We start from the raw sequence: 45,100 nt of genomic DNA, 5'->3' as shown, positions 1-45,100 counted from the left end.
TGCACCTTGGTCAGCGCCCCTTTTCCCGTGACGAAATCGAGGGTTTGTCCCGTGCGGTCGCGCGCCACCACGATGCAGACTTGTTCACTGGAAATGCCGCGCTGGCGGGCGTGGCCGCCCCGGCGGCGTGCCGGACGCGTCAGATGCCTGGATCCCTTTTCCGATTCCAGCAGATACAGCTCGTCGGCCTCGGCGATGCCGTGCAGGCACAGCGGCCGGTCCGTCCTGGCGAGCGTCAAAAACCGGTGGCGCCAGCGAAAGGCGGTGTTGCGGTGCACGTTCAGTTGTCGCGCTGCCTGGCGCACGGAAGCCGATACCAGCAGGCAATCGGCGTAGGCTAGCCACAGCGATTTATGGCGCAGGCGCGCCAGCGGCGTGCCGGTGAGCGCATTGAAGGTGCGCCCGCACGGCACGCAGCGGTAGCGCTGCAGTCCGTGCGCATGGCCGTGCCGGTGTGCATGGCTGCTGTGGCAGGCGGGACAAGCCAAATGTGGCTGCGCCACGCTTTCAAGCAATGCGACGGTGGCGTCGTGTGGCGTGTTGCCACGCAGCAGGGCGATGCCTGCCTGCCGCTGGCGGCGGCTCAGCTGGGCAAACTGCGCGATAAAACGGATCCATTTGGCGTGCTGCATGGAAGGCTCCTGTTTGTCTGATATAGACAGTCAGACAGCCGGGGCAGAGCAAGATTCTTGGCGTTCCCCTACTTAACGGAGACAGAGCCTTTTCATTTCATATGCGCGTCTGCAAAACGTTCAGGGCCAGGCGCATCGACGCAGACAGTACGACTAGTACGGCAAGGAGATGCAACGCCGCCATGGACGCTTTTCAGGCGCGCTACTCCAGCGGCACGCTGCGGTATTTATTCACCTCCAGCGCCGACACGGCCGGCGCATCATTGCCCCACGAGGCCCGCAGATACGTGACCACGGCCGCCACTTCCGCATCATCCATGACGGGGCCGAACGGCGGCATGCCGTAGGGGCGCGGGTTGCCGGTGGTGCCCGGCGCAAAGCCGCCGTTGAGCACGAGGCGGATGGCGTTCACGGCCGACTCCGTCGTCAGCGCGCGGTTGCCGGCCAGCGGCGGGTAGCCGGGCGGCACGCCCTTGCCATCGTCGCGGTGGCAGCTTGCGCATTGCGCCTCATACAGTTTCGCGCCCAGGGCCAGTTGCTGCCGGCCTTGCTCCGACGTGTCGCGCGGCGCCTTTTTCGCCGCTTGCGCGGGGCCGGGCAGGCTTTTCAGGTAGACGGCCATGGCCTGCACGTCGGTGGTGCCCATGTGCTGCAGGCTTTGCCGCACCACTTCGGCCATGGGGCCGAAGACGGTGGCGCGCGGCGAGACGCCCGTCTGCAGCAATTCCACGATATGCGCCGTGTCCCAGTCGCCCAGGCCCGCTTCCGCGTCCGACGTCAGCGACGGCGCGTACCAGCCCAGCACGGGGATCAGGCCGCCCGACAGGCCGTCGTCGCTGCCGCCCAGGGTGGTGCGGCTGCTATGGCAGGCGCTGCAATGGCCCAGGCCCTGCACCAGATAGGCGCCGCGGTTCCATTCCATGCTTTTTTCCGTGAGCGGCTGGTACACGCCCGGCTTGAAGTACAGCGCGCGCCAGGCCGCCAGGGCGATCTGCTGGTTGTAGGGAAAGCGCAGCGCGTGCGGCGCGTTCGCCTGCCGGTGCGGCGGCACGCTCTGGAAATACGCGTACAGGGCGTCGCTGTCCTCGCGCTGCACCTTGGTGTAATTGGTGTACGGAAAGGCCGGATACAGCAGGCGGCCATCCTTCGACTTGCCGTTGTGGATGGCGCGCCAGAAATCGTCGGCCGTCCAGCTGCCGATGCCCGTTTCCCTGTCGGCCGTGATGTTGGGCGAGATCACCTTGCCGAACGGCGTCTGCAAGGCCCGTCCGCCCGCGTAGGGCACGCCGCCCCGTGTCGTGTGGCACGCCATGCAGTCGCCCGCCTTGGCCAGATAGGCGCCGCGTGCCACCAGCTGTTGCTGGCTCAGGGTGCTGGCGGCCGGGGGCGGGCCGATGTCGTCATCGGGCCACAGCAGGAACTTGGCGCTGCCGCCGGCGATCAGCACGAGGCCGGCTGCGATCATCCATTTTTTCATGGCGCCACCTGCGCGCTGGAGCCCGGCACGCCGCCGCAATGCAGCGGCAAGGGCAGGGCGATGCCGCTGGCGGGACGCGCGTCGGCGCTGGCCACCTGCGTGCCCAGCCAGGCCGAGACGGCGCCCACGTCCGCGTCGGACAGGCGCTGCGCCACTTGCGCCATGCAGTCGGGCGCGTGGGCGCGGCGGATGCCGTTCTTCCAGGCGCCCAGCTGGGCATTGATATAGTCGCGCGGCAAGCCCAGCAAGCCGGGGATGGCGGGCGCCACGCCGGCCAGCTTCTCGCCATGGCAGGCGATGCAGGCCGGAATCTTCTTCCCGCTGTCGCCCTGCAGCACCAGCTGCCTGCCGCGCGCCAGGGCCGCCGTGCCGGCGCTGCTGGGCTGGGCTGGCGGCGGGGCAGGGTGCTGCGCCGCAAAATAGTCGGCAATTTCGCGCAGGTAATCATCCGGCAAGTGCTCGACCATGTAGTTCATCATCGGATAGTGGCGCCTTCCCTCGCGGAAATTGATCAGCTGGTTGTACAGGTAGCCTGAAGGTTTGCCGGCGATGCGGGGGAAGAAGGCGTCATGGCGCTCTTTTTGCGCATGGCAGGCCGTGCATGCCTTGATGCGCTGTTCCAGGCTGTCGTGGCCGGCTGGCAGCGTGGCCGGCGCGGCCAGCGCCATGCCGGGCAGCGCGATAGCCAGGGCCAGCACGAGGGGGGAATGCAGTAGCATGGAAAGTTGCATGGGAAAATAACCTGTCTCGTCGGTCGATATGATGTCCCGGTGTTGCTGCCCGGATGTTGTTACCCTAGCATATACTGCGTGCTGTCACTGTGACAGGATCAGTTGTGCAATAAAACTACGGATCAGTTTGAGGAGCAGGGTTGAAACGATACGAGGAATTGGCGGAAGAAGTCGCCGCCATGATCAGCACGCATCTGTTGCTGCCTGGCGACAAGTTGCCCTCCGTGCGGCAGCAGCATGCGCGGCGCGGCGTGAGCCCGTCCACCGTGTTCCAGGCGTATTACCTGCTCGAAGCGCGCGGCATGATCGTCTCGCGCCCCCGCTCCGGCTATTACGTGGCGCCGCAGCGGGCCGCGCTGGCGCCCGAGCCGGACAGTTCGCGCCCGCTCGATGCCACAACCACCGTCGACGTCAGCGACCTTGTGTTCGAAGTGCTGGGCGCCGTCGGCGCGCGCGATATCGTGCCGTTCGGTTCGGCTTTTCCCAGCCCGCATCTGTTTCCGATGGAAAAGCTGGCGCGGGCCGTGTCGGCCAGCATGCGCCGCCTCGATCCATGGAGCACGGTCACCGATTTATCCCTGGGTAATGCGGAACTGCGCCGCCAGATCGCGCTGCGCTACCAGCAGGACGGCGTGCTGGTCTCCAGCGACGACATCGTCATCACGAACGGCGCGCTGGAAGCGCTGAACCTGTGCCTGCAAGCCGTCACGCGGCCCGGCGACACGGTGCTGATCGAGTCGCCCAGCTTCTATGCCTGCCTGCAGGCGCTGGAACGGCTGGAACTCAAGGCCGTCGAGATCGCCACCAGCCCCCGTGACGGCGTCGACCTGGCCGCGCTGGAAGAGTTGCTGCAGCGCCACCGGCCCAAGGCGTGCTGGCTGATGACGAATTTCCAGAACCCGCTGGGCAGCCTGATGCCGCCGGAAAAGAAGCGCGCCCTGGTCGGCTTGCTGGCGCGCCATGGCGTGCCGCTGATCGAGGACGACGTGTATGGCGAGCTGTATTTTGGCAAGCAGCGCCCCGGCCTGACGAAAAGTCATGACAGCGCCGGTCTCGTCATGCATTGCAGCTCGTTCTCGAAGACGCTGGCGCCCGGTTTCCGCCTGGGCTGGGCCGTGGCGGGCCGTTACGCGCGCCAGGTCGAGCGTTTGAAGCTGACGACCAGCCTGTCGGCGCCGATACCGCTGCAGATGGCGCTGGCCGACTATCTGGCGCACGGCGGCTACGACCGCCATTTGCGCCAGCTGCGGCTGACCCTGGCGGCGCAGCAAAACACCATGCTGCAGGCGATTGCCGTGCATTTTCCGCCCGGCACGCGGGTCACGCGGCCGCAGGGCGGCTATTTCGTGTGGGTCGAAATGCCCGTGGGCATCGATGCGCTGGCCCTGCACCGCAGCGCGCTGGCGGCCGGCATCAGCATCGCGCCCGGCCCCATCTTTTCCGCCACGCGCGCGTTTCGCCACTGCATCCGCCTCAACTACGGCCACCCGTGGAGCGCGCAGCTGGAAGCGGCCATCGCCGCGCTGGGGCGGCTGGCGGCGCAGCAACTGGCGCCGCGCGGGGAAGAAGAAGGCTAGCCGGGACGGCCGGGCAGGGCGAGAAAGGCAGCAAAGTCGGGCGCCACTGCCGTGGTGGTGCCTGTTTCGTGCGACCACAGCACGACCGTGGGCTCGCCCGACGGCCCGATCCGGGCGTAGTCGAAGCAATAGTAGTCGCCCGTGCCGAATTGCGCGAAGGGCAGCAGGCTGGCGCAATCGACGCCGCTGCCGGCGAAGTTGTCCAGCCACGCCTGCCAGCCTTCGCGGTAGTGGCGGTCTATCGATTCCCAGGTCTTGCGCGCATTGTCCGCGTCGTAGACGGGAAACAGGGTGAGCGCGCCCAGTGCGCGGCCATTGTTGACCAATAACCATTGCACGTAGGAAGCGGGCAGCGCTCGCCCCAGCGCCTGTTCGGCGGCGGCGATCGCGTCGGGCGTCGTGCCGATGGACTTGCTCTTGCTCATGCTGCGGGACGGCTCAGGCGGGTGCGGGTGGCGTGGCCGCAGGCGTGCTGGTCCGTGGGGCTTTTTGCGGCGCCACCTTGCCGCCGTCGGCGATCCAGCGGCGGTACACGCGCAAGGCCACCTGGGCATCGTCGGCCGCGTACAGGATCTGCTTTTCCGTCAGGCGCGACGTGGCCCAGTTGGTGGTGGAGATCTTTTTCGACTTTTGCAGGTGCAGGCCGAAGAACTTGGCCACGGCCGTCTTCGCGCCCAGGTCGTTGCGCTGGCCGCCGCGCAGGGCGACGGACAGGTCCAGCACTTGCGCTGGAACAATGCCCAGCTTGTTGCGCAGGCGCTTGACGTCGTCGGACAGGCCGAAGCCCACCTTCAGGGTGGTGGTCGATTCGAGGATGGCTTTGAGTTCGGCCAGGGGCGGCGTGGCGCCCACCTGGAACAGGTAGGCGATATCGTCGGTGGCCAGCTGGATCAGGTGCGGACCCGTGGACGATTCACCCTTGACGAAAGTCGGCTTCGATTCCGTGTCGAAGCCGATGGCGTCCGCTGCCAGCAGGGCGGCCATGGCCGCCCTGGCATCGTCGCTGGTGCGTACCAGCTTGACATGGTCGAGGGCGATGCCCAGGTAGGGCGGCAGTGGCGGTGCGGCAGCGGTGTCCATGAAACCGGATCAGCCCTTGCGCGAGAATTTCGCGGTCAGCTGATTCAGTTTTTCCAGGCGCAAACGGTTCGCTTCTTCGGCGGCGGCCGCGTCGCGCTCGGCTTTCTTGCGCTCGGCTTCCTTCTTGAAGCGCTGCTGCAGCACTTGCGTGGCGTGGTCGCGGTGGGTTTGCGTCACTTCCGCGCCGGCCGTGCCGTCGAGGTCGTAGCGTACCTTGGCTTTTTCCATCACGCGCAGGTAGCGCAGCGAACCCGTGTGGATGCCCAGCGCCGTGCGCATCAGCTTGCGGTCCAGGTCCGGCAGGCGGGCCAGGATCTGCTTGTCGATACCGATGGACAAGGGCAGGCAGTCGCGGAACGGCGGGAATTGCTCCTGGAACTGTTTCAGCAGGGCGCGCGCGGTCAGGCCGGCTGGCGCCGGCGTGGCGGCCGCGGCCGGTGCCGCCGCTGGGGCTGCATCGACTGGCGTGTCAGGAGGGGTGGCTTGCTGGTCTGGCGTGGAGCTGGTCATCGACATCATTGGTTGGGCTATAAAAGGGGAGCATAGCACGCGCCACAGGCAAGTGCATTGTCTTTTTTGGCAACTTGCGCAGAGATAGACGGGTCCGTACTACAGCGGACACAGCGCGAAATGCGGGAAATGTGTATAATGTCCGCTTGCGCTGATGACCGGACCCCAGGTTTGATGGTCTGGCTCAGGTGTGCAGGGGATAGGAGCAGTGCGGTGCAGGGCCATCATTATTGATATTTTTGATATCAGATATTTTGCTTATCAATTATCCAGATAACTGGCCTTCGTGCATAATCTTGCTCTCCGCTGTGTCTTCACTGAACAACAATAGATTCAAGCCCGTTCTGGTACGGGCTTTTTTTCATTCCGCAATGTACATCGCTTATTTATCTGATCAGGCTTCGGCCCCGCCGCCGCTGGATGCGCGGGCTATGAACGTCCCGATAGACAGGCGCCGCTGCCCTTGACGGCAGCCGCAACAATACGCTCCATCGAGTCCGGTTTCGCAGGCTTAGGTGGAATCATTCACTTCGCGCCGACACCATCTGGTCTCGCATTAAGAGATATCTCATGAAGAATACGCCAAAAACTTTAACGTTGTCCGCCAAGGCGCCACGCCCAGCCGCGGCGCCACTTGCCGTACCCAAAACGACTTTATCTTACTTCATCGATAATGCGCAAGCGAATCCGGAAGCCACCGTCACGACGGCGCCGACCGTCGTCACCGTGGTGAAGAAAAGCCGTTCGCGCCTGGCCGCCGTGCCGCCGGCCGAGACGGCTGTCGAAGCAGCCGAAGCGGCGCCCGCCAAGGCGCCGAGCGTGAAGATCGCCCCGGGCGTCAAGGCTCCGGCCGCGCCACGCAAGGTCAGCGAGAGCGCCGCCACGAATAAGGTGGTGACGGCTGCCCGTTCGAAGGTCGTGCGCGCCAAGGTGGAACCGGCGCCCGTGACCATTATTTCTGGCGCGCAAATCGTCAGCAAGACCACGGACGCCGACGCCCTGGCCGCCATCGACACCTCGAATTATTTCTTGCCGACCGTCAAGGTGCCAGGCCGCCGCGGCCGCAAACCGAGCGAATTCACGCCGGAAAACGATGAAGTGGCAGCGCTGAACGCCGTCGAGCGGGCCGAACTGAAGGCCGTCTCGAAAGCGCGCGACCGCAAGGCCAAGGGCGGCCTGGCGGACGCACTGGGCGATCCGGAAGCGTCGGCAGCGGACCTGGAACGCCGCCGCAAGCAGATCACGGGCCTGATCAACATGGGCAAGGAACGCGGTTTCCTCACCTATGCCGAGATCAATGACCAATTGCCGGAAAACATCATCGATCCGGAAGCCATCGAAGGCATCATCGCCACCTTCAACGACATGGGCATCGCCGTCTACGAGCGCGCCCCTGACGCGGAAAGCCTGTTGCTGACAGACAACGTCGCCACCGTCACCAGCGACGATGAAGTGGAAGCGGCCGCTGCGACCGCCCTGTCGACCGTCGACTCCGACTTCGGCCGCACCACCGACCCCGTGCGCATGTACATGCGTGAAATGGGCGCCGTGGCGCTGCTGACGCGGGAAGGCGAGATCGAGATCGCCAAGCGCATCGAAGGCGGCCTGAAGGACATGATCCAGGCCATTTCCGCCTGCCCGACCACCATCGGCGAAATCGTTGCGCTGTCGCAAAAAATCGCGCGCGATGAAATCAAGGTCGATGAAGTGGTCGACGGCTTTGTCGATTTGAACGAAAGCAATGCCCCGGCCCCGGCCGCTGCCGCCGCGCCCGCCGCTGCGAGCGACGACGAGGAAGAGGAAGAAGAAGCCGAGGAAGAAGACGGCGACGCCAATGGCGGCGCGGCCGGTTTCTCCAGCGAGCAGCTGGCGCAGCTGAAAAAGAATGCGCTGGAAAAGTTTGCCGTCATTTCCACGCAGTACGACAAGATGCGCAAGGCGCCCGAGGGCTACAACTCGAAAGCCTACGTCAAGGCGCAGGAAGCCATTTCGCAGGAATTGCTGGGCATCCGCTTCACGGCCAAGGTCGTCGAAAAGCTGTGCGACACCCTGCGCGGCCAGATGGAAGAAGTGCGCCACATCGAGCGCGCCGTGCTGGAACTGTGCGTGAACAAATGCGGCATGCCGCGCGCCCACTTCATCAAGGTATTCCCGGGCAATGAATGCGACCTGGAATGGGTCGACCGCGAAGTCGATTGCAAGTATCCGTACAGCGCCATCCTCAGCCGTAACGTGCCTGCCGTCAAGGAACTGCAAAAGAAGATGATCGACCTGCAAGCGCGCGTGGCCCTGCCGCTGGCGGATTTGCGCAAGATCAACAAGCAGATGGCTGCCGGCGAAAAGCGCGCCCGTCACGCGAAACGCGAAATGACGGTGGCCAACTTGCGCCTGGTCATCTCGATCGCCAAGAAATACATCAACCGCGGCCTGCAATTCCTCGATTTGATCCAGGAAGGCAACATCGGCCTGCTGAAGGCCGTCGATAAATTCGAATACCGCCGCGGCTACAAGTTCTCGACCTACGCCACCTGGTGGATCCGCCAGGCCATCACGCGTTCGATCGCCGACATGGCCCGCACCATCCGCGTGCCGGTGCACATGATCGAAACGATCAACAAGATGAACCGCATCTCGCGCCAGATCATGCAGGAAACGGGCAGCGAGCCGGACCTGGCGACCCTGGCCGTCAAGATGGAAATGCCGGAAAACAAGGTGCGCGAGATCATGAAGATCGCCAAAGAGCCGATTTCCATGGAAACGCCGATGGGCGAAGATGGCGATTCGCAACTGGGCGACTTCATCGAAGACAACACGACGCTGGCGCCGCTGGACGCCGCGCTGCACGCCTCGATGCGCAACGTGATCAAGGAAGTGCTGGACTCCCTGACGCCGCGCGAAGCGAAGGTGCTGCGCATGCGTTACGGCGTGGAAATGTCGAACGACCACACCCTGGAAGAAGTGGGCAAGCAGTTCGACGTGACGCGCGAGCGCATCCGCCAGATCGAAGCGAAAGCCATGAGCAAGCTGCGCCAGCCTTCGCGTTCGGACAAGCTGAAAACGTTCCTGACACAGAACTAAGCGGTCAGCAGGCAAGAAAAAAGAGGCGCAAGCCTCTTTTTTTTCGCCTGTACTGCCGTGGACTACATGAAACGCGTGCGCGCGCCCAGCAGGCCCATGCGGTAGTTGCGCTGCAATTTGTACAGCGCCACGCCGCTGGCGCCGATGAGGAAGGTGATGGCCAGCCAGTCCAGCGGATTGCTGCGCGGCGGTGCCGGCGACGCTTGCGACGGCACGGCGAAGGCCTGGAATTTGTGCCCCGTGTAGACGGCGCCCACGACCAGGCCGGCGTCCGTGATCTTGTTGGTCAGGTACAGTCCGTCGTCGCGGCGGCGCACCGTCATCACGCCGTCCTTGTAGACGAACGTCATCGGCTCGAAGCCGTTGATGCTGACGCTGCCGACGACGTGGCCGGCCGCGTTGACGGCCGTGGCGTAGCTGTCGCCCTGGCCTATCATGGCGCCCAGGTCGAGCATGCGCTTGCCGTCCCAGGCGAACGCATGCCAGCGGCGCTTCTCCGTTTCCGAGGCGCCCACGACCAGGCCCGCGTCGTTGACGGCCGTGGCCGAGCTGATGCGTCCGCCGGGCAGGGTGCCGATTTCCTGCATGCCCGTGCCGGGGCGGTAGACGAAGGCGCGGCGGTAGCCATCTTCGCGCTGTGCCGTGCCCACCACCACGCCATGGCTGTTCACCCCGCTGGCATAGCTGCTGGCGCCGCCCAGGGTGCCCAGGTCTTGCAGGCTGTGGTCGGCCTGCGTGACAAAGGCGTGGAAATCGCCGCCGCTGGTGTCGGCATAGCCGGCCACCTGGCCGCCGCCCGTGATGGCCGTGGCGTAGCTGCTGTTGCCGCCCAGGGTGCCCAGGTCGCGCATGCCGCCCGCCGCGTCGTAGCGGAAGGCGTGCCAGGCGCCGCTGGCCGTCTGCGCCGATCCCACCACCACGCCATGCATGTTGATGGCCTTGGTGAAACCTTCATGGCCGCCCAGCGTGCCGAGTTCGCGGATGCGGCCGTGCTGGTAGGTCACGGCGCGGCGCCGACCCTCTTCCTCAAGGATGATGCCGGCCACCAGCCCGGCCGGATTCAGGTCCGAGGCGATGCTGCCATTGCCATCCTTTTCGCCAAAGCCGTGTTCGGCATGGATGGCGGCGCTGGCGGAGGGGAGGGTGGCCAGCAGGAGCAGACCGAGCAGTGGGGCGGAGACGCAGCAAGACCGTGGCGGCATGATAGTTTCCCTAAAGAAAAAACTCACTATACTTTTTTATGCCGCAAATGCATACATAATTTACTACTATTTTTAGTAATATTTCTGTTTCATTACGATCGTTCCGCCACGCTTTCCCTGGCCTGCGGCAGGTGGATGGCCAGCGCCGTGCCCCGGCCCGCCTGGCTGTCGATGCGCAGTTCGCCGCCCAGCGCGTGGACGCGCTCGCGTATGCTCTTCAGGCCGAAGGCGGCCTGCTTGCCGTCGTCGCCCGGCTGCATGCCGATGCCGTTGTCGCTGATGCGCAGCATGATGGCGTGCGCATCCTGCGCCAGCGCCACGTCCACTTCGCTGGCCTGGGCGTGGCGCACGATGTTCGACAGCGATTCCTGCAGCACGCGGAAGATGGCCGACGTCTGGCGCTGGTCCAGGCCCAGGTCGGGCGCCTCGCTGCTGATCTTGAGCCGGTAGCGGATGGCGCCGCGGCCCTCCATCTGCCGTATCAGCCATTCGGCGGCCGGTCCCAGGCCCAGTTCCAGTGTGCTCGGGTGCAAGTCATTGATGATGGCGCGCACGGAGCGGATGGTGGTGTCGAGGGTGTCGAGCACGCGCTGGGCGTGGCGGTGCAGGCGCGGATGCGAGGTGGCCGTGCGCGCGTGCAGCAGCGACACGTCGATGCGCAGCACCATCAGGTTCTGCCCCAGGTCGTCATGGATGTCGAGCGCGATGCGCCGGCGTTCCTCTTCCTTGATGGTCTGCTGGTGGTCGGACAGTTCGCGCAGCTGGGCCAGGGAGCGCTGCAGTTTTTCCTCGTTGCGCTTGCTTTCCGTGATGTCGATGGCCATGGCGATGATCATCTGCGGCCGGCCCTCGGCGTCGAACACGGGTTTCTTGTGCGTCTGCACCCGCCGGTTTTCCTGCAGCTGCGCATTCCATACCAGCTCTTCGCGGATCACCACCTGGCCGCTGGCGAATGCTTCCTGGTCCGCCGCCTGGAAGCCCACGTTCTGGTCGCTGGGAAAGTGCTGCAGGTCGCGCCCATCGGCGATGTCTTGCTGGCGCACGCCCCATTGCTGCTCGCAGGCCTCGTTCATCAGCACGATGCGCGACTCGGCATCTTTCAGGAACAGCGACAGGGGCATCATGGAAATGATGTCCTGCAGCCGCTCTTCGCTGCGCGCCAGCGCCGCTTCCGTCTGCGCGCGCATGGCGATTTCGGCCGACAGGCGCGCGTTTACGTCCTGCAGCTGGGCCGTGCGCAGGGCCACGCGGCTTTCCAGCTCCGCATGGGCGACGCTCAAGGCGTGTTCGGCCCGCTTCTGCTCGGTGATGTCGCTGGCCAGCACGAGGGCGCCCGTCAGCATGCCCTGCCGGTCGTACAGGCAGCGTCCGCTGATCATGGCCCAGCGCTGCGTGCCGTCGCTGTGCCAGTACTGCAGTTCGCCCATGCAGCTGTGTTCCTGCGCGCGCAGCAGCGGACACAGGCGCCGTATGGTCGCCTCATCGTGGAATTCGCTCATCTTGTGGCCCAGCAGGTCTTCCGCCCGCGTGCCCAGCATGTCGCACAGGCGCTCGTTGACGTGCAATATCGTGCCTTGGGCATCCGTTTGCCACATGCCGTCCTGCGCCGCCTCGCTCAGGTCGCGGTAGCGCATGGTGCTGGCGTCGAGCAGCTTGCGCGTGCTGGCGAGGTGGGTCCGCAGCTTGCGCATCAGCCACATGGCCGTGCCGGCGGAGGCCGCCAGCAGCAGCGACAGCCAGACATGCTCCCAGAAATCGAGCTCCTGCCAGGCCGCGCCCGCCAGCCAGCCCAACATCACCAGGACGAGGGCCGCGCATGCCGCACTCAAGGTTTCAATCGACCATTTACTCATCCGCGCCCCTGGCGTCATGGTTGACCGCTGCGGTGCGCGTGGCGCCGGAGTGGGGAAAATATCCGACGCTAGTGTAATACCAAATGTTGCTTTATTGAGAATATTTTTCCATTGGGAAAGCAAAAAGGGCCGGCCCTTGCGGCGCCGGCCCCTGCGTGCCCATGGAAATGTGGCGCGATCAGCCCGTGTTGCGCAGGCCGGCCGCCACGCCGTTGATCGACAGCTGGATGCCGCGGTGGACGCGCTCGTCGATGCGGCTTTCCGCCGACAGGGCGCGGTTGCGCTTGATCAATTCCACCTGCAAGTGGTTCAGCGGATCGAGGTAGGCGAAGCGGTTCTGGATCGAGCGGGCCAGCAGCGGATTGCCGGCCAGGCGCTCGGTGTTGCCGGTGATCAGCTCCAGGCAGCGCAGGGTGTTGCCGTGCTCGTCCGTGATGCGCTTGTAGATGCGTTCGCGCAAGTCGTGGTCCGCCACCAGTTCCGCATAGCGCGAGGCGATGGCCAGGTCCGTCTTGGCCAGCACCATGTCCATGTTCGACAGCAGGGTGGCAAAGAACGGCCATTCGGCGTACATGGCGCGCAGGGTGGCGATTCTGTCATCTTTCGACGCCGGTTCGCCATCGTTGATCCAGGCCGCGATGGCGCTGCCGAAGCCGAACCAGCCCGGCAGCAGCAAACGGCACTGGCCCCAGGAAAAGCCCCAGGGAATGGCGCGCAAGTCTTCGATGCGCTGGTTGGCCTTGCGCGAGGCGGGCCGCGAACCGAGGTTCAGTTCGGCGATTTCCGCAATCGGCGTAGCCGAGAAGAAATATTCCGTAAAGCCCGGCGTTTCATACACGAGGTGGCGGTAGGCGTGGTAGGCCAGGTCCGACAGCTGCGCCATCACGGCTTCGAACTGCGCCAGCTGGCTGTTGCGGGCCGGATTGGCTTCCTGCGGCGCCAGGCTCGCTTCCAGGGTCGCGGCGACGAGCAGTTCCAGGTTGCGCCGGCCGATTTCCGCGTTGGAAAACTTCGAGGCGATGATTTCGCCCTGCTCCGTCAGGCGGATCTGGCCGTTGACGGTGCCCGGCGGCTGGGCCAGGATGGCTTCGTAGCTGGGTCCGCCGCCACGGCCCACGGTGCCGCCGCGGCCATGGAACAGGCGCAGCTTGACGCCGGCCTTCCGGAAGTCGGCCACGAGCGCCAGTTCCGCCTTGTACAGTTCCCAGTTCGACGTGAGGAAGCCGCCATCCTTGTTCGAATCGGAATAGCCGAGCATGACTTCCTGCAGCTGTCCCTGCTTGGCGATCAATTGTTTGACCAGCGGCAAGGCCATGAGCTGGCTCATGATGCCGGCCGCGCGCTGCAGGTCGGGGATCGTTTCGAACAGGGGGATGACCATCAGCTCGCACGTGCTGTCGCCCGCTTGCCAGTCGGTGCGCAGCAAGCCCGTTTCTTTTTGCAGCAGCAACACTTCCAGCAGGTCGGACACGGTTTCCGTGTGCGAGATGATGTAGTTGCGAATCGCCCGCGCGCCGTAGCGCTGGCGGATGTCGCGCGCCGCGCGCAAAATCGCCAGCTCGGAATCCGTTTCCGTGGCGTAGCTGATATAGGGCGAGTACAGCAAGCGCGGCTGGGCCAGTTCGCTCAGCAGCAGCGCCTGCTTGTCTTCCTCGGACAGGGCCGTGTAGTCGGCCGCCACGCCGCTCTTGGCGAACAGGTCGGCCAGCACGCGCTCGTGCACGTCGGAAGTCTGGCGCATGTCGAGCGAGGCCAGGTGGAAGCCGAAGATGTCGGCCGCGCGCGCCAGGGTGGCCAGGCGCGGGCGCACGAGAGCCGCGCCGTGGTGCGCTTCGAGCGAGGCGACGATGGTGCGCAGGTCGGCGACGAAGGCGGCCGCGTCCGGATAGGCGGCGGCCGCGCCCACTTCCTTGCGCAGGATGTTGGTGGCGCCCAGCGCGCGGGCCGTGGCGGCCAGGCGCGCATAGATGCCGATCAGGGCGCGGCGGTACGGTTCGTCGCTGCGGTGCGGCGAGGCGTCCGGCGACTGGTCGGCCAGCGCCTGCAGTTCCGCGCTCACGCCCACCATCAGGGTCGAGACGGACAGTTCCGCGCCCAGCGCGTGCACTTCGTCGAGGTAAAAGTCGAGGATGGTGGTGGCGTGGCGCGCCAGCGCATGCTGCATGGTGCCCGCGTTGACGTTCGGGTTGCCGTCGCGGTCGCCGCCGATCCAGCTGCCCATCTGCACGTAGGCGGCATTGATGGGCTCGACCGTGCCTTCGCCGTTCGGGTATTCGGCGGCGATGTCGTCCTCGATGTCGTCATACAGGCCCGGCAGTTCGCGCAGGAAGGTGATGCGGTAGTAGGACAGGGCGTTTTCGATTTCGTCGGCCACCGTCAACTTGGAATAGCGCAGCATGCGCGTCTGCCACAGCGTCGATACGCGCGAGCGCAGCAGCTGCATGTTGGCCAGGCGTTCCTTCGGCGTCAGGGGCAGGTCGCGCTCGGCCAGCAGGCGGGCGATGTCGTGCTCGGCATCGAGGATGCTCTTGCGCTGCACTTCCGTCGGGTGGGCCGTCAGCACGGGCGCGATCAGCGCGTCCTGGAAGAACGTGTCGACGGTGGCGCGCGGCACGCCGGCGGCGCGCAGCTTTTTCAGCGCGAAGCTGACGCTGCCCTTTTGCGCCGGGGAGCCGGCCAGCAGGTGGGCGCGGCGGCGGCGGATGTGGTGTTGATCTTCCGCAATGTTGGCCAGGTGCGAAAAGTAGGAAAAGGCGCGCACGACGGAAATCGTCTGTTCGCGGCTCAGTTCCTTGAGCATGGCGTCCAGCTCCAGGGCGGCGCCCGCGTCCGCTTCGCGGCGGAAGCGCACGGACGTCTGGCGTATGGTTTCCACCACATGGAAGACGGCGTCGCCTTCCTGTTCGCGCAGCACGTCGCCCAGCAGGCGGCCCAGCAGGCGGATGTCTTCTTTCAGCGGCGCGTCCTTGTCGGGGCTGGCCGGGGAGGCTGTTTCTGGTGCTACTGCGTCATTGAGCATAATAAAGAACCAAAGTAGGTGTAAAAGCAAAGGAAAGAGGATCGCACCGGGCTTTTAGCCGCAGAGGGGAGGGGGCGCATGATAAAATTTGTGGTCTTCAACATGGACGCTAGCCTGACTTGGCCGTATAGGCAAAGGGATAACGATTATAGCGACGATGGGCGTCATTTCGATACATTTAGATATCGCGTCGGCGAAATGGCAACGATAACGGTTAATGATAACGACTACGATAGCGAAAGAGCCTTGTTTTGAAAGCATCCGAATTGACCCAGAATATTCCTTCCCGGCTGGTGATCGCCACGCGCGAGAGCCGTCTTGCCATGTGGCAAGCTGAACATGTGCGCGCGCGCCTGGCCGCACTCTATCCGCAGTGTAGCGTTGAAATTCTCGGCATGACCACACGCGGCGACCAGATTCTCGACCGCGCCCTGTCCAAGGTAGGCGGCAAGGGCTTGTTCGTCAAGGAACTGGAAGTGGCGATGGACGAGGGACGCGCCGACCTGGCCGTGCATTCGCTCAAGGACGTGCCGATGGAATTGCCGCAGGGCTTTGCGCTGGCCGCCATCCTCGAGCGCGAAGACCCGCGCGACGCGTTCGTGTCCAACGATTACGCCAGCCTGGCCGAGCTGCCGCACGGCGCCGTCGTCGGCACGAGCAGCCTGCGCCGCCAGTCGCTGATCGCCGCGCGCTATCCGCACCTGACGATTCTGCCCCTGCGCGGCAACCTCGACACGCGCCTGGGCAAGCTCGACCGTGGCGATTACGCGGCCATCATCCTGGCCGCCGCCGGCCTGAAGCGCCTGGGCCTGGCGTCGCGCATCCGCGCCGTGCTTGCACCGGAAGACAGCCTGCCGGCCGCCGGCCAGGGCGCCATGGCCATCGAAATCCGCGCCGGGCGCGCGGACGGCGTCGACCTGGCGGCCGTGCTGGCGCCGCTGAACCACCTGGCCACGGCGCAAGCCGTCACGGCCGAGCGCAAGGTGTCGAAGATCTTCGGCGGCAGCTGCCAGATTCCCCTGGCCGCGTTTGCCACCGTCGAGGGCGACAACATGCGCCTGCGCGCCATGGTCGCCACGCCGGACGGCGCGCGCATGGCCAGTGCCGAGCTCGAAGGCCCGGCCGGCGCGCCGGAACAGCTGGGCGAACAGGTGGCCGAGCTGCTGCGCGGGCAAGATGCCGCCGGCATCCTCGCCGCGTGCGCTGTCACCCCGGACAACCATGAAGGCCTGGCGCCGCATGCCTGACAGCGTGGTGATCACGCGGCCCGCGGCGCAAGCGGGGCCGCTGGCCGCGCGGATCGCGGCCCTGGGCTTGCCGGTGACCCTGCTGCCGCTGCTGGAAATCCACGCGCTCGATGGCGAAGAGGAAGGCGCGCGGCTGCAGGCCGTGCTGGCGCGCCTGGCGCAGTATGACCTGGTGGCCTTCGTCTCGCCGAATGCCATCGATTGCGTCTTTGCGCACCTGGCCGCCTGGCCGCCCGGCGTGCCGCTGGCCGTGGTGGGCGAGGGCAGCCGGATGGCGCTGGCCGCGCACGGCGTCACTGCCGCCAACGCGACCATCACCAGTCCGCTCGACACGGCGCGCAGCGATTCCGAACATCTGTTGCTGGCGCTGGACTTGCCGGCCCTGCGCGGCAAGCGCGTGCTCATCGTGCGCGGCGACGGCGGACGCGATTACCTGGCCGACGGCTTGCGCGCGGCCGGCGCCGAAGTCGAGTTCGTCACGGCGTACCGCCGCCAGGTGCCCAGGCTGACGCCCGCCTTGCGGGCGACCCTGGAAAGCTTGTTGCAGCATAATAATGACTGGATCATCACCAGCTCGGAAGCGCTGCGTGGCCTGCTGGCGCTGCTCGCTGAAATGGGCGATGACACGCTGGCTGTTGCAAAAATGCAACAGCAGCATCTGATCGTGCCGCACGCCCGCATTGCCCAAACGGCGGCCGCCCTGGGTTTTGCCCGGGTCACCCTGACAGGATCAGGCGACGCAGGAGTGCTCGCCGCGTTACAATCACGACCATGAACGAAATGCCTACACTCTCCGAACCGAATGCAACGCCTGGCAGCGCCGTGAAGACGGCGCCGCAGGCGGCCGACCAACCTCCTGGCCGCGCGCCGGGCTTGCTCGAACAGCTGCAAAAGCCCATGAGCATCGCCGTCATCGTGCTGGCCGTGCTGCTGGCGGCGCAAAGCTGGTCGACCAGCAAGCAGATCCGTAACTTGCGCGAAGAAGTGGCCAAGCGCCTGCAAAAGGGCGATGTCAGCAATGCCGAAACGGGCGTGCTGGCGCGCAACGTGCAAGAAGGCACGAAAGAGCTGCAGATCAAGGTGGGCGCGCTGGAAAACCGCCAGAGCGAAACCCAGAGCCAGCAGCTTGCGCTGGAACAACTGTACAACGACTTGTCGAAGAACCGCGACGAGTGGGCGCTGACGGAAATCGAGCAAGTACTGTCGACGGCCAGCCAGCAGCTGCAACTGGCAGGCAATGTGCCGGGCGCGCTGATCGCCCTGCAAAACGCGGACCGCAGCCTGTCGCGCTCGGACAAGCCGCAATTCATCACCATCCGCCGCGCCATCGGCCGCGACATGGAAAAACTCAAGGCCCTGCCCAGCGTCGATTCGACAGGCGTGGCCTTGCGCCTCGACGCCGTGATCGCCCAGATCGACGCCTTGCCCATGCTGTCCGATGAAACGCCGGCCCTGCCGGCCGCGCCGGAAAAACCGGGCAAGGCCAAGCACGTGCGCGATGCCAGCGGCAAGCTGGTGGGGCCGCCGGCGCCCGAGCCGCTGCTGCAGAAAGTGCGCGACGGCTTCAATACCTGGAGCGGAGACATGTGGGATGACGTGCGTCAATTGATCCGCATCCGCCGGGTCGATACGCCGGAAGCGCTGATGCTGTCGCCGACGCAGTCGTATTTCTTGCGCGAAAACGTCAAGCTGCGCCTGCTGAACGCCCGCATGGCCTTGTTGTCGCGCAATGAAACCGCGTTCCGCAACGACTTGATCGCCGCCCAGGATGCGCTGGCCAAGTATTTCGACACGCGCGCCAAGGGCACGCAGACGGCGCAAGCCCTGTTGCGCCAGGTGCAGGGCAGCAACCTGGCCATCGAAATGCCAACCTTGTCCGACAGCCTGACGGCTGTGCGCAACTACAAAGCGAAGTCCTGAGCCCATGCGTCTATTTCTCTGGTTACTCGCCCTGATGGCCGCGGCGATCGGTATCGCCGTGACGGCCCGTTTTAATCCTGGCAACGTGGTGCTGTTTTATCCGCCGTACCGCATCGATTTGTCGCTGAACTTCTTCCTGCTGCTGCAGGTCGTGCTGTTCGTGCTGCTGTACCTGCTCGTGCGCGCCGTGCGCGCCACCGTGCGCATGCCGGCGCAAGTGGCCGCCTACCGCCAGCGCAAGCGTGAGCGCGACGGCAACAAGGGCTTGCGCGAAGCCCTGAAAGCCCTGTTCGAAGGCCGTTTCGGCCATGCGGAAAAAGCTGCCTTGCGCGCCGCCGAGCTGGACGAGAACGCCGGCCTGGCCGCGCTGATCGGCGCGCGCGCCGCCCACCGCATGCGCCAGTCCGAGCGCCGCGACAGCTGGCTGGCCCGCGTCGAAGGCGACGCCAGCCTGAAGACGGCCCGTCTGATGACGGTGACGGAATTGCTGGTCGACGACCACCAGCCGGAAGCGGCCCTGGCGGCCGTGCGCGAACTCAATGCCAGCGGCACGCGCCATATCCATGCGCTGCAATGGTCGCTGAAAGCCGAACAGCAGGCGAAGAACTGGCCCGAAGTGCTGCGCCTCGTGCGTTCGCTCGACAAGCACCGCGCCCTGCATCCGGCCCTGTCGTCGCGCCTGCGCGAGCTGGCCTACGACCATTTGCTGTCCGACCCCACGCATGACGCCGAGTCGCTGATGCGCGTGTGGTCCACCGTGCCAAGCGCCGACCGCGTCAAGCCCTACATCGCCTGCCGCGCCGCCACGGCCCTGAATGCGCGCGGCCTGCACGACGAAGCGCGCCTCGTGTGCGAAGAGTCGCTGGCGGCCGACTGGGACGAGCGCGTCGTGCGCGCCTACCGCGAAGCGGCGGCGCCGGCCGGCACGCCGGCCCTGCTGCTGCAGATCGAGCATTGCGAACAGTGGCTGAAGCAGCGCCCGCTCGATGCGGAACTGGCCCTGACCCTCGGTTCCCTGTGCCTCAAGCAAAAACTATGGGGCAAGGCGCAGCGCCACCTGGAGCAGGCTTTGTCGGACGCGAACGAGCCGCAGATGGTGCGCGACGCGCACTTGAAGCTGGCGCAGATGCACGATGCCTTGCAGCAAACGGAGCAGGCTGCCGCGCATTACCGGCAGTGCGCTTTAGCAACAATTCTGTAAGATAGCTGTCAGATAAGATAAAGAGCTGACAAAGAGCCCGTTTTCCACAAGAAAGCGGGCTCTTTTTTATGTGCTGCGGCGCACAAGCCCAGCCGACTTCTCTATAATTACGCCGTTAAAACACAATCCGCTAATGAGGAACCCCATGAGTTTGAATAACGTCTCTTCCGGCCGTGACCTGCCGAACGATTTCAACGTCGTCATCGAAATCCCGATGAATGCCGATCCGATCAAGTACGAAGTCGACAAGGAAAGCGGCGCGATCTTCGTCGATCGCTTCATGGGTACCGCCATGCACTACCCATGCAACTATGGCTACGTGCCGAACACCCTGTCGCCGGACGGCGACCCGGTCGACGTGCTGGTCATTACCCCGTTCCCGCTGATCCCGGGCGTGGTCGTGCGCTGCCGTCCTATCGGCGTGCTGAAAATGACGGACGAGTCGGGCGAAGACGCGAAAGTGCTGGCCGTGCCAGTCGACAAGGTCCTGTCGATCTACAGCCACTGGCAAAAGCCGGAAGACCTGAACGAACTGCGTTTGCGCCAGATCCAGCATTTCTTCGAGCACTACAAGGATCTGGAAAAAGGCAAATGGGTCAAGATCGACGGCTGGTATGGCCCGGAAGTGGCCAAGGAAGAGATCTTGGGCGGCGTTGCCGCCTACAAGGCCGATGCTGAAAAAGCGGCTTCCTGATTAGCCGCCGCGCGGGGAAGACCGCGGCCTGCCGCCGGTTTCCTCGCGTGTGCGAGTAAAAAGCGCCTCCTGCTATCATGGCAGGAGGCGTTTTTTTTTTGCCATAAATATCATGCTTTACGGAGGATGAAGTCGCTTCATTGCGTCGAATTTATTATTTATAAATCAATTTCTTCAATGATGACAGGGAGGTGATATGCATACCGGGCATTTATTCATGCGTTCATGGTGGGTGCTGGCCCTGCGCGGGCTGGCGGCCATCGCCTTTGGCGCGATCACCCTGGCCTGGCCGGGCGTCACCGTCCTGTCGCTGCTGATGGTGTTTGCCGCCTATGCGCTGCTGGGCGGCGGTGCTTCCGTCGTCGGCGCCTTCAGCAACCGCAAGCATGGCGGCGACTGGTGGGCCTTGCTGCTGCTGGGTATCTGCGGCCTGGCCGTGGGCATATTGACCATCCTCAACCCACTGCTGACGACGTTTGCCCTGATCGTCATGATCGGCGTCAATGCCCTCATCTCCGGCGTGTTCGACATCGTGCTGGCGATCCGCCTGCGCAAGGCCATCGCGGGCGAATGGCTGCTGGTGCTCAACGCCATCATTTCCATTGCCTTCGGCATCCTGATCCTGCTGTTTCCCGCCGCAGGCACGTTCGCCCTCGTGTGGATGATAGGCGTGTATGCCTTGCTGACGGGTATCTTGTTGCTGACCCTGGCATGGCGCGCCTACCAGCTGCAGAAGGAAGGCGCCGCCGCGTCCACGCCGGGCCGCTCGGCAGCCTGATCTGGCGCAATGCGCGGCGGATGACTGGCGCTCGCCGCCGCGTGGCCCGGCGTGTTCAGGCGCGGAACGGGCTGTGCTCGTTCAATTCATCGAGATAGGCGTCGATGCCGCCCCGTTCCCGTTCCAGGAAGCGCTGTACGGCATCGGCAAACGCGGGGTGGGCCAGCCAGTGGGCGGACCAGGTCTTTTGCGGCAGGAAGCCGCGCGCCATCTTGTGCTCGCCCTGGGCGCCGCCCTCGAAGGTGGCGATGCGGTTGGCGATGCAAAACTCCAGCGGCTGGTAGTAGGCCGTCTCGAAATGCAGGCAGGGCACGTGCTCGAGTGCGCCCCAGTAGCGGCCATACAAGGTATCGGCCGTGTGGATCACCAGCGAGGCGGCGATGGCCCGGCCGTCGCGCTCGGCGATCACCAGTAGAATGTTCTGCGGCATGGTCGCGCCGATGCGGCGGAAAAAGTCCAGCGACAGATAGGGCGAGGAACGGTGCTCGGCATAGGTATTGCTGTAGCAGCGGTGGAACAGCTTCCAGTCGGCGTCCGTGGCGTCGACGCCGCGCACCTGGCGCATGGCCACGCCCGCTTCCCGCACCTTGCGCCGCTCGGCGCGGATATTCTTGCGTTTCTTGTGTTCCAGGGTGGCGAGGAATTGCTCGAAATCCGTGTAGCCGGGATTGAGCCAGTGAAACTGCACGCCGCTGCGCAGCAGGTAGCCGGCTTGTTCCAGCTGGCGCGCTTCGCTTTCCGGCGGGAACAGGATGTGGCAGGACGACACTGCGCTGGCCTGTTGCTGCGCCTGCAAAAAGGCCAGCAGGGCCGCGCGCGCCTGGCCGTCGCGGGCCAGCAAACGCGTGCCGCAGACGGGCGTAAACGGGATCGCCGACAGCAGTTTCGGGTAATATTCGAGGCCATGTTGCTGATAGGCATCAGCCCAGGCCCAGTCGAACACGTATTCGCCGTACGAGTGCATTTTCAGGTACAGGGGCAGGGCGGCGGCCAGCGTGTCGCCCTGCCACAGCGCCAGGTAATTCGGCTGCCAGCCCGTATCCGCGCTGGCGCAGCCCGACTCGTGCAGCGCGTGCAGGAATGCATACGAGAGGAAGGGGTTGGCCTCCGCCTTGGCGTCCGCCTGGCGTGCCAGCAGGTCGGACCAGGCCGCTTCGCCAATTTCAGCCAGGGTAGTGACGATAGCCGTGCGATAATTCATTGTTGTAGTGTGCATTCATCACTCTCGGGGCGCCGCCGGCGGCCTGCGCACCCAGGGGCTCGCCCCATCTTGTTTAATAAAAACGAAATATCCATCATCATGACAGTCAAAGTCGCAATTGCTCAAATGAATAGTACGGTCGGCGATCTGGCCGGCAACCGTGCCAAGATCGTCGACCTTTCCCGCCGCGCCTTTGAAGCGGGCGCCGATATCGTGCTCACGCCGGAACTGTCGCTGGTCGGCTATCCGCCCGAGGACCTGTTGCTGCGCAATGCATTCTACGCAAAAACGCAGCAGGCGTTTGCCGAGCTGGCCCGCGACCTGGCCCAGTTCAAGGATATGCACGTGGTCGTGGGCTTGCCGCTGCAGGACGAGAAGGGCGTGCGCCACAATGCCGCCTCCGTGTTGTTGAACGGCGAAGTGCTGGGCACCTACCGCAAGCACGACTTGCCGAACACCACCGTGTTCGATGAAAAACGCTACTTTACGTCGTCGGACCAGGCTTTCGTGTTTGGCGTGAAGGGCGTGCGCTTCGGCATCAATATCTGCGAAGACACGTGGTTCGAGCATGCGCCGATGCGCGCCCGCGCGGCCGGCGCGCAAGTGCTGCTGGTGCCGAACGGCTCGCCTTATCACATGAACAAGCAGCATTTGCGCTATGAAACCATGCGCAAGAACGTCAGCGCGCAAGGCATGGCCCTCGTGTACGCCAACCTCGTCGGCGGCCAGGACGAGCTGATTTTCGACGGCGACTCGTTTGTCATGGATGCGGCCGGCACCATTTGCGCCCAGCTGCGCCATTTCGAGGAAGACTTGCAGCTGGTCGAGTTCGACGGCGCCTCGCCCGTGCCGCAGCCGCTGGCCGCGCCGTTGACGACGGAAGCGCAGGTGTACCAGGCGCTGGTGCTGGGCGTGCGCGACTATATCGGCAAGAACGGCTTTCCGGGCGTGCTGATCGGCATGTCGGGCGGCGTCGATTCCGCGCTGACCCTGGCCATCGCCGTCGATGCGCTGGGCGCCGACAAGGTGCGCGCCGTGATGATGCCATCGCAATTTACGGCCGATATCTCGTGGATCGATTCGCGCGACATGGTAAAACGCCTCGACGTGCGCTACGATGAGATTTCGATCAAGCCTGCCTTCGACGCCTTCCGCGCCACCCTGGCGGACGAGTTCGCGGGGCTGGCGGAAGACGCGACGGAAGAAAACATCCAGGCGCGCATCCGCGGCACCCTGCTGATGGCCCTGTCGAACAAGCATGGCAGCATTGTGTTGACTACTGGCAACAAGAGCGAGATGGCTGTCGGCTATTGCACCCTGTACGGCGACATGGCGGGCGGCTTTGCCGTCATCAAGGATATCGCCAAGACGCTCGTGTACCGCCTGTGTGCATACCGCAACGGCATCTCAAGCGTGATTCCCGAGCGCATCTTGACGCGCGGGCCGTCGGCCGAGCTGCGCGCCGACCAGCTGGACCAGGACTCCCTGCCGCCGTATGACGTACTCGACGGCATCATGCAGCTGTACATGGAAGAAAACCGGCCGATCGCCGATATTATCGAGGCTGGCTACCCGCCGGCCGACGTGGCGAAAATCACGCGCCTGATCAAGATCAATGAATACAAGCGGCGCCAGTCGCCGGTGGGCATCCGCGTCACGCACCGTGGCTTCGGCCGCGACTGGCGCTACCCGATTACCTCGAAGTTTTACGAGTAAGGCGGGGTTCCGTTAAGCCAGCTAATGAAGAACTGACGATTATCAATAAGGAGAAAGCCATGAAACAGATTACCGCCATCATCAAACCATTCAAGCTCGACGAAGTACGCGAGGCCCTGGCCGATGTGAACGTGACGGGCTTGACCGTGACGGAAGTGAAGGGCTTCGGCCGCCAGAAGGGTCATACCGAGCTGTACCGTGGCGCCGAGTACGTGGTCGACTTCCTGCCGAAGGTCAAAGTCGAAGTGGTGGTGGACGACAGCGTGTCGGAACTGGTGGTCGATGCCATCATCAAGGCGGCCCGCACGGGCAAGATCGGCGACGGCAAGATCTTCGTGCGCGACGTGGAGCAAGTCATCCGCATCCGTACCGGCGAGACGGGCCCGGACGCGGTCTAAGTTTTCTTGCTGGAGGCTGCTTCAACGATGTTGTCGGATTACGGCACTTCGAGCCTGATCCGACCTACGCCTGATGCACGTCGATTCGCGTAGGTCGGCTTAGCGCGCCAGCGCGTAAGCCGACGCTGCTGAGCCACCCAAGCTGCCGGATTGCGCATCAGCGCCCCAGCCGCATGTCGAATTTCCAGCAGATCAGGCGCAGTATCGTGATGCCGCTGGCGCTGGTCCACAGCGCGAAGTCGTGCTCGGCGCCGAAGTGCATCTGCAATAGATAAGCCCAGCAGCCGAAGAAGGCGCAGATGGCGTAGGGTTTGCCGTCGCGAAACACCATCGGCACTTCGTTGCACACGATGTCGCGCATCACGCCGCCGAAAATCCCCGTAATTACCCCCATCATCGACGCGATAAAGATCGGCATGCCGGCGCGCATGGCTTCGGCGACCCCGGCGATGGCGAACATGCCCAGGCCGATGGCGTCGGCGATGACGATCAGGCGTTCCGAGACGATCTGGCGCAGATGCTGGATCAGGGGCGCGGCCGTCAGGGCCAGCACGAAGATCAGGATCGCGTATTCCTGGTGCGAAACCCAGAACAAAGGCCGCTTGTCGAGCAGGATGTCGCGCAAGGTGCCCCCGCCGAATGCCGTGATGAAGGCCACGACGAACACGCCGACCAGGTCCATGCGCTTGCGGCGTGCTTCGATGAAACCGGAAAACGCGCCCACCAGGATGGCGATGATCTCAATGATCTTGATCAGCGAGCCAGGCGGCAGTTGGGGTGGCATCATGGGGGGAGCGCGTGCACGAGACGCTAAGCAGGAAATAATTGTCACAGGTTAACATGACACGGCCCCGAATGGTGACAAACGGGGCCGTGTGCAGGGTGTAACTTGTTACTGAATTGTAATTTCTTGCTGCTGGGGCTAGCGGATGGGCTGCAGCGCGGAAGAAAGCAATACCACCAGCGCGCCATCGCCGCCTTCCGAGCGGCGCGCCTGGCAAAAGGCGACGACTTCATCCTTTTGCACGAGCCAGCTGTGCACCATCGATTTGAGCACCGGTTCCTGGCCTTTGGAGCCGAAACCCTTGCCGTGGATCACGCGCACGCAGCGCAGCTTGCGCCGCGTCGCCTGGTTCAAAAAGGCGCCGATGCCGTCGCGCGCCTCGTCGCGGCGCAAGCCGTGCAAGTCCAGCTCATCCTGGATGGGCCAGTGGCCCTTGCGCATCTTCTTGACCACGTCCGGCCCCACGCCGGGGCGGGCGTAGTTCAGGGCCGGATCGTTTTCCAGGTAATGGTCGACCTCGAACAAGTCCGACAGCGACTCGCGCAGCACGGCCGCGTCGTCCTCTTCCGGTGTCAGCTTGCGCGCCGGCGGCTGGGTGCCTGCCGCGCCCGCCTTGGGCAGGCTGGGCACGTAGCGGTCCGACTCGGGCAGGCGCTTGACGCCGCCGATGCTGGCCTTGAAGAGGTTGCTCTCCACGGCCTGCACCTTGGCCTGCCTGGCGCGTTCGGCCTCGGCTTGCGCGCGCGCGTCCGCCTGCTCCTTGAGCTGCTTGCTGACCGCTTTCAGGTCGGCAAAGTCTTTCATCGACGCCATCTGGCGCTTACTCCTGGCCTTCCAGGTAGCGCTGGGCGTCCAGTGCTGCCATGCAACCCGTACCAGCGCTGGTGATGGCCTGGCGGTAGATATGGTCCTGCACGTCGCCGGCGGCAAACACGCCCGGCGCGCTGGTGGCCGTGGCCATGCCTTCCAGGCCCGTCTTCGTCTTGATGTAGCCGTTGTGCATCTCCAGCTGGCCTTCGAAGATGCCCGTGTTCGGCTTGTGGCCGATGGCGATGAACACGCCGTGCACGCTCAATGCTTCGACCTTGCCGTCGATGGTCGACTTGATGTTCAGGCCCGTCACGCCGCCTTCGTTGCCCGTTACTTCGTCCAGGGTGTGGTTATATTTCAACACGATCTTGCCTTCGGCAACCTTGGCGTTCAGGCGGTCGATCAGGATCGCTTCCGCGCGGAACTTGTCGCGGCGGTGGATCAGCGTGACTTTATTGGCGATGTTCGACAGGTACAGCGCTTCCTCGACGGCCGTGTTGCCGCCGCCGACGACGGCCACTTCCTGGTTGCGGTAGAAGAAGCCATCGCAGGTGGCGCAGGCGGACACGCCCTTGCCCATGAATTCCGCTTCCGACGGCAGGCCCAGGTATTGCGCGGACGCGCCCGTGGCGATGATCAGGGTGTCGCACGTGTATTCGTGGCTGTCGCCCTTCAGGCGGATCGGCTTTTCATTGAGGAAAGTGGTGTGGATGTGGTCAAACACGATTTCCGTATTGAAACGCTCGGCGTGCTGCAGCAAGCGCTGCATCAGGTCCGGGCCTTGCACGCCCATGGGGTCGCCTGGCCAGTTTTCCACGTCGGTGGTGGTCATCAATTGGCCGCCTTGTTCCACGCCGGTGACCAGCATCGGGTTCAGGTTGGCGCGGGCGGCGTAGACGGCGGCGCTGTAGCCGGCTGGGCCGGAGCCGAGGATCAAGACGCGGGCGTGTTTGGTAGTGGTCATGGGAAGCTTCTCTATGAGTGGGGTCTATCCGAATTGGGGACATACGCGCGAAGAACAAGGGCGTATTGCGCTTGCGCAAGCAATCCACGATTATAGACCAAGCCGCCTGTAGCGACGAATCGTGGGGCCGTCCGGGGCATATATGGCTTAGAATACTTCCTTATTATGGGAAATTCCCTTTCAGAAACATTTAACACCTTGCAGCGCTTCCCAGAATGACTAAACCAGCCCAGGCCAATCAAAATAGCTACACCCGAAAACCGGTCGAACGCCGGCCCTTGCCGAACCGGCTGGTACGGCTGCTGTCCGAGGCGCGCTGGTTCGCGCTGGCGGCGTTTGCCCTGTATTTCGTGCTGATACTGGCCAGCTTCAACAAGCTCGATCCCGGCTGGTCGCACGCCACGTCCGTCGACAAGGTGGCCAACCTGGGCGGCAAGCTCGGTGCGACCTTCTCCGATCTGCTGCTGTATATCTTCGGTTTTTCCGCCTGGTGGTGGTGCGTGTGGCTGCTGCGCACCGTGTGGAATGGCTATCGCCGCCTGAGCAAGCGCTTCCTGCTGGAAGAAGAGGACGTGGAGCGCGAGCACCATGTCGAGATGCTGATCCGCATCGTCGGCTTTTCCATCATGCTGATCGGCAGCATGGGCCTCGAATACCTGCGCATGGCGAAAAGCCTGCACGTGCAGCTGCCGCGCGAGCCGGGCGGCGTGCTGGGCCAGCTGGTGGGGCATTCGGCCCACGTGGCTTTCGGCTTCACGGGCGCTACTTTATTACTGTTGCTGCTGTTCGGCCTGGGCTTTTCCCTGTTCTTCCATGTGTCCTGGCTGCAAGTGGCCGAACGCATCGGCGGCGCCATCGAAGACGCCTTCAACTGGTTCGTGCTGCGCTACCAGGACCGCGAAGACCGCCGCCAGGGCGAAGTGGCGGCCGTGCGCCGCGACGAAGTGGTGGTCATCGAACGGGCCAAGCACGTGGAAAAACACGTGGCCGCGCCGCCCGTGAAGATCGAGCCGCAGGTGGTGACCGTGGTGAAATCCGAGCGCGTGGAAAAGGAGCGCCAGGCGCACTTGTTCGAAAACTTGGGCGATGGCAAGCTGCCGCCGCTGTCGCTGCTCGACGAGGCGCCGCCCGTGGTGGAAACGGTGTCCGTGGAAACGCTGGAATTCACGAGCCGCCTGATCGAAAAGAAATTGTCGGACTTTGGCGTGGATGCCAAGGTAGTGGCCGCTTACCCCGGCCCCGTCGTGACGCGCTATGAAATCGAGCCGGCCACGGGCGTCAAGGGCAGCCAGATCGTGGGCCTGGCGCGCGACCTGGCCCGTTCGCTGTCGCTGACGTCGATCCGTGTGGTGGAAACCATTCCCGGCAAGAACTACATGGCCTTGGAATTGCCGAACAGCAAGCGCCAGATCGTGCGCCTGACGGAAATCCTCGGCTCCAAGGTCTATAACGATGGCGTGTCCAGCCTGACGATTGCGCTGGGCAAGGATATCGCCGGCAAGCCCGTCGTGGCCGACCTCGCCAAGATGCCCCACTTGCTGGTGGCCGGCACCACCGGTTCCGGTAAATCGGTGGGCATCAATGCGACGATTCTGTCGCTGCTGTACAAGTCCGATCCGCTCGACGTGCGGCTGATTCTGATCGATCCGAAGATGCTGGAAATGTCCGTCTACGAAGGCATTCCGCATTTGCTGGCGCCCGTCGTCACCGACATGCGCCAGGCGGGCCACGCGCTGAACTGGGCCGTGAACGAGATGGAGCGCCGCTACAAGCTGATGAGCAAGATGGGCGTGCGTAACCTGGCCGGCTACAACGCGAAGATTGCCGACGCGAAAAAGCGCGAAGAACACATCCCGAATCCGTTCAGCCTGACGCCGGACTCGCCCGAGCCGCTGGAAAAACTGCCGACCATCGTCATCATCATCGACGAACTGGCCGATCTGATGATGGTGGTGGGCAAAAAAGTCGAGGAATTGATCGCGCGCATCGCGCAAAAGGCCCGCGCCGCCGGCTTGCACTTGATTCTGGCCACGCAGCGCCCATCTGTGGACGTGATCACGGGGCTGATCAAAGCCAACATCCCGACGCGTATCGCCTTCCAGGTCTCGTCGAAGATCGACTCGCGCACGATTCTGGACCAGATGGGCGCGGAAACCCTGCTGGGCATGGGCGACATGCTGTACATGCCGCCCGGCACCGGCTTGCCGATGCGCGTGCACGGCGCGTTTGTGTCCGATGAAGAAGTCCACCGCGTTGTCAGCCATCTGAAGCTGCAGGGCGAACCGAATTACATCGAGGGCATCCTCGAAGGCGGTACCCTGGAAGGCGATGGCGCCGAAGGCGGCGCGCCGGGCGAGGGCGGCGGCGAGGCCGATGCCCTGTACGACCAGGCGGTGGCGGTGGTGCTGAAAAACCGCCGCGCCTCGATTTCGCTGGTGCAGCGTCATTTGCGCATCGGCTACAACCGCGCCGCCCGTCTGCTCGAGCAGATGGAGCAGAGCGGGGTGGTATCAACCATGCAATCCAATGGCAACCGGGACATCCTGGTGCCGGCGGCCAGTAGCGAACAAGGGTAAAACAGTATGAAGAACACGACTTTCGCAGCAAAAATGATCATCGGCGCGGCCAGCGTCGCCTGCAGCCTGCTGTTCGCGGCCAGCGCCTCGGCCAGTGCTTTGGAACAGTTCAAGAGCTTTGCGGCCGGCACCAAGTCGGCCAAGGGCGAGTTCGTGCAGCGCCAGGTAAAGAAGGCGGACGCCAGCGGCAAGGCGAAAGTGTCGACGCCGGCCAGCGGCACCTTCGAGTTTGCCCGCCCGGGCAAGTTCATCTGGACCTATCTGAAGCCGTACGAGCAGCTGCTGCAGGCCGATGGCGACAAGCTGTATATCTACGACAAGGACTTGAGCCAGGTGACGGTCAAGAAGCTGGGTGACGCGCTCGGTTCCTCGCCGGCCGCCATCTTGTTCGGAAGCAACGACCTGGAAAAGAATTTTACGTTGGCCGAAGCGGGCACGCGCGATGGCCTGGAATGGCTGAAGGCGACGCCGAAGGCCAAGGACACGACGTTTGATGAAATCACCATCGGCCTGCGCAACGGCGTGCCCGAAGCGATGGAGTTGCGCGATTCGTTCGGGCAGACGTCGGTGCTGGCATTCAAGAATTTCCAGAAAAATCCGGCGCTGTCTGCCAATCACTTTAAATTCGTCATGCCCAAGGGCGCCGACGTCATTAATAATTAAGACTGTCGCGCCTTGCGTATGAGCCGGCCTCGCAGCAATGCGGGGCTTTTGCATTCTTATTAGGTAACTCATTATGGCGGATCTCTTTTCCACCGCACCGCGCCAGCCGCTGGCCGAAGCCTTGCGGCCTGCAACCCTCAACGAAGTCATCGGCCAGACGCATCTGCTGGGCGCGGGCAAGCCGCTGCGCCTGGCCTTCGAGGCGGGCAAGGCCCATTCGATGATCTTGTGGGGGCCGCCCGGCGTGGGCAAGACGACCCTGGCGCGCCTGATGGCAAACGCGTTTGACAGCGAATTCATCGCCCTGTCGGCCGTGTTTGCCGGTGTAAAAGATATCCGCGCAGCCATGGACCAGGCCCGCCACAGCCTGGACCAGTTCGGCAAGCACACCTTGCTCTTCGTCGACGAGATCCACCGGTTTAATAAATCGCAACAGGACGCCTTGCTGCCCTTCGTCGAATCGGGCCTGGTGACGTTCATCGGCGCGACAACCGAAAACCCCAGCTTCGAAGTGAACTCGGCGCTGCTGTCGCGCGCGCAAGTGTATGTATTGAAGTCGCTCAACGAAGACGAGATGAAGCAGCTGCTGGCCAAGGCGCAGTCGACGGCGCTGACGCACCTGAGCTTCGACGACGCGGCGGCCGACACCCTGATCGGCTACGCGGATGGCGATGCGCGCCGTTTCCTGAACTTGCTGGAGCAGGCCGAAACGGCCGCCAGTTCGACGGGCACGACCAAGATCGACGCGGCCTTCGTCGACAATGCGCTCACATTAAATTCGCGCCGCTTCGACAAGGGCGGCGACAATTTCTATGACCAGATTTCGGCCCTGCACAAATCCGTGCGCGGCTCGAACCCGGACGCGGCCCTGTACTGGTTTTGCCGCATGATCGACGGCGGCGCCGACCCGCGCTACCTGTCGCGGCGCATCGTGCGCATGGCCTGGGAAGACATCGGCCTGGCCGACCCGCGTGCCCTGACCATGGTCAATGATGCGGCGGAAACGTACGAGCGCCTCGGTTCGCCCGAAGGCGAGCTGGCGCTGGGCCAGGCCGTGATCTACCTGGCCATTGCCGCGAAAAGCAATGCCGGCTACAACGCCTTCAATACGGCCATGGCCTTCGTCAAGAAGGATAAATCGAAGGAAGTGCCCGTGCACTTGCGCAATGCGCCGACGAAGCTGATGAAGGAACTCGGCTACGGCCACGCTTACCGCTACGCGCACGACGAGCCCGATGCCTATGCGGCCGGCGAAACGTATTTTCCGGACGGCATGGCCGAACCGGGCTGGTACCAGCCCGTGCCGCGCGGGCTGGAAAGCAAGATTGCCGACAAGCTGGCCTGGCTGCGCGAGCTGGACAGGAAAGCAGGAAAACCGGCCGGCAAGGGCTGAATTACAGTCCCAGCAAGCTGAAACCGTCGTCCTGCGGCGCGTAGCCGACCAGCCGGCGCGTCGCGTCGATGGATAGCCGTTTATAGCGGTTGTCCGACACGCCATGCACGACGTGGTAGCCGGCCGGCACGTCCGCCGTGATGCAGCAGGCCAGCAGCTGCACCACGTCGCGTTCGCTGATGAAGGCGGCGATGTCGCGCGCGCTGTGCTGCTGGCCTGGCGCAAAGCGGGCCACGTTGGCGATGCGCACGGCGATCGCCGTCATGCCATGCTGGTGCGCGAAGGCCGACGCCACGCCTTCGCCAAACGCCTTGCTGGCGCCATACATGTTCGCCGGACGCGCCGACATGTGCTCATGCACTTGCACGTCCAGCGGATAAGCCTCGACGGCTTGCGCGCTGCTGGCGAATACCACTCTTGTCACTCCCTGCGCCTGTGCCGCGCGGAAGATGTTGTGCGTGCCGACGATGTTCGGCTGCAGCAATTGTGCATCGAAATCGGCGCCGGCGTGGGGCACGCCGGCCAGGTGCAGCACCACGTCGATGTCCAGGCAGGCGGCCAGGCAGGCGGCATGGTCGCTGACGTCGTGCTGCATGGACGGGCAGGGCGCTTCGGCCAGTCCTTCCGTGTGCAGGTCGGCCAGGCGCAGGGAGAATTCCCCGTGCCGGCGCTTCCAGAAAGCGGTGCCGATGCTGCCGGCGGCGCCCGTGACGAGGACGCGCAAAGGTTGTTGAATCATGTATTCCTAGTATTGAGTGTGTGAGGCAGTGCCAGGTTCAGCCAGCGCAGCAGGGCGGGGCGCGGGGTTGCCGTCCCATGCACGCGAATACGTCCGCTGCCCACGGCTTCGACCAGCACCAGGCCGTCATTCGGGATCGTGTAGCGTTCGCCGCTGCGCAGCACGCAATCGTCGAACTGGGCGTAGGCCGTGATCCAGGCCGTGCCAGACAGGCATTCGATGACCCTGGCGCGCGCTTTTTCCAGGCGCAAGGGCCGTTCGCTGCGTAATTCATGGTCGGTTGGCATGGCATCGCTCCTGTTGTGCTGACAGGAACAGCTTAGGCGCTTGGATAGAACCATGACAGATGCAGGAAATCGAAATTGTCATGATCACAGTGCGCTTCGTCGTACACTGTGCTTGTCAAAAAAACGGGCAACTGTATCTGTGCGTGCCGCGCGCGCCAGCCGCATACTGAAGGGATGAGCATGAATGCGTCTTTGAATCTGTACGAGCACCTGGCCAACGAGCTGGGCGCCCTGATCGACGCGCGCGTGTTCGCGCCCGGCGACCGCCTGCCGTCCATCCGCCACCTGGCGCAGCAAAAGCGCATCTCCGTCAGCACCGTGATGCAAGCCTTGCGCCTGATGGAAGACCGGGGGCAAGTCGATGCGCGGCCCCAGTCCGGCTATTTCGTGCGCCACCGCGCGCCGCGCCGCCCGTGCAGCTTTGACGCCCAGCATTTGAAGGAGCCGGCCTTTGTCGGCATCAATAACCTGCTGATGCGCGTGCTGAAGGAAAACGAGGCGCCCGATATCGTGCAGCTGGGCACGGCGTGGCCGCCCGACGAGATATTGCCCATCAAGCGCATGCAGCGCACCATCAGCGCCGTGGCGCGGCGCGAGCCAGCTTTATTGAGCAAGGTCAGCTGCTATGACGTCAGCGAAGGCAATTTCCTGCGCCAGGTCACGCGCCGGGCGCTGGACTGGGGCAAGCTGGACCCGCGCGAGATCGTCGTGACGAATTCCTGCACGGAAGCGATCAGCCTGTGCCTGCGCGCCGTGGCCAAACCGGGCGACACCATCGCCATCGAGTCGGCCACGTATTTCGTGCTGCTGCAGATGATAGAAAGCCTGGGCATGAAGGCGCTGGAAATTCCCACGGACCCGAAGACGGGGCCGTCGCTCGATGCGCTGGAACTGGCCCTGCGCGCCGGTCTCGTGCAGGCCTGCCTGTTCGTGCCGAACGCCAACAACCCGCTCGGCTGCGTCATGCCGGAAGCCAACAAGAAGCGCTTGGCGGGCTTGCTGTCGGAATTTAATATCCCGCTGGTGGAAGACGATGTGTATGGCGACGTGTGCTTTGCGCCGCAGCGCCCGTGGCCCGTGAAGGCTTACGATACGAGCGGCAACGTGCTGCTGTGTTCTTCGTTTTCCAAGGCCATCACGCCCGCCGCGCGCGTCGGCTATGTGCTGGCCGGGCGTTTCGCGCAGGAAGTGGCCCTGCTGAAGACCGTGTCGAGCGGCGCCACCAGCCATTTCTTCCAGGCCGTGCTGGCCGACTTTTTGGAAGGCAGCAGCTACGACCAGCAGCTGCGCAAGATGCGGCGCACGCTGGTGCAGCGCATCGCCCGCATGTCGGACGCCGTGGCGGCCAGCTTTCCGGCGGACTGCATGCTGTCCGAGCCGCAGGGCGGCTTCGTGCTGTGGGTGCAGATGCCGCCGCAGATCGATGCGCTGGCCCTGCACGGCCAGGCCATCGCGGACGGCGTGGCCTACATGCCGGGCCGGCTGTTCTCGGCCTCGGGCAAGTTCGGCAATTATCTGCGCCTCAATTGCGGCAATGCCTGGACGCCCCGCATCGAGCAGGCCATCGGCCGCCTGGGCCGCCTGGTGCATGAGGCCTTGTAACTATTCTTTGCGTTTCAGCCCCCATTTTTCACCGTTCGCTCCCTGTTTTTCGCCGCCGGTCGCAAGCCGGTGGCCTTGTTTGCCGCCGTTGGCTAAAGTACCACCATACCAGCAGCAGTCAACGACACAAACTAACCGGGAGTTACATCATGCACGCACTGAAAAACATGGAAATCACCTTTGTCGCCGCCGCCATCATCGCCATCGGCGCCAGCTTCGCCACCGCCGGCGCGAACACGGTGCAAGTGAGCGCCAGCAGCACCGTGGTCGCCCAGGCCGCCGACAGCACGATGCCTGTCGTTACCGTCAGCGCCCGCCGCCTGACGGCCGCCGAAAAAGCCGCCTTTATCTAAGCGCCAGCCTTAAAGCGGGCGCGAGTGCCCGGCCATGCCGCCATGACGATGGTTGGCCATGTGCAAAACTCATAAAGAACTGAACGGGTCTTGGTACAATGAGTGCTTTCGATACATCGGCACCGCCATCCACCCATGATAGATATCCAACTTCTCCGTAAAGACATCGCCACTGTTGCCGCCCGCCTCGCGACGCGCAACTTCCCGCTCGACGTGGCAGCTTTTACCGCCCTCGAAGCCGAACGCAAGGCGATCCAGACGCGCACCGAAGAACTGCAGGGCAAGCGCAATGCGCTGTCCAAGCAAATCGGCATGTTGAAAGGCAAGGGCGAAGACACCTCGGCCGTGATGGCGCAAGTGGCTGGCCTGGGCGATGAGCTGAAAGCCGATGAAGCGGCCCTGACCCTGGTGCAGGCCAAGCTGAGCGAATTCATCATGGCCGTGCCGAATTTGCCGCACGAATCGACGCCAGTGGGCGAAAACGAAGCGGGCAACGTGGAAGTGCGCAAGGTCGGCACGCCGCGCACCTTTGACTTTGAAGTCAAGGATCACGTCGACGTGGGCGGCCCGCTGGGCCTGGACTTCGAAGTGGCGACCAAGCTGACCGGTTCGCGCTTCTCCGTCATGAAGGGCGGCATCGCCCGTTTGCACCGCGCGCTGGCGCAATTCATGCTCAACACCCATGTGGACGAGCATGGCTACACGGAATGCTATACGCCGTACATGGTCAACGCCGATTCGCTGCGCGGCACGGGCCAGCTGCCGAAATTCGAAGCCGATCTGTTCTCGGTGAAAAAAGGCGGCGCGGAAGGCGAGGGCGAAACCTTCTACCTGATCCCCACGTCGGAAGTGTCGCTGACCAACATCGCCCGCGATGAAATCCTGGCGATCGATCAACTGCCCCTGAAAATGACGGCCCACACGCCATGTTTCCGTTCGGAAGCGGGCAGCTACGGCCGCGACACGCGCGGCATGATCCGCCAGCACCAGTTCGACAAGGTGGAAATGGTGCAAGTGGTGCATCCGGACACCTCGTACCAGGTGCTCGATGAAATGGTCGGCCACGCGGAAGCGATCCTGCAACGCCTGGGCCTGCCATACCGCGTGATGTCGCTGTGCACGGGCGACATGGGTTTCGGCGCCACCAAGACCTTCGACCTGGAAGTGTGGCTGCCGGCGCAAAACACCTACCGCGAAATCTCGTCGCTGTCGAACTGCGAAGCCTTCCAGGCCCGCCGCATGCAGGCGCGTTTCCGCAACGCCGCCGGCAAGCCGGAACTGGCGCACACCCTGAACGGCTCCGGCCTGGCAGTGGGCCGCACCCTGGTCGCCGTGCTGGAAAACTACCAGCAAGCGGACGGCAGCGTCGAAATCCCTGCCGTACTGCGTCCGTACATGGGCGGCCTGACGCATCTGAAGGCCTAAGCAAGAGCACGCAGCCGGGTGGAATGGAAGGCGAAAAATAGTCCTTCCATTTTCTCAGGCGGCTGCTATAATCTTGCCTTCTCGCAGCAATGCGGGAAAAGACCGCAGCAAATGGAGAGGTGGCAGAGTGGTCGAATGTACTTGACTCGAAATCAAGCGTACGTTAAATCGTACCGTGGGTTCGAATCCCACCCTCTCCGCCAGAACAAATAGAGAAAGCTCCCGCAAGGGAGCTTTTTTTATTTGTGGCGGCGAAGAGGAGCAAGGCGCCTGCGCGCCTTGCGTGTGGAATTCGAAGCCCCGCGCATATTTGCGCGGGGCTCCCCGAATCGCCCAATTGGTCTTCACGCGTGCGCCAAGGCGGCGTCTACAAAGGCGAGCCGCGCCTCGCGCGAGGCTCCCCGAATCGCCAAGATAGGTTTTGGTTTGCCAGCCCTCAGTTGCAAATCACCAATAAAACCCCTACCCAACCCAACAACACCCATGCTAAAATAGCGCCTCGTTCAAACAGGCATGCCAGTTTGAATGAATAGACCGCAGTAAACGGAGAGGTGGCAGAGTGGTCGAATGTACTTGACTCGAAATCAAGCGTACGTTAAATCGTACCGTGGGTTCGAATCCCACCCTCTCCGCCAGAATACATAAGAGAAGCTCCCGCAAGGGAGCTTTTTTTATTAGCGATGCCAAAAAGCCTGAGACGTATCAATGCAGGTAGAAAAAACCGCCCAAAGCGCGCAGCGCAAGGCGTTTTTTCCTCCATTCAGGCCTTGAAATCCAGCGCCCCACTAACGTCACGCAAGCTAGTGCACCAGCCGCGCCACCGCAAACACGACGCCCGACATAGCAATTATCGTCCCCACGCACGACAGAATGACAGCCGACTTCGCCTCAGCCACATCGGACTTGGTCGCATAATTGGAACGCACCACCGCTACGTCCAGTTTCAAGCCGCTGACATCCGTCTTTAGAACGGCAACATCCGCTTTTACGTCTGCCATATCTTTTGCCAATGTGGTGACTTGCTCGTCCATGACCAAATCCTCCATGCTTTTCATTTCATGCTCCTCGCTTTTTTCACCGCTGTCAAACAGTGTCCCGAGAGTATCGTCCATAGCCTTGCTATTCCTCGTCAAGTGTTATGTCAGTGTTGTTGCGTGCTGCAAGTCGGCCATTCTCTCGCCAGCTTGGGTCCGAAGTTTGACGCTACCCCTCACCCTGCATTCCACCTTGACCCAGCTCAGCCTATGTTAATCTACCCCCTCCCATCCCGACCCCACCCATAAAAGCAATGAGCCGATTCTGGAGCACCATCGTCAGCGAGCTGACCCCCTACGTCCCCGGCGAGCAGCCGAAACTGCCCGACCTGGTCAAACTCAACACCAACGAAAACCCCTACGGCCCGTCGCCGCAGGTGCTGGCCGTGCTGCGCGACGCGGCCAACGACAGCCTGCGCCTGTATCCCGATCCCACGGCCAGCGAACTGAAGCAAACCCTGGCCGCCTACCATGGTTTGAGCAGCGCGCAAGTGTTTGTGGGCAACGGTTCCGACGAGGTGCTGGCGCTGGCCTTCATGGCCTTGCTCAAGCACGACGCGCCCTTGCTGTTCCCGGACATCAGCTACAGTTTCTATCCCGTGTATTGCAAGCTGTACGGCATCGATTACCGTACCGTGCCACTCGACGACACCATGCGCATCCGCCCCGAAGACTACCGGGGGCCGTGCGGCGCCATCATCTTCCCGAATCCCAACGCGCCCACGGGCGTGGACTTGCCGCTGGCCGGCGTGGAAACCCTGCTGCGCGAGCATCCCGACGCCGTGGTCGTGGTCGATGAAGCGTATGTGGATTTCGGCGGCGAGAGCGCCGTGGGCCTGGTCGACCGGTTTCCGAACTTGCTGGTGGTGCAGACGTTCTCGAAGTCGCGTTCGCTGGCCGGCTTGCGCGTCGGCTGCGCCTTTGGCCATGCGGATTTGATCGAGGCGCTGGAGCGCGTGAAGAACAGTTTCAACTCGTATCCGCTGGATAGGCTGGCGCTGGCCGGCGCGGTAGCGTCGCTGCACGACGAAGCGTATTTCCAGCAGACGCGCCAGGCCGTGATCGCCAGCCGCGCACAACTGACGGTGGATCTGGCGGCACTGGGCTTCGAGGTGCTGCCGTCCGTGGCCAACTTCGTCTTCGCCCGCCACCCGCAGCATGACGCGGCGCAACTGGCGTCCGGCCTGCGCGCCAGATCGGTGATCGTGCGCCATTTCAACGCACCGCGCATCAGCCAGTATTTGCGCATCAGCATCGGTAATCCGGCAGAATGTGCCGCCCTGGTGACGGCGCTGCGCGAGCTGCTGTAATTCTTCCATCCCGTCCGCCGCTGCCCATGGCGGCGGCGCTCATTTTCCCGCGCCTTATCAAAAAGTGTAGACATTGCAGTCATGCGTGATACTATGTCGATAGTCGATATACCGGCTCACGCTATACCGCTTGCCGTACTATGGGAGAAATATGGATGCATCGATAGACAAGCTGCTGCCCTTGTCGGAAGCCACGTACTACATCTTGCTGGCGTTGCGCGAGCCCGCGCATGGCTACGCCATCATGCAGCAGGTCGAGGCCATCAGCGAAGGCGCGGTGAAGATAGGGCCGGGCACCCTGTATGGCGCTTTTTCCAACCTGGAAAAGCAGGGCCTGATCGAGATGGTGCGCGAGGCCGAACGGCGCAAGGTGTACGCCATGACGGACCTGGGCCGCCATGTGCTGCTGGCGCAATTGCGGCGCCTGCGCGTGATGGTGCGCGTCGGCGACGCGGATGCGCCATTTTTGTCTACATACTGAGGTGAAACGGGATGAGTGAACAACGGTCGCATGTCTATAAATGGTTCATCGAGCTCGATGACGGCAACATCGAGCAATGGCTGCGCGCGCAGGCCCTGGCTGGATGGCATTTGCAGGGCTTTCTCGCGCCCTGCCGGTTTAGCTTTGTCCGGGGCGAACCTGCCGATGATGTCTACCGCTTCGATTCCTTTCCGGCATGGAAGCGCAGCAGCGATTATGAGCAGCTCTGCCAGGATGCCGGCTGGGAGCTGGTGTTTTGCTGGTGGGGCAGCTATTGCTGGCGCAAGCCTGCGGCAGACGGCAAGCCGAATGACATCTACACGGATACGCCATCGAAGATCGCCAGGCAGCAACGCTTGCTGACGTACTTCGGCCTGACCGGTTTGTTGTTGATGTACAACCTGATAGGCAGCAGCGACCGCGAGATGGACACGCTGCGCATGGTGCTGACGGGCGTGCAGCTGGCCCTGGTCTTGCCCATGTCCTACCTGATCTGGCGCACCGTCAGCCGCCTGCACCGCCTGCGCAGGCAGGCGCTCTAGGCGTAGGGGCCGCAGGCAGCTGCCACGCACGGCCATTTGTGCAACAATATTCGGATTCACACATCGACAGGACGGACAATATGGCAAAAGTGGCATTCATCGGTTTGGGCGTCATGGGTTTTCCCATGGCAGGTCACCTGGCGGCGGGCGGGCACGACGTCACCGTGTATAACCGCAACCCGGCCCGCGCGGCCGCCTGGCTGGCGCAGCACAAGGGCAAGAGCGCGGCCACGCCGGCAGAAGCCGCTGCCGGCGCCGAGTTCGTCTTCACCTGCATCGGCAACGATAATGACCTGTATCAGGTGATCCTGGAAGAGGGCGGCTTGCTGTCCGCCATGGCGCCGGGCAGCATCCTGATCGACCATACGACAGCCTCGGCCGAAGCGGCGCGCACCATCCATGCGGCAGCGAAGGAGAAGGGCGTGTTCTTCCTCGACGCGCCCGTGTCCGGCGGCCAGGCAGGCGCGGAAAACGGCAAGCTGACCGTGATGGTGGGCGGCGATGCGCAGGCGTATGCACGCGCCGAGCCGGTCATCGCCCTGTTCTCGCGCGCCGTCACCTATATGGGCGCTTCCGGCTCCGGCCAGCTCACGAAAATGGTCAACCAGATCTGCATCGCCGGCCTCGTGCAAGCCTTGAGCGAGGGCATTGCCTTTGCGGAAAACGCGGGCCTCGATGCGGCCCTGGTCGTGGACGTGATTTCCAAGGGCGCGGCGCAGTCGTGGCAGCTGGAAAACCGGGGCAAGACCATGATAGAGCGCAAGTTCGACTTCGGCTTCGCCGTCGACCTGATGCGCAAGGACCTCGGCATCTGCCTGGCCGAAGCGAAACGCAACGGCAGCGACTTGCCCGTGACGACCTTGACGGACCAGTTCTATGGCGAAGTACAGCAGGCGGGCGGCAACCGCTTTGACACGTCCAGCCTGATCATCCGCCTGAACAAAAAGTAACTTTTTAACTCTTAAGTAAACAGCGGCGCGTCCCTGCGAAGGGCCGCGCCGCTCGTCGTTTACGCCCGATTTAAATTAAAACGTCAGTTTCCGGAACATCCGGTTTCGATTTTCATGGAAAAGCATGGACTTCGCTAGCTCATCGTGTATTATTAAAAAACGAGATGAAATGTCCCAATTTTTAAAACATTATGAGCGGACCAGCATGAAAACTAACTCCTCAGCGATAACGCGCGTTGTCGACAAGAACATCCCCTATTTGTCTTCCGCCGTCGCCATCTGGCGGCCCCGCGCCGTGCTGCGCAGCTGGCCCGGCGTGGCCATCGCGCTGGTGATCGCCCTGTCGGCCACCTTTATTTCCAGCAATTACGGCGGCCCCCAGCTGCTGTATGCGCTGTTCTTCGGCCTGGCCTTCCACTTCCTCGCGTCCGACCCCACCTGCAAGCCCGGCATCGAGTTTTGCAGCAAGATTTTATTACGCACAGGCGTGGCCCTGCTGGGCGCGCGCATCACCTTCAACCAGATCGCCTCGGTCGGCGTGACGCCCTTATTGATCGTCGTCGGCGGCCTGATCGCCACGCTGGGCTTCGGCTACCTGCTGGCCAAATGGCTCAAACGCCCCATCACGGAAGGCATCCTGTCGGGCGGCTCCGTGGCCATCTGCGGCGCCTCGGCTGCGCTGGCCATCTCGGCCGTGCTGCCGCAAACCAAGGAAAACGAAAAGTTCACCCTGCTGACGGTGGTGGGCGTGACGTCGCTGTCGACCCTGGCCATGATCGTCTACCCGCTGCTGGTCAAGCTGCTGGGTTTTGACCCGACGGAAGCGGGCGTGTTCATCGGCGGCACGATTCATGATGTGGCGCAAGTGGTGGGCGCGGGCTACCTGGTCAGCAACCATACGGGCGACGTCGCCACCTTCGTGAAGCTGACGCGCGTCGCCTGCCTCGTGCCCGTCGTGCTGGGCCTGTCGATCATGTTCAAGCGCAAGGATGGCAAGAGCGAAGTCGATGCGCCGCCGCTGGTGCCCTTCTTCCTGATCGGCTTTGTCTGGCTCGTCATTACCAACAGCCTGGGCCTGATCCCGCAGGAAGTGAATGGCTGGATCAACAATGCCTCGCGCGCCTGCCTCGTCATCGCCATTGCGGCCCTGGGCGTGAAAACCTCGTTCCAGTCGCTCGCCTCGCTGGGCTGGCGTCCCGTGATCATGCTGGTGATGGAAACCGTGTGGATCGCCGCCTTTGTCGCCATCGCCGTCCTGCTGACGCGTTGAACGGAACGGCCCTGCCATGAAGATCCTCGTTCTCGGCGCCGGCGTGGTCGGCACGGCATCGGCCTGGTATTTGCGCCAGGCTGGCCACGACGTGCGCGTGTTCGAACGCCAGGCGGGCGCCGCGCAGGAAACCAGCTTCGGCAACGGCGGGCAGATTTCCGTCTCGCATGCGGAACCGTGGGCCAATCCCGCCACCCTGCGCAAGGTGCTCACGTGGCTGGGCAAGGACGATGCGCCGCTGCTGTTCCGTCCCCGCCTGGACCCGCTGCAATGGCAGTGGGTCTTGCACTACCTGCGCGAATGCCTGCCGTCGCGCGTGGCGCGCAATATGCGCCAGATCGTCGCCCTGGCCGAATACAGCCGGCAGAGTTTGCAGGCATTACGGCGCGAGACGGGCATCGCCTATGACCACCTGGAGCGGGGCATTCTGCATTTCTATACGGACGAGCAGGAGTTTGATAAATCGCAAGCGGGCGCCGCGCTGCTGCGCGAGCTGGGCTGCCCGCGCAATACGGTCAGCGCCGATGAAGTGATCCGCATCGAGCCAGCCCTGGCGCATGCCCGCCAGCAGATCGTGGGCGGCGATTTTACGGCCAGCGATGAATCGGGCGACGTGCATCTGTTTACCACGGCGCTGGCCGCCCGTGCCGCGGCGGCCGGCGTGGATTTCCAGTACTGCACGACGGTGACGCGGCTGCTGGCCGATGGCGAGCGCATCACGGGCATGGAATGCATCGATGCGCAGGGGCGTCATCGCATCGAGCACGCGGACGCCGTCGTGGTGGCCATGGGCAGCTTTTCCGCGCCCTTGCTGCAGCCGCTGGGCATCCTGCTGATGCTGTATCCGGGCAAGGGATATTCGGCCACCTATCCGATTCTTGATTCCGCCGCCGCACCCTGCGTGTCGCTGACGGACGACGGCCACAAGCTCGTGTTTTCGCGCCTGGGCGAGCGCCTGCGCGTGGCGGGCACGTGCGAGCTGAACGGCTACACGCGCGAACTCAACCCCGTGCGCTGCGCCGCCATCACGCGCCGCGTGCAGGCGCTGTTTCCCGGCGCCTGCGATTACGGCGCCCCCGTCTACTGGGCCGGCCTGCGCCCGCTCACGCCGTCGAACGTGCCCTACATCGGCGCCACGCGCTACCGCCAGCTGTTCCTCAACACGGGCCACGGCACCCTGGGCTGGACCATGGGCTGCGGCGCGGGCCGGGCGATCGCCGACCTCGTGTCGGGACGGCGGCCGGAAGTCGATTTTGCGTTTTGCGGCGAGCCGCCCCGGCAAGAAGCCGCTTTGGTTCAACTTAGGAGAGCACCACGATGAGAGACGACGCCATCCCCAGCCATACCCCCGGCGGCCTGACCCTGGCCGGTACCACCTACCGGTCGCGCCTGCTGGTGGGCACCGGCAAATACAAGGATTTCGAGGAAACGCGCCTCGCCATCGAGGAAAGCGGCGCCGAGATCGTCACCGTGACGATACGGCGCGTGAATATCGGCCAGGAAAAGGGCGAGCCGAACCTGCTCGACTTCATCCCGCCGTCGAAATACACGATCCTGCCCAACACGGGCGGCTGCTACAACGCGCGCGACGCCGTCTACACCCTGCAGCTGGCGCGCGAACTGCTGGGCGGCCACCCGCTGTGCAAGCTGGAAGTGCTCGGCGATGAAAAGACCCTGTTCCCCAACATGCCGGAAACCCTCAAGGCGGCCGGGCAGCTGGTGAAGGATGGCTTCCAGGTGATGGTGTATTGCAGCGACGACCCCATCCAGGCGCGCATGCTGGAAGACCTCGGCTGCATCGCCGTCATGCCGCTGGCGTCATTGATCGGCTCGGGCATGGGCATACTCAATCCGTGGAACTTGTCGCTGATCATCGAGCAAGCCCGCGTGCCCGTGCTCGTCGATGCAGGTGTCGGCACGGCGTCGGACGCGGCCATCGCCATGGAACTCGGTTGCGACGGCATCCTGATGAATACCGCCATCGCGGCGGCGCGCGAACCGATACGCATGGCGCGCGCCATGAAACTGGCAGTGCAGGGCGGACGCGAGGCTTACCTGGCCGGACGCATGCCCCGGAGAGCAGGCGTCATGAGCGCCTCGCCCTCGTCGCCCATGGCCGGGCTGATCGCCTGAGCAGATTTTGTAGCCCCGTAGTTGATTATCGTTTCAAGCGTTTATAAAAACCACAATACCTGGAGATGACATGAAACACACACTCGCAGCGGCGGCCGTCCTGGCCTCCCTCTTCGCCGGCAGCGCTGGCGCCCAGTCCTCCGTCACCGTGTACGGCTTGCTCGACGCGGGCATCACGTCCGAACACGGCGGCGCGGACGGTTCCGTCACCAAGCTGGCCACCGGCGTGCAGTCGGGCAGCCGCATCGGCTTCAAGGGCACGGAAGACCTGGGTAACAATCTGAAGGCCAATTTCCTGCTGGAAAATGGACTCGACCTCGATACTGGTGCGTACCGCCAGGGCGCCCTGTTCGGGCGCAAGGCCTACGTGGGCCTGTCCGGCGACTTCGGTACCGTGAACCTGGGCTTGCAGCACAACCCGCTGTTCACGGCGCTGGACAATATCGACCCCTTCGAGACGGGCCTGACGGGCGCCTCGCTGAACCTGATGAGCGTGGCCAGCCTGCGCACGAAAAATTCCATCATGTACGAGACGCCCAAGGTCAAGGGCCTGTCGGCCTCGATCATGTATGGCCTGGGCGAAAAACCGGACAGCGCCACCCTGGGCCGCACCATCGACTTTTCCATCGACTACGCCAACGGTCCGCTCGTGCTCACCCTGGCGCACGACAACCGCAAGGACAGCGAGCTGAACACGGCGAAAGTGACCTTGCTGGGCAGTACCTACGACTTTGGCCCCGCCAAGCTGCACGCCGCGTATGAGACGGACAAGGATGATATCGGCACGGATTTCCGCGACTACATGCTGGGCGTGTCGGCGCCCGTGGGCGCAGCGGGCAGCGTGATGGCGTCGTACATCCGCAAGGATGACCGCACGAATGCGCGCCGCGGCGGGCGCCAGCTGGCCATCGGCTATACCTACGCCTTGTCCAAGCGCACGAACCTGTACACCTCGTACGGGCGCATCAGCAACGATGGGGCGGGCACCAACTTCGTCGGCGACGCATCGAGCGGCGGCAGCGCGCCCTTGCCTGGACACAATTCCAGTGCCTTCACGGCCGGCATGCGCCTGAAGTTCTAAGCGCGGCAGCGTAGGTAGCGATGGCGGCTTGTCTGTTGCGGATAAGCCGCCATTGTTGTTTCTGGAGGAGGCCTAAGTCATGGATTCCGGATTCAGGAATAAAACAGTCCGATTTTTGATGAATTTTCATTGACAGCGCATTTCGCAACCGTTAAATTGAATACGTATTTCAAATATCGGAACAAAATATACCGATTTTTCATAAAACCGTAAGGAGACTGAGCCATGACCGATTTGTCCGACCAAAAAGCCGCCGCCGCTGCCGTTCCAGTAGGCCCGCAAAAGATGACGCCTTCCGAAGCGTTCGTGGAAACCCTGGCCGCCAATGGCGTGACCGACATGTTCGGCATCATGGGCTCGGCCTTCATGGACCCGATGGACATCTTCGC

The 45,100-nt window shown here is 63.6% G+C and carries 40 protein-coding genes and 2 tRNA genes; 26 read left to right on the top strand and 16 right to left on the bottom strand.

Features of this window, described 5'->3' with window-relative positions:
• From BXA07_RS26695 to BXA07_RS26685, 3 genes are all read right to left on the bottom strand, one after another.
• The coding region (locus BXA07_RS26695) for an IS1595 family transposase (RefSeq protein ID WP_076572562.1) at window positions 1-632 on the bottom strand (632 nt) is incomplete at its 3' end.
• A 202-nt stretch (window positions 633-834) separates the two neighbouring features.
• Window positions 835-2,109: a c-type cytochrome gene (locus tag BXA07_RS26690; RefSeq protein WP_076572560.1), complete on the bottom strand. Its 1,275-nt coding sequence runs from the start codon at window positions 2,107-2,109 to the stop codon at window positions 835-837.
• Window positions 2,106-2,828: a c-type cytochrome gene (locus BXA07_RS26685; protein WP_139335787.1), complete on the bottom strand. Its 723-nt coding sequence runs from the start codon at window positions 2,826-2,828 to the stop codon at window positions 2,106-2,108. The genes BXA07_RS26690 and BXA07_RS26685 overlap by 4 nt, the downstream gene beginning before the upstream one ends.
• Before the next feature lie 152 nt (window positions 2,829-2,980).
• On the opposite strand from BXA07_RS26685, the gene BXA07_RS26680 reads away from it, so the two are divergent.
• Window positions 2,981-4,417: an aminotransferase-like domain-containing protein gene (locus BXA07_RS26680; protein ID WP_076572555.1), complete on the top strand. Its 1,437-nt coding sequence runs from the start codon at window positions 2,981-2,983 to the stop codon at window positions 4,415-4,417.
• On the opposite strand, the gene BXA07_RS26675 is transcribed toward BXA07_RS26680, so the two are convergent.
• From BXA07_RS26675 to BXA07_RS26665, 3 genes are read right to left on the bottom strand one after another with little or no spacing between them, the layout of a single operon-like run.
• On the bottom strand, window positions 4,414-4,842 hold the full coding sequence (locus BXA07_RS26675; RefSeq protein ID WP_076572553.1) for an SMI1/KNR4 family protein: 429 nt from the start codon (window positions 4,840-4,842) through the stop codon (window positions 4,414-4,416). The genes BXA07_RS26680 and BXA07_RS26675 overlap by 4 nt on opposite strands.
• Window positions 4,843-4,855: 13 nt before the next feature.
• Entirely contained in the window at window positions 4,856-5,497 is a 642-nt protein-coding gene (locus BXA07_RS26670; RefSeq protein WP_076572551.1) for a 3'-5' exonuclease, read from the bottom strand.
• A 9-nt stretch (window positions 5,498-5,506) separates the two neighbouring features.
• Complete coding sequence (locus tag BXA07_RS26665) at window positions 5,507-6,016, bottom strand: ProQ/FINO family protein (RefSeq protein WP_083708565.1); 510 nt, start codon at window positions 6,014-6,016, stop codon at window positions 5,507-5,509.
• A 561-nt stretch (window positions 6,017-6,577) separates the two neighbouring features.
• Between BXA07_RS26665 and rpoD the strand changes: the two genes are divergently transcribed.
• Entirely contained in the window at window positions 6,578-9,085 is a 2,508-nt protein-coding gene (gene rpoD / locus BXA07_RS26660; protein ID WP_076572550.1) for an RNA polymerase sigma factor RpoD, read from the top strand.
• A 62-nt stretch (window positions 9,086-9,147) separates the two neighbouring features.
• Here the strand turns inward: rpoD and BXA07_RS26655 are convergent, their stop codons facing one another.
• The 3 genes from BXA07_RS26655 to ppc form a co-directional block, all read right to left on the bottom strand.
• Complete coding sequence (locus BXA07_RS26655; protein ID WP_076572548.1) at window positions 9,148-10,287, bottom strand: hypothetical protein; 1,140 nt, start codon at window positions 10,285-10,287, stop codon at window positions 9,148-9,150.
• 92 nt (window positions 10,288-10,379) lie between these two features.
• Entirely contained in the window at window positions 10,380-12,140 is a 1,761-nt protein-coding gene (locus BXA07_RS26650) for a PAS domain-containing sensor histidine kinase (protein WP_170909748.1), read from the bottom strand.
• Window positions 12,141-12,318: 178 nt separating this feature from the next.
• Entirely contained in the window at window positions 12,319-15,159 is a 2,841-nt protein-coding gene (gene ppc / locus BXA07_RS26640) for a phosphoenolpyruvate carboxylase (protein WP_076572546.1), read from the bottom strand.
• Window positions 15,160-15,425: 266 nt separating this feature from the next.
• Here ppc and hemC point away from each other — a divergent pair, with 266 nt between their 5' ends.
• From hemC to BXA07_RS26610, 6 genes are all read left to right on the top strand, one after another.
• Window positions 15,426-16,406, top strand: a complete 981-nt coding sequence (hemC, locus tag BXA07_RS26635) for a hydroxymethylbilane synthase (RefSeq protein ID WP_076572544.1) — start codon at window positions 15,426-15,428, stop codon at window positions 16,404-16,406.
• Window positions 16,399-17,181: a uroporphyrinogen-III synthase gene (locus BXA07_RS26630; protein ID WP_076572570.1), complete on the top strand. Its 783-nt coding sequence runs from the start codon at window positions 16,399-16,401 to the stop codon at window positions 17,179-17,181. The genes hemC and BXA07_RS26630 overlap by 8 nt, the downstream gene beginning before the upstream one ends.
• Window positions 17,178-18,326 (top strand): uroporphyrinogen-III C-methyltransferase, encoded by a 1,149-nt coding sequence (locus tag BXA07_RS26625; protein WP_076572542.1) that lies wholly within the window; start codon window positions 17,178-17,180, stop codon window positions 18,324-18,326. The genes BXA07_RS26630 and BXA07_RS26625 overlap by 4 nt, the downstream gene beginning before the upstream one ends.
• Window positions 18,327-18,330: 4 nt before the next feature.
• A complete protein-coding gene (locus BXA07_RS26620) occupies window positions 18,331-19,527 on the top strand; it encodes a heme biosynthesis protein HemY (RefSeq protein ID WP_076572540.1) in 1,197 nt (398 codons plus the stop codon).
• A gap of 145 nt (window positions 19,528-19,672) precedes the next feature.
• On the top strand, window positions 19,673-20,221 hold the full coding sequence (gene ppa / locus BXA07_RS26615; protein ID WP_071324543.1) for an inorganic diphosphatase: 549 nt from the start codon (window positions 19,673-19,675) through the stop codon (window positions 20,219-20,221).
• Window positions 20,222-20,438: 217 nt separating this feature from the next.
• The gene (locus BXA07_RS26610) at window positions 20,439-20,999 is read left to right on the top strand and encodes an HdeD family acid-resistance protein (protein ID WP_170909747.1); all 561 of its coding nucleotides are present in this window, start codon (window positions 20,439-20,441) and stop codon (window positions 20,997-20,999) included.
• 55 nt (window positions 21,000-21,054) lie between these two features.
• Here BXA07_RS26610 and BXA07_RS26605 read toward each other — a convergent pair whose 3' ends face one another.
• A complete protein-coding gene (locus BXA07_RS26605) occupies window positions 21,055-22,200 on the bottom strand; it encodes a GNAT family N-acetyltransferase (protein WP_076572536.1) in 1,146 nt (381 codons plus the stop codon).
• A gap of 99 nt (window positions 22,201-22,299) precedes the next feature.
• Here BXA07_RS26605 and BXA07_RS26600 point away from each other — a divergent pair, with 99 nt between their 5' ends.
• Complete coding sequence (locus BXA07_RS26600) at window positions 22,300-23,916, top strand: NAD+ synthase (RefSeq protein ID WP_076572534.1); 1,617 nt, start codon at window positions 22,300-22,302, stop codon at window positions 23,914-23,916.
• A 59-nt stretch (window positions 23,917-23,975) separates the two neighbouring features.
• Window positions 23,976-24,314, top strand: a complete 339-nt coding sequence (locus BXA07_RS26595) for a P-II family nitrogen regulator (protein WP_034758685.1) — start codon at window positions 23,976-23,978, stop codon at window positions 24,312-24,314.
• Window positions 24,315-24,471: 157 nt separating this feature from the next.
• Here the strand turns inward: BXA07_RS26595 and BXA07_RS26590 are convergent, their stop codons facing one another.
• From BXA07_RS26590 to trxB, 3 genes are all read right to left on the bottom strand, one after another.
• Window positions 24,472-25,101, bottom strand: a complete 630-nt coding sequence (locus BXA07_RS26590) for a trimeric intracellular cation channel family protein (protein WP_076572532.1) — start codon at window positions 25,099-25,101, stop codon at window positions 24,472-24,474.
• Between the two features lie 135 nt (window positions 25,102-25,236).
• Complete coding sequence (locus BXA07_RS26585) at window positions 25,237-25,911, bottom strand: Smr/MutS family protein (RefSeq protein WP_076572529.1); 675 nt, start codon at window positions 25,909-25,911, stop codon at window positions 25,237-25,239.
• A 7-nt stretch (window positions 25,912-25,918) separates the two neighbouring features.
• On the bottom strand, window positions 25,919-26,872 hold the full coding sequence (gene trxB, locus BXA07_RS26580; RefSeq protein ID WP_034786153.1) for a thioredoxin-disulfide reductase: 954 nt from the start codon (window positions 26,870-26,872) through the stop codon (window positions 25,919-25,921).
• Window positions 26,873-27,087: 215 nt separating this feature from the next.
• Here trxB and BXA07_RS26575 point away from each other — a divergent pair, with 215 nt between their 5' ends.
• The 3 genes from BXA07_RS26575 to BXA07_RS26565 all read left to right on the top strand — a co-directional run bounded on the left by BXA07_RS26575 (window position 27,088) and on the right by BXA07_RS26565 (window position 31,504).
• A complete protein-coding gene (locus tag BXA07_RS26575) occupies window positions 27,088-29,448 on the top strand; it encodes a DNA translocase FtsK (protein ID WP_076572527.1) in 2,361 nt (786 codons plus the stop codon).
• A 6-nt stretch (window positions 29,449-29,454) separates the two neighbouring features.
• Window positions 29,455-30,111, top strand: coding sequence for an outer membrane lipoprotein chaperone LolA (gene lolA / locus BXA07_RS26570; protein WP_076572525.1), 657 nt, complete (start codon window positions 29,455-29,457; stop codon window positions 30,109-30,111).
• Between the two features lie 73 nt (window positions 30,112-30,184).
• Window positions 30,185-31,504: a replication-associated recombination protein A gene (locus tag BXA07_RS26565; protein WP_076572523.1), complete on the top strand. Its 1,320-nt coding sequence runs from the start codon at window positions 30,185-30,187 to the stop codon at window positions 31,502-31,504.
• 1 nt (window position 31,505) lies between these two features.
• On the opposite strand, the gene BXA07_RS26560 is transcribed toward BXA07_RS26565, so the two are convergent.
• Together BXA07_RS26560 and BXA07_RS26555 are read right to left on the bottom strand one after the other, a co-directional pair.
• Window positions 31,506-32,243 (bottom strand): NAD-dependent epimerase/dehydratase family protein, encoded by a 738-nt coding sequence (locus BXA07_RS26560; protein ID WP_076572521.1) that lies wholly within the window; start codon window positions 32,241-32,243, stop codon window positions 31,506-31,508.
• Complete coding sequence (locus tag BXA07_RS26555; protein ID WP_076572519.1) at window positions 32,240-32,530, bottom strand: DUF2917 domain-containing protein; 291 nt, start codon at window positions 32,528-32,530, stop codon at window positions 32,240-32,242. Before BXA07_RS26555 ends, BXA07_RS26560 begins: the two co-directional genes overlap by 4 nt.
• A 180-nt stretch (window positions 32,531-32,710) precedes the next feature.
• Between BXA07_RS26555 and BXA07_RS26550 the strand changes: the two genes are divergently transcribed.
• The 5 genes from BXA07_RS26550 to BXA07_RS26530 all read left to right on the top strand — a co-directional run bounded on the left by BXA07_RS26550 (window position 32,711) and on the right by BXA07_RS26530 (window position 36,545).
• Complete coding sequence (locus BXA07_RS26550; RefSeq protein WP_076572567.1) at window positions 32,711-34,132, top strand: aminotransferase-like domain-containing protein; 1,422 nt, start codon at window positions 32,711-32,713, stop codon at window positions 34,130-34,132.
• 149 nt (window positions 34,133-34,281) lie between these two features.
• Window positions 34,282-34,485: a hypothetical protein gene (locus BXA07_RS26545; RefSeq protein ID WP_076572517.1), complete on the top strand. Its 204-nt coding sequence runs from the start codon at window positions 34,282-34,284 to the stop codon at window positions 34,483-34,485.
• A 135-nt stretch (window positions 34,486-34,620) separates the two neighbouring features.
• Window positions 34,621-35,910: a serine--tRNA ligase gene (gene serS, locus BXA07_RS26540; RefSeq protein ID WP_076572515.1), complete on the top strand. Its 1,290-nt coding sequence runs from the start codon at window positions 34,621-34,623 to the stop codon at window positions 35,908-35,910.
• A gap of 113 nt (window positions 35,911-36,023) precedes the next feature.
• Window positions 36,024-36,113, top strand: a tRNA-Ser gene (locus BXA07_RS26535).
• Window positions 36,114-36,455: 342 nt separating this feature from the next.
• Window positions 36,456-36,545 (top strand) — tRNA-Ser (locus BXA07_RS26530).
• A gap of 165 nt (window positions 36,546-36,710) precedes the next feature.
• Here the strand turns inward: BXA07_RS26530 and BXA07_RS26525 are convergent.
• Window positions 36,711-37,022 (bottom strand): hypothetical protein, encoded by a 312-nt coding sequence (locus BXA07_RS26525; protein WP_076572513.1) that lies wholly within the window; start codon window positions 37,020-37,022, stop codon window positions 36,711-36,713.
• Window positions 37,023-37,198: 176 nt separating this feature from the next.
• Here BXA07_RS26525 and hisC point away from each other — a divergent pair, with 176 nt between their 5' ends.
• The 8 genes from hisC to BXA07_RS26485 all read left to right on the top strand — a co-directional run bounded on the left by hisC (window position 37,199) and on the right by BXA07_RS26485 (window position 44,711).
• Window positions 37,199-38,254 carry a histidinol-phosphate transaminase gene (hisC, locus tag BXA07_RS26520; RefSeq protein WP_076572511.1) on the top strand — a complete coding sequence of 352 codons (1,056 nt, stop codon included), beginning with the start codon at window positions 37,199-37,201 and terminating at the stop codon, window positions 38,252-38,254.
• Between the two features lie 151 nt (window positions 38,255-38,405).
• On the top strand, window positions 38,406-38,735 hold the full coding sequence (locus tag BXA07_RS26515; RefSeq protein ID WP_076572509.1) for a PadR family transcriptional regulator: 330 nt from the start codon (window positions 38,406-38,408) through the stop codon (window positions 38,733-38,735).
• Window positions 38,736-38,746: 11 nt separating this feature from the next.
• The gene (locus BXA07_RS26510) at window positions 38,747-39,277 is read left to right on the top strand and encodes a DUF2812 domain-containing protein (protein WP_076572507.1); all 531 of its coding nucleotides are present in this window, start codon (window positions 38,747-38,749) and stop codon (window positions 39,275-39,277) included.
• Window positions 39,278-39,357: 80 nt separating this feature from the next.
• On the top strand, window positions 39,358-40,227 hold the full coding sequence (locus BXA07_RS26505; RefSeq protein ID WP_076572505.1) for an NAD(P)-dependent oxidoreductase: 870 nt from the start codon (window positions 39,358-39,360) through the stop codon (window positions 40,225-40,227).
• Between the two features lie 205 nt (window positions 40,228-40,432).
• A complete protein-coding gene (locus BXA07_RS26500; protein WP_083708562.1) occupies window positions 40,433-41,497 on the top strand; it encodes a YeiH family protein in 1,065 nt (354 codons plus the stop codon).
• Between the two features lie 16 nt (window positions 41,498-41,513).
• On the top strand, window positions 41,514-42,818 hold the full coding sequence (locus tag BXA07_RS26495) for a D-amino acid dehydrogenase (RefSeq protein WP_076572503.1): 1,305 nt from the start codon (window positions 41,514-41,516) through the stop codon (window positions 42,816-42,818).
• Window positions 42,815-43,630: a thiazole synthase gene (locus tag BXA07_RS26490; protein WP_076572501.1), complete on the top strand. Its 816-nt coding sequence runs from the start codon at window positions 42,815-42,817 to the stop codon at window positions 43,628-43,630. Before BXA07_RS26495 ends, BXA07_RS26490 begins: the two co-directional genes overlap by 4 nt.
• Window positions 43,631-43,700: 70 nt before the next feature.
• Window positions 43,701-44,711 (top strand): porin, encoded by a 1,011-nt coding sequence (locus BXA07_RS26485; protein WP_076572499.1) that lies wholly within the window; start codon window positions 43,701-43,703, stop codon window positions 44,709-44,711.
• Window positions 44,712-45,100: the final 389 nt, after the last annotated feature.

The sequence above is a fragment of the Janthinobacterium sp. TND4EL3 genome (assembly GCF_900156175.1).
Taxonomy (GTDB): Bacteria; Pseudomonadota; Gammaproteobacteria; order Burkholderiales; family Burkholderiaceae_D; genus Janthinobacterium.
The sequence above is the reverse complement of the archived record's forward strand: the minus strand, read 5'-3'. Positions and strand labels throughout refer to the sequence as shown.

Excerpts from the sequence above, each read along its gene's own strand:
- BXA07_RS26665 (WP_083708565.1), bottom strand. The coding sequence starts at position 6,016 with ATGATGTCGATGACCAGCTCCACGCCAGACCAGCAAGCCACCCCTCCT.
- ppa (WP_071324543.1), top strand. The coding sequence starts at position 19,673 with ATGAGTTTGAATAACGTCTCTTCCGGCCGTGACCTGCCGAACGATTTC.
- BXA07_RS26505 (WP_076572505.1), top strand. The coding sequence starts at position 39,358 with ATGGCAAAAGTGGCATTCATCGGTTTGGGCGTCATGGGTTTTCCCATG.
- BXA07_RS26590 (WP_076572532.1), bottom strand. The coding sequence starts at position 25,101 with ATGATGCCACCCCAACTGCCGCCTGGCTCGCTGATCAAGATCATTGAG.
- BXA07_RS26585 (WP_076572529.1), bottom strand. The coding sequence starts at position 25,911 with ATGGCGTCGATGAAAGACTTTGCCGACCTGAAAGCGGTCAGCAAGCAG.
- rpoD (WP_076572550.1), top strand. The coding sequence starts at position 6,578 with ATGAAGAATACGCCAAAAACTTTAACGTTGTCCGCCAAGGCGCCACGC.
- BXA07_RS26675 (WP_076572553.1), bottom strand. The coding sequence starts at position 4,842 with ATGAGCAAGAGCAAGTCCATCGGCACGACGCCCGACGCGATCGCCGCC.
- BXA07_RS26525 (WP_076572513.1), bottom strand. The coding sequence starts at position 37,022 with ATGGACGATACTCTCGGGACACTGTTTGACAGCGGTGAAAAAAGCGAG.
- ppc (WP_076572546.1), bottom strand. The coding sequence starts at position 15,159 with ATGCTCAATGACGCAGTAGCACCAGAAACAGCCTCCCCGGCCAGCCCC.
- BXA07_RS26610 (WP_170909747.1), top strand. The coding sequence starts at position 20,439 with ATGCGTTCATGGTGGGTGCTGGCCCTGCGCGGGCTGGCGGCCATCGCC.
- BXA07_RS26670 (WP_076572551.1), bottom strand. The coding sequence starts at position 5,497 with ATGGACACCGCTGCCGCACCGCCACTGCCGCCCTACCTGGGCATCGCC.
- BXA07_RS26600 (WP_076572534.1), top strand. The coding sequence starts at position 22,300 with ATGACAGTCAAAGTCGCAATTGCTCAAATGAATAGTACGGTCGGCGAT.
- BXA07_RS26605 (WP_076572536.1), bottom strand. The coding sequence starts at position 22,200 with ATGAATTATCGCACGGCTATCGTCACTACCCTGGCTGAAATTGGCGAA.
- BXA07_RS26495 (WP_076572503.1), top strand. The coding sequence starts at position 41,514 with ATGAAGATCCTCGTTCTCGGCGCCGGCGTGGTCGGCACGGCATCGGCC.
- BXA07_RS26625 (WP_076572542.1), top strand. The coding sequence starts at position 17,178 with ATGAACGAAATGCCTACACTCTCCGAACCGAATGCAACGCCTGGCAGC.
- BXA07_RS26595 (WP_034758685.1), top strand. The coding sequence starts at position 23,976 with ATGAAACAGATTACCGCCATCATCAAACCATTCAAGCTCGACGAAGTA.
- BXA07_RS26550 (WP_076572567.1), top strand. The coding sequence starts at position 32,711 with ATGAATGCGTCTTTGAATCTGTACGAGCACCTGGCCAACGAGCTGGGC.
- BXA07_RS26485 (WP_076572499.1), top strand. The coding sequence starts at position 43,701 with ATGAAACACACACTCGCAGCGGCGGCCGTCCTGGCCTCCCTCTTCGCC.
- BXA07_RS26650 (WP_170909748.1), bottom strand. The coding sequence starts at position 12,140 with ATGAGTAAATGGTCGATTGAAACCTTGAGTGCGGCATGCGCGGCCCTC.
- BXA07_RS26620 (WP_076572540.1), top strand. The coding sequence starts at position 18,331 with ATGCGTCTATTTCTCTGGTTACTCGCCCTGATGGCCGCGGCGATCGGT.
- hisC (WP_076572511.1), top strand. The coding sequence starts at position 37,199 with ATGAGCCGATTCTGGAGCACCATCGTCAGCGAGCTGACCCCCTACGTC.
- BXA07_RS26545 (WP_076572517.1), top strand. The coding sequence starts at position 34,282 with ATGCACGCACTGAAAAACATGGAAATCACCTTTGTCGCCGCCGCCATC.
- BXA07_RS26575 (WP_076572527.1), top strand. The coding sequence starts at position 27,088 with ATGACTAAACCAGCCCAGGCCAATCAAAATAGCTACACCCGAAAACCG.
- BXA07_RS26655 (WP_076572548.1), bottom strand. The coding sequence starts at position 10,287 with ATGCCGCCACGGTCTTGCTGCGTCTCCGCCCCACTGCTCGGTCTGCTC.
- BXA07_RS26685 (WP_139335787.1), bottom strand. The coding sequence starts at position 2,828 with ATGCTACTGCATTCCCCCCTCGTGCTGGCCCTGGCTATCGCGCTGCCC.
- BXA07_RS26630 (WP_076572570.1), top strand. The coding sequence starts at position 16,399 with ATGCCTGACAGCGTGGTGATCACGCGGCCCGCGGCGCAAGCGGGGCCG.
- BXA07_RS26560 (WP_076572521.1), bottom strand. The coding sequence starts at position 32,243 with ATGATTCAACAACCTTTGCGCGTCCTCGTCACGGGCGCCGCCGGCAGC.
- BXA07_RS26510 (WP_076572507.1), top strand. The coding sequence starts at position 38,747 with ATGAGTGAACAACGGTCGCATGTCTATAAATGGTTCATCGAGCTCGAT.
- trxB (WP_034786153.1), bottom strand. The coding sequence starts at position 26,872 with ATGACCACTACCAAACACGCCCGCGTCTTGATCCTCGGCTCCGGCCCA.
- BXA07_RS26500 (WP_083708562.1), top strand. The coding sequence starts at position 40,433 with ATGAAAACTAACTCCTCAGCGATAACGCGCGTTGTCGACAAGAACATC.
- BXA07_RS26565 (WP_076572523.1), top strand. The coding sequence starts at position 30,185 with ATGGCGGATCTCTTTTCCACCGCACCGCGCCAGCCGCTGGCCGAAGCC.
- BXA07_RS26515 (WP_076572509.1), top strand. The coding sequence starts at position 38,406 with ATGGATGCATCGATAGACAAGCTGCTGCCCTTGTCGGAAGCCACGTAC.
- BXA07_RS26690 (WP_076572560.1), bottom strand. The coding sequence starts at position 2,109 with ATGAAAAAATGGATGATCGCAGCCGGCCTCGTGCTGATCGCCGGCGGC.
- serS (WP_076572515.1), top strand. The coding sequence starts at position 34,621 with ATGATAGATATCCAACTTCTCCGTAAAGACATCGCCACTGTTGCCGCC.
- BXA07_RS26490 (WP_076572501.1), top strand. The coding sequence starts at position 42,815 with ATGAGAGACGACGCCATCCCCAGCCATACCCCCGGCGGCCTGACCCTG.
- BXA07_RS26555 (WP_076572519.1), bottom strand. The coding sequence starts at position 32,530 with ATGCCAACCGACCATGAATTACGCAGCGAACGGCCCTTGCGCCTGGAA.
- lolA (WP_076572525.1), top strand. The coding sequence starts at position 29,455 with ATGAAGAACACGACTTTCGCAGCAAAAATGATCATCGGCGCGGCCAGC.